The 56,079-nt window shown below is 62.7% G+C and carries 56 protein-coding genes (2 of these 56 only partly in view); 30 read left to right on the plus strand and 26 right to left on the minus strand.

Annotated elements, in window-relative coordinates; genetic code table 11:
- The 10 genes from NKJ73_RS02745 to NKJ73_RS02790 form a co-directional block, all read right to left on the minus strand.
- Window positions 1–167: the start of a hypothetical protein gene (locus tag NKJ73_RS02745; RefSeq protein WP_352568264.1), read on the minus strand. It extends 271 nt beyond the left edge of the window; 167 of the gene's 438 nt are visible here — the first part of the coding sequence; the start codon lies at window positions 165–167; its stop codon lies beyond the left edge, outside the window.
- Window positions 168–374: 207 nt separating this feature from the next.
- On the minus strand, window positions 375–1,319 hold the full coding sequence (locus tag NKJ73_RS02750; RefSeq protein ID WP_352568265.1) for a restriction endonuclease: 945 nt from the start codon (window positions 1,317–1,319) through the stop codon (window positions 375–377).
- The gene (locus NKJ73_RS02755; RefSeq protein ID WP_352568267.1) at window positions 1,316–2,581 is read right to left on the minus strand and encodes a three-Cys-motif partner protein TcmP; all 1,266 of its coding nucleotides are present in this window, start codon (window positions 2,579–2,581) and stop codon (window positions 1,316–1,318) included. Before NKJ73_RS02755 ends, NKJ73_RS02750 begins: the two co-directional genes overlap by 4 nt.
- A 25-nt stretch (window positions 2,582–2,606) precedes the next feature.
- Window positions 2,607–3,395, minus strand: a complete 789-nt coding sequence (locus tag NKJ73_RS02760; RefSeq protein ID WP_352568268.1) for a DUF5131 family protein — start codon at window positions 3,393–3,395, stop codon at window positions 2,607–2,609.
- 258 nt (window positions 3,396–3,653) lie between these two features.
- A complete protein-coding gene (gnd, locus tag NKJ73_RS02765) occupies window positions 3,654–5,078 on the minus strand; it encodes an NADP-dependent phosphogluconate dehydrogenase (protein WP_352568269.1) in 1,425 nt (474 codons plus the stop codon).
- A gap of 140 nt (window positions 5,079–5,218) precedes the next feature.
- Window positions 5,219–6,844, minus strand: coding sequence for a copper resistance CopC/CopD family protein (locus NKJ73_RS02770; RefSeq protein WP_352568270.1), 1,626 nt, complete (start codon window positions 6,842–6,844; stop codon window positions 5,219–5,221).
- Between the two features lie 56 nt (window positions 6,845–6,900).
- Window positions 6,901–7,419 (minus strand): YcnI family copper-binding membrane protein, encoded by a 519-nt coding sequence (locus tag NKJ73_RS02775; protein ID WP_352568271.1) that lies wholly within the window; start codon window positions 7,417–7,419, stop codon window positions 6,901–6,903.
- A 25-nt stretch (window positions 7,420–7,444) separates the two neighbouring features.
- A complete protein-coding gene (locus tag NKJ73_RS02780) occupies window positions 7,445–7,978 on the minus strand; it encodes a copper chaperone PCu(A)C (protein ID WP_352568272.1) in 534 nt (177 codons plus the stop codon).
- 101 nt (window positions 7,979–8,079) lie between these two features.
- Window positions 8,080–8,436, minus strand: a complete 357-nt coding sequence (locus NKJ73_RS02785) for a DUF2946 family protein (protein ID WP_023675211.1) — start codon at window positions 8,434–8,436, stop codon at window positions 8,080–8,082.
- 119 nt (window positions 8,437–8,555) lie between these two features.
- Complete coding sequence (locus NKJ73_RS02790) at window positions 8,556–9,458, minus strand: GntR family transcriptional regulator (protein WP_023675210.1); 903 nt, start codon at window positions 9,456–9,458, stop codon at window positions 8,556–8,558.
- Between the two features lie 256 nt (window positions 9,459–9,714).
- Between NKJ73_RS02790 and NKJ73_RS02795 the strand changes: the two genes are divergently transcribed.
- The 5 genes from NKJ73_RS02795 to NKJ73_RS02815 all read left to right on the plus strand — a co-directional run bounded on the left by NKJ73_RS02795 (window position 9,715) and on the right by NKJ73_RS02815 (window position 16,251).
- The gene (locus NKJ73_RS02795; protein WP_352568273.1) at window positions 9,715–11,220 is read left to right on the plus strand and encodes a UxaA family hydrolase; all 1,506 of its coding nucleotides are present in this window, start codon (window positions 9,715–9,717) and stop codon (window positions 11,218–11,220) included.
- Between the two features lie 329 nt (window positions 11,221–11,549).
- Window positions 11,550–12,545, plus strand: a complete 996-nt coding sequence (locus NKJ73_RS02800; RefSeq protein ID WP_023675208.1) for an ABC transporter substrate-binding protein — start codon at window positions 11,550–11,552, stop codon at window positions 12,543–12,545.
- Window positions 12,546–12,648: 103 nt separating this feature from the next.
- Window positions 12,649–14,202, plus strand: coding sequence for a sugar ABC transporter ATP-binding protein (locus NKJ73_RS02805; protein ID WP_023675207.1), 1,554 nt, complete (start codon window positions 12,649–12,651; stop codon window positions 14,200–14,202).
- Complete coding sequence (locus tag NKJ73_RS02810; protein WP_352448376.1) at window positions 14,199–15,164, plus strand: ABC transporter permease; 966 nt, start codon at window positions 14,199–14,201, stop codon at window positions 15,162–15,164. Before NKJ73_RS02805 ends, NKJ73_RS02810 begins: the two co-directional genes overlap by 4 nt.
- Window positions 15,165–15,234: 70 nt before the next feature.
- The gene (locus NKJ73_RS02815; RefSeq protein ID WP_352568274.1) at window positions 15,235–16,251 is read left to right on the plus strand and encodes a zinc-binding alcohol dehydrogenase family protein; all 1,017 of its coding nucleotides are present in this window, start codon (window positions 15,235–15,237) and stop codon (window positions 16,249–16,251) included.
- A gap of 18 nt (window positions 16,252–16,269) precedes the next feature.
- Here the strand turns inward: NKJ73_RS02815 and phnF are convergent, their stop codons facing one another.
- A complete protein-coding gene (phnF, locus tag NKJ73_RS02820; protein ID WP_023675205.1) occupies window positions 16,270–17,013 on the minus strand; it encodes a phosphonate metabolism transcriptional regulator PhnF in 744 nt (247 codons plus the stop codon).
- A 135-nt stretch (window positions 17,014–17,148) separates the two neighbouring features.
- Between phnF and phnG the strand changes: the two genes are divergently transcribed.
- The 11 genes from phnG to phnE (NKJ73_RS02875) all read left to right on the plus strand — a co-directional run bounded on the left by phnG (window position 17,149) and on the right by phnE (NKJ73_RS02875) (window position 27,452).
- Complete coding sequence (gene phnG / locus NKJ73_RS02825; protein WP_023675204.1) at window positions 17,149–17,610, plus strand: phosphonate C-P lyase system protein PhnG; 462 nt, start codon at window positions 17,149–17,151, stop codon at window positions 17,608–17,610.
- Complete coding sequence (gene phnH / locus NKJ73_RS02830; RefSeq protein WP_023675203.1) at window positions 17,610–18,218, plus strand: phosphonate C-P lyase system protein PhnH; 609 nt, start codon at window positions 17,610–17,612, stop codon at window positions 18,216–18,218. Before phnG ends, phnH begins: the two co-directional genes overlap by 1 nt.
- 1 nt (window position 18,219) lies before the next feature.
- Window positions 18,220–19,332 carry a carbon-phosphorus lyase complex subunit gene (locus NKJ73_RS02835; RefSeq protein WP_023675202.1) on the plus strand — a complete coding sequence of 371 codons (1,113 nt, stop codon included), beginning with the start codon at window positions 18,220–18,222 and terminating at the stop codon, window positions 19,330–19,332.
- 265 nt (window positions 19,333–19,597) lie between these two features.
- On the plus strand, window positions 19,598–20,497 hold the full coding sequence (locus tag NKJ73_RS02840; protein WP_352568276.1) for an alpha-D-ribose 1-methylphosphonate 5-phosphate C-P-lyase PhnJ: 900 nt from the start codon (window positions 19,598–19,600) through the stop codon (window positions 20,495–20,497).
- On the plus strand, window positions 20,494–21,270 hold the full coding sequence (gene phnK, locus NKJ73_RS02845; RefSeq protein ID WP_140536281.1) for a phosphonate C-P lyase system protein PhnK: 777 nt from the start codon (window positions 20,494–20,496) through the stop codon (window positions 21,268–21,270). The genes NKJ73_RS02840 and phnK overlap by 4 nt, the downstream gene beginning before the upstream one ends.
- Before the next feature lie 226 nt (window positions 21,271–21,496).
- Window positions 21,497–22,204, plus strand: coding sequence for a phosphonate C-P lyase system protein PhnL (gene phnL, locus NKJ73_RS02850; RefSeq protein WP_352568277.1), 708 nt, complete (start codon window positions 21,497–21,499; stop codon window positions 22,202–22,204).
- Window positions 22,201–22,818, plus strand: a complete 618-nt coding sequence (locus tag NKJ73_RS02855; protein WP_352568278.1) for a DapH/DapD/GlmU-related protein — start codon at window positions 22,201–22,203, stop codon at window positions 22,816–22,818. Before phnL ends, NKJ73_RS02855 begins: the two co-directional genes overlap by 4 nt.
- A 235-nt stretch (window positions 22,819–23,053) precedes the next feature.
- The gene (phnC, locus tag NKJ73_RS02860) at window positions 23,054–23,902 is read left to right on the plus strand and encodes a phosphonate ABC transporter ATP-binding protein (protein WP_023675197.1); all 849 of its coding nucleotides are present in this window, start codon (window positions 23,054–23,056) and stop codon (window positions 23,900–23,902) included.
- Window positions 23,903–23,992: 90 nt separating this feature from the next.
- On the plus strand, window positions 23,993–24,901 hold the full coding sequence (gene phnD / locus NKJ73_RS02865) for a phosphonate ABC transporter substrate-binding protein (protein ID WP_352448387.1): 909 nt from the start codon (window positions 23,993–23,995) through the stop codon (window positions 24,899–24,901).
- A 159-nt stretch (window positions 24,902–25,060) separates the two neighbouring features.
- Window positions 25,061–26,017 carry a phosphonate ABC transporter, permease protein PhnE gene (gene phnE / locus NKJ73_RS02870; protein WP_023675195.1) on the plus strand — a complete coding sequence of 319 codons (957 nt, stop codon included), beginning with the start codon at window positions 25,061–25,063 and terminating at the stop codon, window positions 26,015–26,017.
- Between the two features lie 67 nt (window positions 26,018–26,084).
- A complete protein-coding gene (gene phnE, locus NKJ73_RS02875; RefSeq protein WP_352568279.1) occupies window positions 26,085–27,452 on the plus strand; it encodes a phosphonate ABC transporter, permease protein PhnE in 1,368 nt (455 codons plus the stop codon).
- A gap of 24 nt (window positions 27,453–27,476) precedes the next feature.
- Here phnE (NKJ73_RS02875) and NKJ73_RS02880 read toward each other — a convergent pair whose 3' ends face one another.
- From NKJ73_RS02880 to NKJ73_RS02890, 3 genes are all read right to left on the minus strand, one after another.
- On the minus strand, window positions 27,477–28,328 hold the full coding sequence (locus tag NKJ73_RS02880; RefSeq protein ID WP_352568281.1) for a sugar phosphate isomerase/epimerase family protein: 852 nt from the start codon (window positions 28,326–28,328) through the stop codon (window positions 27,477–27,479).
- A 176-nt stretch (window positions 28,329–28,504) separates the two neighbouring features.
- Entirely contained in the window at window positions 28,505–29,692 is a 1,188-nt protein-coding gene (locus tag NKJ73_RS02885; RefSeq protein ID WP_352568282.1) for a Gfo/Idh/MocA family protein, read from the minus strand.
- 147 nt (window positions 29,693–29,839) lie between these two features.
- Window positions 29,840–30,895, minus strand: a complete 1,056-nt coding sequence (locus NKJ73_RS02890; RefSeq protein WP_292661180.1) for a sugar phosphate isomerase/epimerase family protein — start codon at window positions 30,893–30,895, stop codon at window positions 29,840–29,842.
- A 393-nt stretch (window positions 30,896–31,288) separates the two neighbouring features.
- Here NKJ73_RS02890 and NKJ73_RS02895 point away from each other — a divergent pair, with 393 nt between their 5' ends.
- From NKJ73_RS02895 to NKJ73_RS02915, 5 genes are read left to right on the plus strand one after another with little or no spacing between them, the layout of a single operon-like run.
- The gene (locus NKJ73_RS02895; protein ID WP_352568283.1) at window positions 31,289–32,176 is read left to right on the plus strand and encodes a sugar phosphate isomerase/epimerase family protein; all 888 of its coding nucleotides are present in this window, start codon (window positions 31,289–31,291) and stop codon (window positions 32,174–32,176) included.
- Between the two features lie 54 nt (window positions 32,177–32,230).
- Window positions 32,231–33,400, plus strand: coding sequence for a mandelate racemase/muconate lactonizing enzyme family protein (locus NKJ73_RS02900; protein WP_023675189.1), 1,170 nt, complete (start codon window positions 32,231–32,233; stop codon window positions 33,398–33,400).
- 1 nt (window position 33,401) lies between these two features.
- Window positions 33,402–34,118, plus strand: a complete 717-nt coding sequence (locus NKJ73_RS02905) for a FadR/GntR family transcriptional regulator (protein ID WP_292661187.1) — start codon at window positions 33,402–33,404, stop codon at window positions 34,116–34,118.
- A 1-nt stretch (window position 34,119) separates the two neighbouring features.
- Window positions 34,120–35,100, plus strand: coding sequence for a hydroxyacid dehydrogenase (locus NKJ73_RS02910; protein WP_352568284.1), 981 nt, complete (start codon window positions 34,120–34,122; stop codon window positions 35,098–35,100).
- Between the two features lie 42 nt (window positions 35,101–35,142).
- The gene (locus NKJ73_RS02915; RefSeq protein ID WP_023675186.1) at window positions 35,143–35,526 is read left to right on the plus strand and encodes a DUF6748 domain-containing protein; all 384 of its coding nucleotides are present in this window, start codon (window positions 35,143–35,145) and stop codon (window positions 35,524–35,526) included.
- Window positions 35,527–35,540: 14 nt separating this feature from the next.
- Here the strand turns inward: NKJ73_RS02915 and NKJ73_RS02920 are convergent, their stop codons facing one another.
- Window positions 35,541–36,836, minus strand: a complete 1,296-nt coding sequence (locus NKJ73_RS02920; RefSeq protein ID WP_352448397.1) for an amidase — start codon at window positions 36,834–36,836, stop codon at window positions 35,541–35,543.
- A 120-nt stretch (window positions 36,837–36,956) separates the two neighbouring features.
- On the opposite strand from NKJ73_RS02920, the gene NKJ73_RS02925 reads away from it, so the two are divergent.
- On the plus strand, window positions 36,957–37,304 hold the full coding sequence (locus tag NKJ73_RS02925; protein WP_352568286.1) for a GFA family protein: 348 nt from the start codon (window positions 36,957–36,959) through the stop codon (window positions 37,302–37,304).
- Here NKJ73_RS02925 and NKJ73_RS02930 read toward each other — a convergent pair.
- The gene (locus NKJ73_RS02930; RefSeq protein ID WP_352568287.1) at window positions 37,301–38,524 is read right to left on the minus strand and encodes an MFS transporter; all 1,224 of its coding nucleotides are present in this window, start codon (window positions 38,522–38,524) and stop codon (window positions 37,301–37,303) included. The genes NKJ73_RS02925 and NKJ73_RS02930 overlap by 4 nt on opposite strands.
- 94 nt (window positions 38,525–38,618) lie before the next feature.
- Between NKJ73_RS02930 and NKJ73_RS02935 the strand changes: the two genes are divergently transcribed.
- The gene (locus NKJ73_RS02935) at window positions 38,619–39,599 is read left to right on the plus strand and encodes an AraC family transcriptional regulator (RefSeq protein ID WP_023675183.1); all 981 of its coding nucleotides are present in this window, start codon (window positions 38,619–38,621) and stop codon (window positions 39,597–39,599) included.
- 12 nt (window positions 39,600–39,611) lie between these two features.
- Here NKJ73_RS02935 and NKJ73_RS02940 read toward each other — a convergent pair whose 3' ends face one another.
- The 8 genes from NKJ73_RS02940 to NKJ73_RS02975 all read right to left on the minus strand — a co-directional run bounded on the left by NKJ73_RS02940 (window position 39,612) and on the right by NKJ73_RS02975 (window position 46,890).
- On the minus strand, window positions 39,612–39,893 hold the full coding sequence (locus tag NKJ73_RS02940) for a hypothetical protein (protein ID WP_352448400.1): 282 nt from the start codon (window positions 39,891–39,893) through the stop codon (window positions 39,612–39,614).
- Window positions 39,894–40,139: 246 nt separating this feature from the next.
- On the minus strand, window positions 40,140–41,261 hold the full coding sequence (locus NKJ73_RS02945) for an ABC transporter ATP-binding protein (RefSeq protein WP_352448401.1): 1,122 nt from the start codon (window positions 41,259–41,261) through the stop codon (window positions 40,140–40,142).
- Complete coding sequence (locus tag NKJ73_RS02950) at window positions 41,261–42,364, minus strand: ABC transporter ATP-binding protein (protein WP_352568289.1); 1,104 nt, start codon at window positions 42,362–42,364, stop codon at window positions 41,261–41,263. Before NKJ73_RS02950 ends, NKJ73_RS02945 begins: the two co-directional genes overlap by 1 nt.
- Window positions 42,361–42,582, minus strand: a complete 222-nt coding sequence (locus NKJ73_RS02955) for a hypothetical protein (protein ID WP_023675179.1) — start codon at window positions 42,580–42,582, stop codon at window positions 42,361–42,363. Before NKJ73_RS02955 ends, NKJ73_RS02950 begins: the two co-directional genes overlap by 4 nt.
- On the minus strand, window positions 42,579–43,538 hold the full coding sequence (locus NKJ73_RS02960) for a carbohydrate ABC transporter permease (protein WP_292661213.1): 960 nt from the start codon (window positions 43,536–43,538) through the stop codon (window positions 42,579–42,581). The genes NKJ73_RS02955 and NKJ73_RS02960 overlap by 4 nt, the downstream gene beginning before the upstream one ends.
- A 1-nt stretch (window position 43,539) precedes the next feature.
- Window positions 43,540–44,445: a carbohydrate ABC transporter permease gene (locus NKJ73_RS02965; protein WP_023722315.1), complete on the minus strand. Its 906-nt coding sequence runs from the start codon at window positions 44,443–44,445 to the stop codon at window positions 43,540–43,542.
- A gap of 74 nt (window positions 44,446–44,519) precedes the next feature.
- Window positions 44,520–45,836 (minus strand): ABC transporter substrate-binding protein, encoded by a 1,317-nt coding sequence (locus NKJ73_RS02970; protein ID WP_352448404.1) that lies wholly within the window; start codon window positions 45,834–45,836, stop codon window positions 44,520–44,522.
- Window positions 45,837–46,194: 358 nt separating this feature from the next.
- Window positions 46,195–46,890 carry a TetR/AcrR family transcriptional regulator gene (locus NKJ73_RS02975; protein WP_502896714.1) on the minus strand — a complete coding sequence of 232 codons (696 nt, stop codon included), beginning with the start codon at window positions 46,888–46,890 and terminating at the stop codon, window positions 46,195–46,197.
- Window positions 46,891–46,999: 109 nt separating this feature from the next.
- Between NKJ73_RS02975 and NKJ73_RS02980 the strand changes: the two genes are divergently transcribed.
- From NKJ73_RS02980 to NKJ73_RS02990, 3 genes are read left to right on the plus strand one after another with little or no spacing between them, the layout of a single operon-like run.
- Entirely contained in the window at window positions 47,000–48,196 is a 1,197-nt protein-coding gene (locus NKJ73_RS02980) for a Tm-1-like ATP-binding domain-containing protein (protein WP_352568290.1), read from the plus strand.
- A gap of 11 nt (window positions 48,197–48,207) precedes the next feature.
- Entirely contained in the window at window positions 48,208–49,047 is an 840-nt protein-coding gene (locus NKJ73_RS02985; protein ID WP_352568291.1) for a phosphoenolpyruvate hydrolase family protein, read from the plus strand.
- A 26-nt stretch (window positions 49,048–49,073) separates the two neighbouring features.
- A complete protein-coding gene (locus tag NKJ73_RS02990) occupies window positions 49,074–49,490 on the plus strand; it encodes a cupin domain-containing protein (protein WP_352456830.1) in 417 nt (138 codons plus the stop codon).
- A 2-nt stretch (window positions 49,491–49,492) separates the two neighbouring features.
- Here the strand turns inward: NKJ73_RS02990 and NKJ73_RS02995 are convergent, their stop codons facing one another.
- Entirely contained in the window at window positions 49,493–50,173 is a 681-nt protein-coding gene (locus NKJ73_RS02995; RefSeq protein ID WP_352568292.1) for a DUF4304 domain-containing protein, read from the minus strand.
- A gap of 62 nt (window positions 50,174–50,235) precedes the next feature.
- Window positions 50,236–51,441, minus strand: coding sequence for a M24 family metallopeptidase (locus NKJ73_RS03000; protein WP_352568293.1), 1,206 nt, complete (start codon window positions 51,439–51,441; stop codon window positions 50,236–50,238).
- A gap of 366 nt (window positions 51,442–51,807) precedes the next feature.
- On the opposite strand from NKJ73_RS03000, the gene NKJ73_RS03005 reads away from it, so the two are divergent.
- The 4 genes from NKJ73_RS03005 to NKJ73_RS03020 form a co-directional block, all read left to right on the plus strand.
- Window positions 51,808–53,418: an ABC transporter substrate-binding protein gene (locus NKJ73_RS03005; protein WP_352568294.1), complete on the plus strand. Its 1,611-nt coding sequence runs from the start codon at window positions 51,808–51,810 to the stop codon at window positions 53,416–53,418.
- 287 nt (window positions 53,419–53,705) lie between these two features.
- The gene (locus NKJ73_RS03010; protein ID WP_352568295.1) at window positions 53,706–54,692 is read left to right on the plus strand and encodes an ABC transporter permease; all 987 of its coding nucleotides are present in this window, start codon (window positions 53,706–53,708) and stop codon (window positions 54,690–54,692) included.
- Complete coding sequence (locus NKJ73_RS03015; protein WP_352568296.1) at window positions 54,689–55,519, plus strand: ABC transporter permease; 831 nt, start codon at window positions 54,689–54,691, stop codon at window positions 55,517–55,519. Before NKJ73_RS03010 ends, NKJ73_RS03015 begins: the two co-directional genes overlap by 4 nt.
- Window positions 55,516–56,079, plus strand: partial view of an ABC transporter ATP-binding protein gene (locus NKJ73_RS03020; protein WP_352568297.1) — the 5' portion only. Its footprint extends 435 nt past the window's final position; only the first 564 of its 999 coding nucleotides appear in the window; its start codon is at window positions 55,516–55,518; its stop codon lies beyond the right edge, outside the window. Before NKJ73_RS03015 ends, NKJ73_RS03020 begins: the two co-directional genes overlap by 4 nt.

Consider the following 56,079-nt stretch of genomic DNA (forward strand, 5'->3'; position numbering starts at 1 on the left):
TTTCGGCGCACATCGCGGACATTGAGTACCGGCCACATCGTCGCGAAAACCTCGACCTTCTCGCGAAAGTCAGGCGAATTCCTAATCAGCTCGTTATAAGCCTCCGTGAGACGCTGGTGGTTGGCCAGTGCTGTGATCATCTCCGCGTCGGTCGCGGCATCCGTCACACATTCCATCCACCCGTTGAACCCCATCCATAGGTTTACGAAAGAGGAGAAGGCGGATCGTTCGACGTCGGAGGCGTCAATGAGTTCGCGTGCAAGATTCGCTGTCTCAGGGTCAAGCGTTCTAAAGTGCCTAAAGCAAACCACGACAATTATCCTTCCAAGCAATATTTAAACATTAATATCCCGTCAGCCAAATTATTTATCTTATTATTTGTTGTGAGGCCAATTCCCACCAAATAGAATCTCACTGACGTCTTGGGCGTCGGACTGTGCTTGCAAAGATATGCGCCAGTCTTGTGTCCGCTGAGACGAAAATTCGACCCGATGAACAGAACTACCATCAGGATCCGAGTACGACACCTTAAGCGCATCCTCGATTGGGACCATCTCGGGCTCGATCCACATCGCGATGCTCATGAAGACATGTCCCAGCTTCCATGGCCCGTGCCGAGTGTCGATGGAGACTGTTCCGGGGTAGGGAATACGGGCAGTCCGCGTGATAGGAGGCTCGCCCTTCGTAATTTCGGCGAATGGGTCTAAGGTCTCTTGGACCTTTCGCCAAACATCATTGAGCGACCAACTCGAGCCGTCATTGGTGTCGTGAAAGATTGGCGCAAACAGGTCTGTATCAGGCGGAAGTATGTACTCCACGCCGTCGGGCTCAGGAACCGTATCGTCGCCGGCCCGATACGCGCGAATGCCGGCCCCGGTGATGGCACATGCCTTATGCCAGAACATAACCAGGTCGAGGCCAAGGATTGGATTAATGTCCGAGGCCGTTAGATCGGAGATTTTGCGAAGCGAAATGCCTGCGTGAGATGCTGCAATCTGAGCCTCGGCGGAGAAGCCGGATGCACTGACGGCAATGGTGCGATCTGCCCCAATCGAAGATTTCTTCGTGGCTAGCTGCTCGATCCAGGTGACATCCTGAAGCTTTGATCTGCGTCGACATTCGATCGTGACAAGGATTTCATTCGTGCCGACTTTGGCGCGAATGCTGGCATCCACTTCCCTCAGCCGACCTGTGAGCTTACAGCGCAGACGATCCGGCGACTTAACGACCAGCCCTCGGGGGCCTGCGTCGGCCTCAATCCGAGCGATCAAGCGTTCGAATTCGCGCCATTCGGGATCCCGACGTCGGTGCGCGGTCATTCTTTTGGACCGCCTCTTGTCCCGGCATTGAGGAACATTGGAAAGAAGCTGATCTGCTTCTTCATTTTGATGACGTCATCAACGCCAATAGTATTGGCCTTCCGTCGCTCCCCGCCGGCGGGGGTTATCACCTCAAGGTCTGGGTTTTCGATGATCGCTGCATGGACATCGTCGGCGTGCGCCGGGGTAATGTTGTATATGCTTTCGTAGAAGTCCATAACAGGCATGGCGTCTCCGGATTCCATGATCAAGCGCGGAATGTCCCCGAGAAGCTGGTTCTTCGCCGACGCTCGACCGCTGATATCGAAGAGGTAGAGCATGCCTTCATTATGCTTTGGATCGTAGGAGAGCATGTTGAGGCCGGATCGACCGAAGTGTGCCTGTAAGCTGGCGTTGTCGTGAAGAATGTTGTTGTAAACCTGCCTTGCCCGATAGGCATTCGCAAAGTGGATCAGCCAGTACCGCCACCCGCCGGGATTATTGATCGAGAACGGGCTGACATAAGGGGCGCACAATCGGAAAGCGTCGAAGACGATTTTTTCGGCTGTGCCGAGCCAGTCCTTTTGGCTCATTAGCGCATCGAGCGCCTGGATATCGTTGCTCGTCAGTCCGAGATGATCGAGCTGGGCGCGAAGCCGCTCCGGCTGGTCCTTTTGAAGGAATGCGAGCAGCGAACTGATGACGAAGGTATAGAAAATCTCAGCCGCGGGATAAGAGTGCATAATGTCGAGTATGGTGTTCCTCTCGACATGGCTATGACCGCATTGATCGAGGTTGAAAATGACACTCCGATAGCGGCCTTGCCCCAGCAGGCGCTTGATATCGGGATAAGCGGCTTCGAAGAACTCGTTCAGATATTCGACCCGCAGATGTAGCTTGGGGCAACTCTGGCTGACCTCTGCTTGCATCGGTGCGACATGCGTCGTCAGAAGTTCGATCGCATCGCGACTGGCATCGTTGAATATAAGGAGGCATTCGACTTCGACAGCGCCAAGTCCTTGGACGGCGCGTTGTGTGTTCACGGCGTCGACGGCTCGCTTCAATTCTTCAATGAAAATCAGGGGCGATCCGGGCGAGCCACATTGATATCTCCCCCCGCCGGCGAAGCCGTCGATGATTGCGAGGCGAAACCGCTCCTGCTGAGGGAGCCTGCAGCGGACGGTGAGGTAGTCGAATACATATTCACGTAAAATTTTGTGTTTACGGCGGGAATGCTCCTCAAGCTTTGCGCCCTCAGCCCATTCGTATCTTTTCTCGACCACCTTGCGCCCCCAACAAGTATTGTTTTTACATTACATTCGCATCCGTTGTGGTGACTGGCATCTCGTCCCAAGTGCGGCCGCGATACTCACGTCCGTTGGCTTTTTTGGAGCGCCTTTTGTTGTCCTTGCCCCACGTCCCCCACTGTTTGAAGAAGAAGGCGGTGCTCGCCGTTAGGCATTGGCTGTGGATCTCGTCAATCCATTCTTCTTTGATCGGCCGACCCGATTTGCCACTTTCGCCGCCGACGATCGCCCAATGAATGTCACGCAGATCGACAGCGCCGACCGATCCAATCAGAGGCTCAAAGGAGATGAAGCGGATTGCCGCAGGAGCCTGGCGGAGATAGTCGATACGGCTCACGACATCCGAGTTTTCAATGCTGGTGCCGAGCCAGACGTTGGGAAGGACGTCGCCCATCCGGGAAGCTACGAGTGCCGCCATTCGTTCGGGCCGCTTAGTAAGGATCTGATAATTGTGTCGCGGGGTCTCGCGCATGACCCTCCAAACACGGAGGATGAATGCGTCGCTGACATCCTCGTGAAATAGATCGCTCATCGAGTTGACGAAAATCTTCCGCGGCTTCTTCCATCCGTAGGGAATGGAAAGGGCCTGTTGATCTTCCCGGACGACGCCATTCCACACCGTCCGCTTGCCGGTTTTCCGGGTCAGGCCAGCATATTTCTCAATGCCCATGGCTTCGAGGCGTTTGGCCATTTCCATCGCATAGCAGTGTGTGCAGCCAGCGGTGATGATTGAACATCCCGCCACAGGGTTCCAAGTGGAATCCGTCCACTCTATTTGAGTTTCAGCCATCTTGCCTCCCGTATTTTCCAGAACAGATCGTTTAACCTAATAATTGAGAGTGTGGAATTCCTTATCTATGGGCGCCGCCAACGATTATTCCATACATGTTCCCGAAAATCTTCCACGCGAATGCTCTGCTTGTGTCGTAGAGCTGCCGCTACGGGCCAGCAATGGCTTTTTGGGCCCAACCGCGACGTTCAGAGAGGTCGCCAAAAACGTCTGCTGTCAAGCAGCGGCAAAAGTAACCTCAACGGCCGAAATGAGGCGCTAGCCTGCCGCCCCGCTCCCCCAAGGGCCATGGAACGCACCCGATCCGTCGATACGCTCGAAGCCGTGCGCGCCGAAGAAATCGCGCTGCGCCTGGATCAGGTTCGACGTGCCGCGGCCCTGCCGGTAACTGTCGAAATAGGCAAGTGCAGATGACAGGGCCGGCACCGGCGAGCCGGCTTCGGCCGCCCTTGCGACGACACGGCGAAGCGACGGATGTGCCTCCTGCATCAACGAGACGAAAGCCGGCGCCATCAACAGGTTGGTGGCTGCACCGCCGGCGCCGAAGGCCTCCGCCATCGTATCCAGCAATTGCGAGCGGATGATGCAGCCGGCCCGCCAGATCTTGGCGATGACCGGCATCGGCAGGTTCCAGTCGAATTCCTTCGACGCGCCGCTCATCACCGCGAAGCCTTGCGCGTAGGCGGCGATCTTGCCGGCAAACAGAGCCAGCTCGAGATCGGCGAGCAGGGCGTCCCTGTCTCCGGAAATCTTGCTCACGCCGCCGCCATAGACCTTTTCGGCGGCAAGCCGCTCGTCCTTGATCGACGACAGTACGCGTGCCGCCACAGCCGCCTCGATCGCGGTGGCCGGAATGCCTAGCTGCTGCGCCTCGATCACCGACCATTTGCCGGTGCCTTTCTGGCCGGCGCGGTCGAGGATGATGTCGACCACCGGTTTGCCGGTCTTGGGATCGTCGGCGGCCAGCACCTTGGCGGTGATCTCGATCAGGTACGAATTGAGCCTGCCCGTGTTCCACTGGGAAAACACCTCAGCGATCTCTTTCGGCCCCATGCCGAGCCCGTCGCGCAAGATGCCGTAGATCTCGGCGATCATCTGCATGTCGGCATATTCGATGCCGTTGTGGATGGTCTTGACGAAATGGCCGGCGCCGTCGGTGCCAAGCCACGCCGCGCAAGGCTCGCCCTTGAACTTGGCCGAGATCGCGGTCAGCACCTTTTCGACGCGCTTCCAGGACTCTTCGGTGCCGCCGACCATGATAGAGGGACCGTGGCGTGCGCCCTCCTCGCCGCCGGACACGCCCATGCCGATGAAGGTCAGGCCCGAATCGGTAAGCTCGGAGAAGCGCCGCATCGTATCGCGGAAATTGGCATTGCCGGCGTCGATGACGATGTCGTTGGCCGACAGCACGCCGCGCAATGCCGCGATCTGCTCGTCGACCGGCTTGCCGGCCAGCACCATGATGATGATCGGCCGCGGCGGCCGGATCGCGGCGGCCAGTTCTTCGAGGCTGTAGCAGGGCACCACCCTATCCCGAAGCGCGCCGGCATTTTCGACAAAGGCATCGGTGCGCGCCGCGGTGCGATTGAAGACGGCGATGCGGTGCCCCTTCTCGGCGATATTGAGCGCCAGGTTGGAGCCCATCGTGCCAAGGCCGATCAGGCCTATTTCGGCTTTTTCCATCGTTTCTTCCCTGCTTTCGGATCTTGTTGGTTTGAGCCCGCGATTGGGTTGGACGCCCATTCTTGATGGCGATGATTGACGGGCCTTCAAGGCCGCGTCAACCGCCTCGCCGAATTGTGTTGCGCGGACCAGCGCCGTCTTCACGGCCTGATGTCGATCGGCGCCTCTATCTTCACCATCTCGAAATCCGAGACCAGGATATCGAGCCGCGCCGTCCACCGGCCGGCGACCGGAATGACGAGATCGTCGACGCGCCAGGTGCCGTCGCCGGGATTCGTCGCCGGGCGTTTGATGGGCTCGATGCCGGAATCGGGCTTTGACAGCACCAGTGTTACCTGCTTGGCGTCGAGCGGGCCGAAATCGCCGGTCATGATGAAGATCGAAGCGGCAACAGGTCCGGTGTGCCCGGGCGCAATGCTGAGATCGGCCATCGCTTGGAGCGTGTGGATATGCACCGATGCCGGCTGTGCCGCGGCGATCGCCAGCGCCCGCGGCGGCGGCGTGAAGCGCCAGCCGGCGGCAACGCCGAAGATCGCCACCACGATCAGCAGCTCGATGGCGATCGAGCGGGCCAGCCGCCGCTGGACTTCCGTTTCGCCCGCCTCAGCCGGGGCCGTAAGCTTGAAGCGATTGACGGCGGCGAGCGTGAACAGGAAGACAAGCAGCACCAGCTTGAGCAGCAGCAGCCGGCCGTAAGCGGTATGGACCAGCGCCGACGGCGTTTGCACCTGGATGACGGCGAGCACGATGCCGGCTGCCGCAAGCACCGCCACGACGAACAGGATCGCTCGTGAAAACCGGCGCAGCAACGGCCCGGCTTTGTCCGGCTGCCGTTTCAAGGCAAGACCGAGCGGCGCCAGCGCTCCGGACCAAATCGCGATACCAGTGGCGTGCAGAAACACCATCGGCCGGGTCAGCCATTGCGGCTCGGCGGCACTGGCATGCCCGCTGGCGGCAAGTGCTGCGCCGACGCCAACCAGTCCGGCCAAGGCCAGCGGCTTTGCGTCGGCGGGCGGCACGACCAGCGATAACAGGCCAAGGCCGAGCGCCATCAGCGCGATCAGCACCGTCCAGCCGAAGCTGGTGCCAAGCCCGGTCTGCCAGATGACCGGCTGCGCCAGCCGGGCAAGCGGCGCGCCGAGTGCATCCAGCCCCTGGAAGCCGAGCGACAAGAGTGCGGCGGCCAGGCCGAACAGGATTGCCGCGACGATCAGGCGCTGGCCGGATCGCCCGCCCTGTGCCAGCCAGGCCAGCACAAAGGCACCGCCGACGCCGAAAAACAGGCCGATATACAGAAAAACCTTGCCGATCCAGATCGCCGTTCGAAGCTCCCGGTCGACAGCTTCGGAGGCGGCCGGTGCAGCACTCGGCGCACCGACCGAGAACAGCACCGAGCCGCCGACCGGATGGCCGTCGGCGGAAATCACCCGCCAGCTCAGCACATGCGTGCCGGATGTCAGCGCCTGCGGATTATCGATCTCGACGGTCTGGCCGCTGAGCCGGAAAGAGCTCAGCGGGACCGCCGTGCCGTCGGGCCGCACCAGCGTCAGCACCAGCGGCGAAACCGGTTCGCTGAAGGTCAGCGACATTTGCGACGGGCTCTGCGCCAGCACCGCACCGTCAGCCGGCTCGGCCTTGATCAGCGCCGCATGGGCGAAGGCTGCGTTTGGCGCGGCAATGGTGGCAAGCAGCACAATCGCGGCCAGCAGGCCGATGGCAAGCCGGCCGGTTGTGCAGGCCGTTCGCACGATGGATGCCGCGCTCATGTCACCGCCACAAAGACAGCGGCGCGCTCTTTCGGATAGAGCGCGCCGCGTAAGGATCACTTCTTCGGCAGCAGCTTGAGGCCGGGCGCCGGAAATTCCAGCGCGTCCTCAGCCTGCCCGGCCGCCGGAATTTCGATCCAGCGATCGGCAACCCCGTCACATTCCTGCACCACCGGGAAATGCAGCGTCTGGCCTGCCGGCAGGTCGGACGCCAGCGTCGCGCGAAAGACGAATTCGTCGTAGAACTCGTCCGGCAGGCTGCCGGCGCTCCAGTCGATCTCCTTGACGCCGCTGGTCACTGCCTGGCCGTAGAGCTGGTAGGACTTTTCGTATTTGCCGTTCTTGACCTGCAGTGTCCAACCCGGCTTCGGCATCGGTTTGACCGAGAGCACCCCTTCCGGGATCTGCACGCGCAGCGCGGTCGTCACCTTGCCCTCGCAGCCATGCGGCACCCGAAGAACCGCCTTGTAGGTCGAGCCCACCGCCGCCTCCGGCGTTTCGAGCGTGATGTGGGCAAAGGCCGCGCTGGTCCCGAGGACAAGAAGCACGCAGCCGGGCAAAAGAGATTTCTTCATGACGGTACCTCTCGAAGCGGCCAAGTCAGTCGTCGTCCTGGGGCGCCGCGCTGCCGATGCCTTGCACGGCGAATTCAATCTGCAGGGGCCCGGCTTTCTCGAAGGTCAGCGTGGCGGAGAACATTTCGCCCTCCTTGGGCTGCCGCTTCAAATCCATGAACATCAAATGATAGCCGTTGGGCGCCAATGCGACCTTGCCGCCAGCCGGGATTTCGAGGCCGCCGGTGACCTGCCGCATCGTCATCACGCCATTGCTGACGCCCATCTCGTGCAGTTCGGCCTTGGCCGAAATGTCGGAGGTGATCGACAGCAGGCGATCCGGCGCACTGCCGGTGTTGGTGATCGTGAAGTAGCCGCCGGCCACCTTGGCGCCGGCTGGCGTGGCGCGCGACCAGGGGTGCCCGATCTCGAGATCGCCAAGCTTGAATTCGTGTGCCAACACCGCCTGGGCGCTGGCGAACAGGAGGGCAAGAACGCAAAGGGCGATGCCGAGACGCTCGAAACTACCCAGTGCGAAGCGCCTGCGGCTGGATGCGGCAGCGCGAAAAGAGTGAGACATGATTGCTCCGTGGACTTTAAGGGGGATCGCGCCGATGGCCGGTCGCGAACGATGTCGATAAACGCGCCGGCAAAGCGTTGCGCGGCGCGAACCAGAACGGATCAGGCCGTCGCCGGTGGTGCACGCGGATTGGACGGAGTGCGGGCGCGGGCGAAATCGCGATGCCGGAAGGCCGGCAGGAAAAAGGCGATGGTTTCGATGGAAAGGCTGCGAGCCAGGCTCCCGGCTGCATCCAGCGGCGCGTAGACCGCCGAAACGAGATTGCAGCCAAGCATGCAGCAAGCCGGCATGTGCTGCTGATGCGGATCGCCGGCGGGGAGTTGCGCCGCACCGTCATGGGTGCAGATCGTGTTGCCGAAAGCATCGAATTGCGAGGCGTTCGGCGCGACGCCGGAAGCAAACGCGCCGAATATCGACTGGAGCATGAAAAGCCACGCCGCGGCGAACGCGACCGGCATGCTCCATCGTCTCCGGCGTATGGTCAAGAACCAGCCTCTTCACGCAGCAACGTCAGCTCTCTAGCACGGAGCCGGCGGCCGGAAAATCGCCAAAACGTTGCTGCGGCAACGCAACACAATCACGCGCGTTGCGGCTGCCTGCCCTCGGGAATGGACGTCAGCAGCGTGTGGCGGGCCGATTTCAGGTGCTTGCGGCAGGCGGCGTCGACCTTGGCGAGATCGCGCGATTTGAGCGCGGCGATATAGGCGAGATGCTCCTGGACCGCGACTTCGTTGCGCTCGCGCTCCTGCGCCTTGTTCCACTGGTAGTGGTAGTGGAAGATCATGGCGATGACGTCGTAGAAATCGACGATGAAGCGGTTGTGCGACGCCCGATGGATCAGCCGGTGAAAGCGCTCGTCAAGCTCGGAGAATTCGTTGAAGCGCACGGCGATCTCGCGCTCCAGCCGGTGATGCTCGTCTTCCAGGCGGTCGAGGTCGGTCCACACCGGGCTGTCCTCGGGCAGAGCGGCAAAGGCTGCGGCCGAGCGCAGTTCGAACATCTCGCGGATTTCGGTCAACTCCAGCGCGAAGGCGCGGGTAAAGCCTTTCAGCACCCAGTGGCTGTTGCGGCGCTTCTCGATCAGCCCGAAGCGCGAGAAGCGGATCAGGAATTCGCGCACGCTGGTGGTGCCGACGCCGATCTCGCGCGCCAGTTCGAGCTCGTTGATCTGCATGCCGGCTTCGGCACCGCTGGCAAGCAGCCGCCGCATGAAGGAGCGCTCGATGATCTCGGCCAGCGTGTCGGTTTCTTCCTCGGGGAAGAAATCGTCCGGTCGCGGTTCGCGCAGGACCGTCTTGCTGCGCTTGTTCCAGTCGATCAGCCCGGTTTCTTCCATGCGCGCAAGGATAGTGCGGACCGTCGTACGGCTGACGCCGAGCAGCGTACCCAGCTCCGGCTCCGAAGGCAGGCTCCTGGTTTCGTCGAGCAGCCTCAGACCGCGATTATAGGCGTCCTTGTAAACGTTGTTGCTCTTCGACATCCCCTGCCCCGTGGCGCATCGGCGTTTGCGGCCAGTGTGAAGCGTTTCTCGCGCATGAAACCGGTACCTTTTCGGAAAACATCATGCGCAACGCTAGTTTTGGTTGTAGAGCCTGCTTCTCGCATCCAAAAGACGCGTCGCGCTCTGGCGAAAAAACAATTGACGCAAAAATGTTTTTTCACGATAAAAGACATTATATGTTAAGAGCCGCGTGTCAATCCGCTCGCGCACCCAGGAACACACCCAGGAAGCTCCCGTGAACGCCGCAAACAGCATTCTTCTGTCTCCCGCCGACAATGTCGCGGTCGCCAATGGCCGCATCGAGATCGGCACCGTGCTGCCGGGCGGCGCCGTCGCCGCCGCAGTGATCGAGCCGGGCCACAAAGTGGCGATCAAGCCGATTGCGGCCGGCGAAGCCGTGGTCAAATACGCCCAGGCGATCGGCCGCGCCACGCAAGACATCGCGCCCGGCGAGCATGTCCATTCGCACAATCTGGTCTTCGAAAGCGGGCGTTTGCCGGTGGTGCCGCCGAGCGAGGCAGTGCATGCGACCGAGGCCGACCGCGCCCGCACCTTCATGGGCTACCGCCGCGCCGACGGCCGCGCCGGCACGCGCAACTTCATCGGCATTCTCGCCAGCGTCAATTGCTCGGCCACCGTCTGCCACGCCATCGCTGACGCGGCGAACCGCACGCTTCTGCCGCAATATCCCGGCATCGACGGCTTCGTCCCGATCGTCCACGGCCAGGGCTGCGGCATGAGCGCCACCGGCGACGGCATGATGGTGCTACACCGCACGCTGGCCGGCTACGCCCGTCATCCGAATTTTGGTGGTGTGCTGATGGTCGGGCTCGGCTGCGAGGTCAACCAGCTCACCCTCTACGGCCAGAAGGGCGTTGCCGCGGGAAAACGCCATTTCAACATCCAGGAAGCCGGCGGCTCGCGCAAATCGGTCGAGAAGGCGCTGATCGTGCTGGCCGAGATCGCCGAGGAGGTCGGCAAGCTTCAGCGTGAGCCGATCCCGGTCAGCGAGATCGTCGTCGGCCTGCAATGCGGCGGCTCCGACGGCATGTCCGGCATCACCGCCAATCCGGCGCTGGGTGCCGCGGTCGACATTTTGGCCGGCGTCGGCGGTGTCGGCATCCTCTCCGAGACGACGGAGATCTACGGCGCCGAGCACCTGCTTGCCTATCGCGCCGCCACCCCCGAGATCGCCGCCAAGCTCGACGGCTACGTGAAATGGTGGGAAGACCATGTCGCCAAGCATGGCGCTTCCATCGACAACAACCCATCGCCGGGCAATAAGCGTGGCGGCCTGACCACCATCCTGGAAAAGTCGCTCGGCGCGGTCGCCAAGGGCGGCCAGACGCCGCTCAACGGCGTCTTCGGCTATGCCGAAAAGGTCATCGGGCACGGGCTGGTGTTCATGGACACGCCCGGCTACGACCCGGTCTCGGCCACCGGCCAGGTGGCGGGCGGCGCCAACGTCATCGTCTTCACCACAGGCCGCGGCTCCTGCTTCGGCTGCCGGCCGACGCCGTCGATTAAGGTCGCCAGCAACTCGACCATGTATCACACGATGGAAGAGGACATGGACGTGAATTGCGGCGTCATCGCCTCGGGCGAAAAGACCATCGCCGGCATGGGCCGCGAGATCTTCGAACTGATCGTCGAGACGGCTTCGGGCCGCAAGACCAAGAGCGAAGAGTTCGGCTACGGCGACAACGAGTTCGTGCCTTGGCATCTCGGAGCGACGCTCTAAGCCGGACATGCGCAATAGTCGCGAACACCGGACGTGATCGCCAGGCGTCACAGTTCCAACGCTCCCGAAAAAGAATGAACATTCCATATTGACTGGATGATGGAATTAATATTCCATGCGACATATTGGAGGAGATTGGCAGCGGAGTTCCGAGGGAGCAAGCTTTCCCGCCCAGCCATTCGAGCGGCCATCAAACATCGCTTGCGCCGACCGAGGTGATGCACTATCAAAATGCGGTAAATGTTTTTTATTGATAAAGTTCCGTTTGGGCCGCGCCATCCGAATGGAGCTTCCGTAACATTCACCGGGCGACTTAGGGAGGACTCCTAATGAAATTCGTGACCAGCATTCTCAATCGCCGCGCCTTCGTGGCTCTCGCAGCCGCCTCGATGCTTGCCGGCGTGATGCATTCGGCGCCGGCATCCGCGGCCGACGCGACCATTCCGATCATCGTCAAGGACACCACGTCCTTCTACTGGCAGATCGTTCTGGCCGGCGCCCGCAAGGCCGGCAAGGATCTCGGCGTCAACGTGCCGGAGCTCGGCGCCCAGGCCGAGACCGACGTCAACGGCCAGATCTCGATCCTCGAAAATGCCGTCGCCGGCAACCCGGCGGCCGTCGTCATTGCGCCGACCGAAGCCAAGGCGCTCGGCAAGCCGATCGACGAGGCCGCCACCAAGGTCAAGATCATCGGCATCGACTCCGGCGCCGACTCCAAGGCCTTCACCTCGTTCCTGACCACCGACAACATCCAGGGCGGCCGCGTCGCCGCTGACGGCCTTGCCGCAGCCATCGGCGAAGCCAATGGCGGCAAGGTCGAGGGCGACGTCGCCCTGATCACCGCGCTTCCGGGTGCCGGCTCGCTCGAACAGCGCGCCCAGGGTTTCAAGGAACAGCTCGCCGCCAAATATCCCGGCCTCAAGCTGGTCGCCGACAAATACGCCGACGGCCAGGCCACCACCGGCCTCAACATCGCCACCGACCTGATCACCGCCAACCCCAACCTCAAGGGCATCTTCGCCTCCAACCTGATCATGGCGCAGGGCGTCGGTCAGGCGATCGCCGAGAACAGTCTTGCCGGCAAGGTCGGGCTGGTCGGTTTCGACAGCGACGAGAAGCTGATCAAGTTCCTCAATGACGGCGTCATTTCGGCTCTCGTCGTTCAGGATCCGTACCGGATGGGCTATGACGGCATCAAGACGGCGCTCGCCGCCTCGAAGGGCGAGAAGGTCGAGGCCAATGTCGATACCGGCGCCAATTTGGTTACCAAGGCCAACATGAAGGATCCGAAGATCGACGCGCTGCTCAACCCGAAGCTCGACTGAGCATAGCCGCAAGTGAACTGTTTCCGGGGCCTTTCGCCCCGGAAACATCCCACTCGTGCCAATCGCGAGGCCAATCTTTGGGGGCCAATCTGGGAGGATTGTCATGATGTCGACGGCGCAGGAACTCCATCCGGCCCCAACGCTGGAACCGGGCAGGACCATCCTCGAACTCCGCGGGCTGGAAAAGCGCTATCCCGGCACCCATGCGCTGAAGCCGGTCGATCTCGCCTTCAAGGCCGGCGAGATCCACGCCATCGTTGGCGAGAACGGCGCCGGCAAATCCACCCTGATCAAGCTTCTTACCGGCGTCATGCCGCGCACCTCCGGCGACGTCATCTGGGAGGGCAAGCCTGCCGCATTGGCAACGCCGCATGAGGCGATGGCGCTCGGCATCAATGCCGTGCATCAGGAAGTCGTCCTGTGCCGCCATCTCACCGTCGCCGCCAACATGTTCCTCGGCGAAGAGGATTCCCGCTTCGGCATCCTGCAGCAGCGGGCGATGATCAGGCAGGCGCAGAAGATCATCGACGATCTCGGCTTCGACCTGCCGGCGCATGTCATGCTGGGTGACCTGACCATCGGCCAGCAGCAGTTGATCGCCGCCGCCCGCGCCACCGTGCGCGGCACCAAATTCCTGATCTTCGACGAGCCGACCGCCTATCTTACCCGCAAGGAGGCCGACCAGCTGTTCACGCTGATCCGCCGGCTGAAGGGCGAAGGCGTCACCATCATCTACATCAGCCATCGCATGGAAGAAGTGTTCGAGCTCGCCGACCGCGTCTCGGTGCTGCGCGACGGCACGCTGGTCGGCACCAGGAACATTGCCGAGACCAATGACGCCGAGCTGGTCAAGATGATGATCAACCGCTCGATCGAGCAGGTCTACCACAAGGAGCATTTCACCCCCGGCGCGACCATCGTCGAAACCAGGAACCTGTCCGGCAAGGGTTTCGAAAATGTCTCGATGTCCGTCCGTGCCGGCGAGATCGTCGGCCTCTATGGCCTGATCGGCGCCGGGCGCAGCGAGTTCGTCACCACGCTCTATGGCCGGCACCGCAAATCGGCCGGCCAGATCCTGTGGGAGGGCAAGGAGGTCAAGGTCAATTCCGAACATGACGCGATCAGGCTCGGCATGGCGCTGGCCCCGGAAAGCCGCCGCGACCAGGGCCTCTGCCTCAACCTGCCGGTCGGACTCAACCTCAATCTGCCGATCTACAAGCGCATCTCGAGCAATCTGCTGATCTCCCGCGCGCAGGAAAAGGCGCAAGCCGATCGCCAGATCGCCGACCTGCGCATCAAGACGCCGACGCGCGGCGCGCTGGCCTCCAGCCTGTCCGGCGGCAACCAGCAGAAGATCGTCATCGGCAAATGGCTCGCCCACGGCGCCAAGCTATTCATCTTCGATGAGCCGACTGTCGGCGTCGATGTCGGCACCAAGGCCGAGATCTACCGCCTGTTCGGCGCGCTGTTGTCCAAGGGAGCCGGCATCATCCTGATCTCGTCCTACCTGCCCGAGGTCTATGAGCTCGCCGACACGCTGCACGTGTTCCGGCGCGGCAAGCTGGTGGCCACGCATGGGTTTCGTACCGCTGATCACGAGGAGATCCTCACCCAGGCGCTGGCCGAGAAACAAGAAAGACCGGGAGGGAAGATATGAGCACCGAGGCGATCGCTGCCGAAAGGCCGAAACGCAACTACAACGCCCTGTTCGGGCTGACACTGCTGGCGCTGCTGGTTCTTTTATGGATCATCCTGTCGGTGGCGACGCCGAGCTTCGCCTCCGCCAACAACATCTCCAACCTGTTACGGCAAGGGTCGATGATCGCCATCCTGGCGGTCGGCCAGACCTTCGTCATCATCACCGGCGGCATCGACCTTTCCGTCGGCGCCGTGGTCGGCTTCGCCACCGTCATCGTCGCGATGCTGATCAACGCCGGCACACCGGTTTTCCTCGCCATCCTGATCACCTTGCTGGTCGGCGTCGCCATCGGCATGTTCCATGGGTTCGGCATCGTCAAGATGGGCCTGCCGCCCTTCATCATCACCCTGGCAACGCTGACCTCGCTGCGCGGCATCGGTCTGTTGATGACCAATGGCAACTCGATCTCGATCAACAACGACGCCTTCCAGACGTTCTCGCGCAGTTCCTTCGCCGGCGTCCCCAATCTGTTCTGGATGGTGATCCTGGTCGGCATCCCAGCCTACATCTTCCTGCACCACAGCCGCTGGGGCCGCTATCTGTTCTCGGTCGGCTCCAACGCCGAGGCGTCGCGCCTGTCAGGCGTCAACGTCCAGCGCACCATCTACATGGCCTACACGCTGTCGGGCCTGTGTGCGGCCTTCGTCGGCGTGCTGCTTGCCTCGCGCATCGGCATCGGCAATCCGACACAGGCCGAGGGCTGGGAATTGCAGGCGATCGCCTCCTCGGTGATCGGCGGCACCTCGCTGTTCGGCGCTGTCGGCTCCGTGCACGGACCGCTGCTCGGCGCCTTCATCCTTGCCACCATCAACAACGGCGCCAATCTGCTCAACGTCAACGCCTTCTGGCAGCGCATCATCACCGGCGTGCTGATCATCGTCATCGTCTATTTCGACGGGCTGCGCCGCCGCGGCAAATAGACTGCCTCCCAATAACCGCCGGCCTCGCGACAGCAGGGCCGGCGGTGCCATGAACCGACTGGATTGAAGCATGAAAGCCGTCGTCTGCCGCTCGCCCGGCGAACTTGTCCTCGAAGACCGTCCGGCGCCTGGCGCGCCCCCCGCCGGCTGGGCGCTGGTCGCCGTCAGCCATGTCGGCATCTGCGGCACCGACTATCACATCTTCGAAGGCAAGCACCCGTTCCTCGCCTATCCCCGCATCATGGGCCACGAGGTTTCCGGCACCGTGACCGAGGTTAGTGAGGACGTCGATCTCGCCGTCGGCGAAGCGGTGATCGTCAATCCCTATCTCGCCTGCGGCAAATGCATCGCCTGCCGGCAAGGCAAGCCGAATTGCTGCGTCAGGATCGAGGTGCTCGGCGTCCACCGCGACGGCGCCATGTGCGAGCAGATCCTGGTGCCGGCGCAAAATCTTTATCCGGCAAACGGCCTGTCGCTGGCCGATGCCGCCGCCGTCGAATTCCTGGCGATCGGCGCCCATGCCGTGCGGCGCTCGCTCGCTGATCCAGGTGCGCGCACACTGGTCATTGGTGCCGGCCCGATCGGGCTCGGCACGGCGCTGTTCGCCCGCATCGCCGGGCTCGACGTGACGCTGCTCGACATGAGTGCGGAGAGGTTGGGTTTCGCCGAAAGCGAACTCGGCTTCGCGACCCTCGACGGCTCGCGGGGCGCTGCTGCCGACCTGGTGCGGGAAGCAACCGGCGGCGACGGCTTCGACGTGGTTTTCGATGCCACCGGCAACACCCGGTCGGTGCAGTCGGCCTTCGCCCATGTCGCGCACGGCGGGGCGCTGGTCCTGGTTAGCGTCGTCAAGGACGACATCGCCTTTTCCGATCCCGAATTCCACAAGCGCGAGATGATGCTGATCGGCAGCCGCAACGCCCTGCGTGCCGATTTCGACCATGTCGCCGCCTCGATCCGCAACGGCGCGCTGCCGCTGACAAAGCTGGTCACCCACCGCACCACGCTTGGCGAGACGCCGCACGACCTCGCCCGCTGGGCGCATGAGAAGTCCGGCCTGATCAAGGCCGTCATTCAAGTCGGATGATGCCAGGGCTGCCGCATCTCAGAGCGCCGACAATTTGAGCTCGATCCGCTCGGCCGGGAAGCGCGACTCCGAAAACTGTATCGGCTGACCGTCGGGCGTGACGTTGACGGCGACCGTCACCAGCACGATGGCGCCGGGCTGCAGCTCGAGGTCCGCAAGGTCGGCGGCATCGGCATGGCGCGCCGACAGCACAGTCGATTGCCTGAGATAGTCGTCGATGCCGAAACGTGCCAGCGATGCGGTGATCGAACCGGTTTCCGCCATGGCGGCATCGATGCCGGCAAAGCGCCTGGCATCGAACCAGCCGGCCGCACGAGACACCGGCATTCCATCGGCTTCGCCGCGCGTTTCCAGGCGTATCACATCGGCCCCCGTCGCAAGGCCTAAGCCCTCTGCGACACGACGGTTGGCCGGCTCGATCGATGACGCGAGCAAGGTGATATGCCGCTCGGACGCCTGTCCTTGCAATCCCTCGGAAAAGCGGGTGCGGGCGCCGATCGGATAAGACAGCCGCTTGCGCGACAGCACGAAGGTGCCGCGCCCTTGCTCCGCCCTGAGCACGCCCTCCTGCACCAGCGCTGCGATAGCGCTGCGCACCGTGTGGCGGTTGACGCCATAGCGTCCGGCCAACGCGATCTCCGGCGGCAGCGCCGCATTTTCGGGAAAATCGCCGACGGCAATCGAATGCAGGATCTGATCGGCGATCTGCCGCCACAGCGCGACACCGCTGCGCCGCTCGATGCTGTTGGCTTGTCCGATCATCTCCCGCCCCAATTCCTCGCGCCGATCTTTTGGCCCGTGTCACGTGCCCGTCATGGACACGCGCTAGATAATGGATATAATTTGTATAGTTGTCTATATCAATAGACAAAATGAACGCAGACGAGGAGCACCGCCATGCGAGGACGGGAAGCGCGAGAGCAGGCCGAGCGCAAGGCCGTGATGGCGACGCTGGCGCAATCGGCCGGCGACGACATCGTCCGCCTCTGGGACGAAGCCGGCCTGCCTTGCGAAGCGGAACTTCTGCGTGGCCCCGAAACCGGCCTGGTTACGGTACGCGGCCGCATCGGCGGCGGTGGTGCCCCTTTCAATGTCGGCGAGGCGACGGTCACCCGTGCCACGGTGCGGCTTGCGTCCGGCCATGTCGGCCACTGCTACGCGCTCGGCCGCGACAAGCAGAAGGCAAGGCTGGCGGCAATCGCCGATGCGCTGTGGCAGGACCCGGCCCACCGCAATGAGGTCGAGATCAGGATCGTTGCGCCATTGCAGGCGGCACTGGCCAAGGCGCGTGAACAGCGCCGCGCCGAGACGGCGGCGACCAAGGTCGATTTCTTCACCATGGTGCGCGGAGAAGACTGATGGATATCGCCGCTCAATCCATTGAAGGCGGCTTCGCCGATCCGGTATTCAATGCCCAGACCGTATTCCGTGCCGTGATGGACGCGATGGCGCGGCCGGGCAGCGTCCAGCCCTTGCCGGCCCTTGCCCACCCACCGGCGCCGCTGTCGGCCACCGCCGGCGCCGTTGCGCTGGCGCTGTGCGACAACGACACGCCGCTCTGGCTCGACCCGGCTTTGCAGGTGTCGGCGGTGAAATCCTGGCTTGGCTTCCATACCGGCGCGCCGCTGGCCAACACCCCGGCCGACGCGCATTTCGCGCTGATCGCCACGCCGGCCGAGATGATGGCGCTCGACGGGTTTTCGCAAGGCACCCAGGATTATCCCGATCGCTCCACGACGCTGATCCTCGAGGTCGGCGATCTCATCTCCGGCGCTGCGCTGCTGCTCGAAGGCCCGGGCATCGAGAAGACGGCGACGATCGCGCCGGCGCAAATGCCGCGCCATTTCGTCGAGCAATGGAAGCAGAACAACCAGCGTTTTCCGCGTGGCGTCGATATCATCCTCGCCACGTTCGACGCAATTGCCTGCCTGCCGCGCACGACGCGCATCAAGATGATGGAGGCGTAGCATGTATGTTGCGGTAAAGGGTGGCGAGACGGCCATTCGCAATGCTCACAAACTGCTCGCCGACCGCCGGCGCGGCGACCGTTCGGTGCCCGCACTTCGTCTAGACCAGATCGTCGAGCAGCTGGCGCTCGGCGTCGACCGGGTGATGAGCGAAGGTTCGCTCTACGACAGGGAACTGGCGGCATTGGCGATCGTCCAGGCGCGCGGCGACATGATCGAGGCGATCTTCCTGGTTCGCGCCTATCGCACCACGCTGCCGCGTTTCGGCTACACCAGGGCGATCGACACCGGCACGATGCTGGTCGAGCGGCGGGTGTCGGCGACCTACAAGGATCTGCCCGGCGGCCAGTTGCTCGGCCCGACTTTCGACTACACCCACCGGCTGCTCGATCCCGAACTTGCTGCCGGCGGCGATGTCGCCGAGCCGGAACAGCGTGCAGGCGAGGCGGAGGCGATGCCGCGCGTCTCGGCCATCCTCGCCCGCGAAGGCCTGATCGAGCCCGACGGCGACATGCCCGGCGATCATGTCCCCGGCGACATCACCCGTGAGCCGCTCGAATTCCCGATGGCGCGTGACATCCGCCTGCAGGCGCTGTCGCGCGGCGACGAGGGGTTTCTGCTGGCGCTCGGCTATTCCACCCAGCGCGGCTACGCGCGCAACCATCCCTTCGTCGGCGAGGTTCGCATCGGCGAGGTCGAACTGGAACTGGACGTGCCGGAACTGCCCTTTGCCGTGCCGCTCGGCAGCATCCGCGTCACCGAATGCCAGATGGTCAACCAGTTCAAGGGCTCGGCCAAGGCGCCGCCGCAATTCACCCGCGGCTACGGCCTCGTCTTCGGCCAGAGCGAGCGCAAGGCGATGGCCATGGCACTATGCGACCGCGCGCTGCGCGCCTCGGAGTTGGGTGAGGATGTCATCGCCGCCGCGCAGGACGAGGAGTTCGTCATCTCGCATTCCGACAATGTCCAGGCGACCGGCTTCGTCGAGCATCTGAAGCTGCCGCATTATGTCGACTTCCAGGCCGAGCTCGACCTCGTGCGCCGCATACGCACCGAGCACGACGCCCGCGAAAATGCCGGCAAGGACGAAGAGAAGAGGCAGGCAGCGGAATGACTTCAGTTAGCTCCACCACCGTGACCTCCCCCGTCTGGGGAATGGCCTCCGGATCCGCCGTAACCGCTACTGCCGCCAATGGTCTCGCCTTGCGCGCCTTCCCTCGGCTCAGGAAGAACTATTCTTCGAAGCACAAAGGCAACCACCCCGACGAACACCAGCAACAGGATCCCGAGGCGCATCCATCCGGTCGGGGTCATCGGAGCCCAGCCCCTTTTCCGTGTCTTGGAACTCAATTCGGTAGCACAGAGCGGAAGCGATCGCCATGACCGACATCGCCACCTACAACTTCGCCTATCTTGACGAACAGACCAAGCGGATGATCCGTCGGGCGATCCTCAAGGGCATCGCCATTCCTGGCTATCAGGTGCCGTTCGCCTCGCGCGAAATGCCGATGCCCTATGGTTGGGGCACCGGCGGCGTCCAGGTCACCGCTTCGATCATTGGCCCGGACGATGTGCTCAAGGTCATTGACCAGGGCGCCGACGACACCACCAATGCCGTCTCGATCCGCGCCTTCTTCAAGAAGGTCGCCAATGTCGCGGTCACCACCGAGACGGCCAAGGCGACCATCATCCAGACCCGCCACCGCATCCCTGAATATCCGCTGAGTGCCGGTCAGGTGCTGGTCTACCAGGTGCCGATCCCCGAGCCGCTGCGCTTCCTCGAGCCGCGGGAAACGGAGACGCGCAAAATGCATGCGCTGGAGGAATACGGCCTTATGCATGTGAAGCTCTACGAGGACATCGCCAGGCACGGCCGCATCGCCACCACCTACGCCTACCCGGTCAAGGTTGAGGGCCGCTATGTGATGGATCCCTCGCCGACGCCGAAATTCGACAATCCGAAGATGCACCGTTCGCCGGCTTTGCAATTGTTCGGCGCCGGCCGCGAAAAGCGCATCTATGCACTGCCGCCCTTCACGGAGGTGGTCAGCCTCGATTTCGAGGACCATCCGTTCGAGGTGCAGACCTTCGACCAGCCCTGCGCTCTGTGCGCGGCCGAGAACGTCTATCTCGACGAGGTCATCCTCGACGATCATGGCGGCCACATGTTCGTCTGCTCCGATACCGATCATTGCGAGAAGCGGCGCGCGGAAGGCCACCGCGGCCATCTCGCGCCCGAGACCCATCTTGCCCCAGGAAAAATGGAGACGGCGCAATGACAGACGAACCGCTGCTGCGCGTCTCGGCGCTGTCCAAATTCTACGGCTCGCGCGTCGGCTGCGAGAACGTCACTTTTGACCTCTGGCCGGGCGAAGTGCTGGCGGTGGTCGGCGAATCCGGTTCCGGCAAGACGACTTTGCTCAACTGCCTGTCAACTCGACTGCTGCCCAGCTCCGGCACCGCCAGCTACCGGATGCGCGACGGCCAGTTTCGCGAACTCTACCGCATGAGCGAGGCCGAGCGCCGCTTCCTGATGCGCACCGATTGGGGTTTTGTCCATCAGAACCCGGCCGACGGGCTGCGCATGACGGTGTCGGCCGGCGCCAATGTCGGCGAGCGGCTGATGGCGGTCGGCGACCGTCACTATGGCAGGATCCGCGCAACGGCGGTCGACTGGTTGTCTCGTGTCGAGATCGACGAAGACCGCATCGACGACGAGCCGCGCGCCTTTTCCGGAGGCATGCGCCAGCGCCTGCAGATCGCCCGCAACCTCGTCACCGGGCCGCGGCTGGTGTTCATGGACGAGCCAACCGGCGGCCTCGACGTCTCGGTGCAGGCGCGCCTGCTCGATCTGTTGCGCGGCCTGGTCACCGATCTCGGCCTGGCCGCCATCGTCGTCACCCACGATCTCGCCGTGGCGCGGCTGTTGTCGCAGCGCATGATGGTGATGAAGGACGGCCGCGTCGTCGAAAGCGGCCTCACCGACCGCGTCCTCGACGATCCGCGCGCGCCTTATACCCAGTTGCTTGTCTCCTCGATTCTGCAGGTGTGACGATGATTGCTCCGGCGTACCTCCCTCTGGCCTTCCGGCCATCTCCCCCTCAAGGGGGGAGATCAGCAGCTTTTATGTCCCGCCCGTTCTGCGACACAGGAGAATGGCGAAACCGAATGCGACAGCCAATCTCCCCCCCTGAGGGGGAGATGGCAAGTTTTGGCAAAGAGGGCAGGCCAGAGGGGGGTGTTGGCCCGCAGACGAATGACGATTGGAGAACCCTCTGATGGCAACCCCGCTCGTCGTCTCCGATGTCGCCAAGAGCTTCACCATGCATCTGCGCGATGGCATCAAACTGCCTGTCGTCGCCGGCGTGTCGTTTTCGATCAGGAGCGGCGAATGTGCAGTGCTCGGCGGCCCGTCCGGCGCCGGCAAGAGCTCGATCCTGAAGATGCTCTACGGCAACTATGCGGTCGACGAAGGCCAGATCATCGTCCAGCACGAGGACGGGCTCATCGATCTCGCGACGGCCAGCCCTCGCACCGTGCTTGCCGTGCGCCGGCTCACGATCGGCTATGTCAGCCAGTTCCTGCGCACCGTACCGCGCGTCTCCGCCCTCGATGTCGTCGCCGAACCGCTGGTCGAGCGCGGCGAGGAGCGCGAGGTCGCGCACGGCAAGGCACGCGCCTTGCTGGCGCAGCTCAACCTGCCGGAGAAGCTCTGGGCGCTGCCGCCGGCGACGTTCTCCGGCGGTGAACAGCAGCGCGTCAACATCGCGCGCGGCTTCATCACCGAGCATCCGATCCTGCTGCTCGACGAGCCGACCGCTTCGCTCGATGCCAGGAACCGCGACGTGGTGATTGCGCTGGTCGCGGCCAAGAAGGCGGCCGGCGTTGCCCTGCTTGGTATCTTCCACGACCACGACGTGCGCGAGGCGGTGGCCGACCGCGTCATCGACGTGACAGCTTTTGCCGCCGGGAAAATTGCCGCATGACAAGAAAGCTGTCGGAAACGCCGCTGGTCCACGAGACGGCGCAAGTCGAGAACTCGACGCTCGGCCGCTGGACCGAGATCGCCGAGCGCTGCCGGGTGTCGGAAAGCACGCTCGGCGACTATTCCTACATGATGCAGGACTGTGGCGTCTGGTGCGTGACGATCGGCAAATTCGCCAACATCGCCGCCAGCGTGCGCATCAACGCCACCAACCATCCGACCTGGCGGCCGACGCTGCACCATTTCACCTATCGCGCCTCGGATTATTGGGACGACGCCGAGCACGAGAGCGAATTCTTCGCCAAGCGCCGCGCCAAACGCGTCACCATCGGCCACGACACCTGGCTCGGCCACGGCTCGACCATCCTGCCCGGCGTCACCGTCGGCCATGGCGCGGCGGTCGGTGCCGGCGCGGTGGTGTCGAAGGACGTCGCGCCCTACACCGTCGTCGCCGGCGTACCGGCCAAGCCGATCCGCGAACGCTTCGACCGCCGCACCGCGGAGCGCTACCAGGCGCTCGCCTGGTGGGACTGGGACCATGCAAGGCTGCGCGCCGCGCTCGACGATTTTCGGGAATTGTCGGCGGAGGCGTTTCTGGAGAAATATGGCGGCTGAGGGTCGTGAAATGGTGAATGGTGAATGTGAATGGGGGCAGCGGACAGGTTTCGAGGCTCAGGGAAGCCGTTCTTATCACCATTCACCATTCGAGCTTCTCGCGCCGAGTTGATCCCGCCCCGCTCCAGGCTGTGGGCAGTAACAAAACTGACATCGTTCCGACACCGCAGGTTCATGCGGCTGCGCTAGCCAGGGTAAACAGACCTTCAATTGCGATTGGACTGGAGCCTGCACCATGTCAGCTACGCTCGAAATCCGCGGCGTCACCCGCCGGTTCGGCAAGAACACCGCCGTCAGCAATGTTCACATCGCGATTCCGCAAGGCCAGATGGTCGGCATCATTGGCCGCTCCGGCGCCGGCAAATCGACGTTGCTGCGCATGATTAACCGCCTCATCGATCCCAGCCAGGGATCCATCCTGTTCAACGGCGTCGAGGTCTCCGGGTTGCGCGGCTCGCCGCTCCGGCGATGGCAGCGCGACTGCGCCATGATCTTCCAGCAGTTCAATCTCGTGCCGCGCCTCGATGTGCTGACCAATGTGCTGCTCGGCCGGCTCAACCACCGCTCGACGCTGTCCAACCTATTTGGCATGTTCTCCCGCGGTGAATGCGCCGAGGCGGTTGCAGCCCTCGAGCGCCTCGACATCGCCCGCACCGCCCTGCAGCCGGCCGGCACCCTTTCCGGCGGCCAGCAGCAGCGCGTTGCGATTGCGCGCGCCATGATGCAGCAGCCGAAGGTGTTGCTGGCGGATGAGCCGATTGCCTCGCTCGATCCGCTCAACGCCAAGGTGGTGATGGATTCGCTGCAGGACATCAATTTGCGCGAGGGCATCACCGTCATCACAAATCTGCATACGCTGGATACGGCCCGCACCTACTGCAACCGCATCATCGGCATGGCCGCCGGCAAGGTCGTCTTCGACGGCCCGCCCGAAGCCCTCAACCGCGAGGCCGTGCGCATGGTCTACGGCGCCGACAGCAATGGCGGCGAAATCTCCGAGGCCATCACCTCCACCAGTGTCGCCATCAAACAGAAAATCGCTGCATCCGCCGGACCGCTCGAGCCCGCATTCCCGGGATATTGAGAACGGCCTGATCGCCCGCCCGCGTCAAAGGCACCTGTCAAAAAATTCGAACGCTACCGGCGCGAGGCCGGGACCAACAGGAGAGAGATAATGTTCAGGAAGATGGTTTTTGGCGCCGTTTCATTGCTCGCCATCGCGGCAAGCGCCGCTCACGCCCAGGATATCAAGGAATTCCGCATCGGCATCCTTGGCGGTGAAAACGAAGCGGACCGGCTGCGCAACTTTCAGTGCCTCGCCGATCACCTGAAGTCCGAATTCGGCTTCGAGAAGGTCTCGCTGTTCCCGGCCGCCGACTATGACGGCGTTATCCAGGGCCTGCTCGGCGGCACGCTCGATTTCGCAGAGCTTGGCGCGTCGGGCTATGCCAGCGTCTACCTCAAGGATCCGAACGCCGTGACCCCGATCCTCACCACCCAGCAGACCGACGGCGCGACCGGCTATTATTCGATCGGCCTTGCGCTGAAGTCGTCCGGCATCACCGACATCAAGTCGGCCAAGGGCAAGAAACTCGGCTATGCCGACCCGGATTCGACCTCCGGCTACCTGATCCCGCTGACCCAGATCCCGAAGGACACTGGCGCTTCGAACGAAACCTTCTTCGCCTCGACCCAGTTCAATGGCGGCCACGAGAACAACCTTCTCGCGGTTCGCGACGGCAAGGTCGATGTTGCGGTTGACGATTCCTCGGGCATCGGCGACTTCAAGAACGGCTACACCTCCGGCACCTTCCACAAGGAAGTCGCCAAGGGCGCCGTGGACCCCAACGATTTCGTCGAAGTCTGGCGCTCCGGCTCGATCCCGAACGGCCCGCTGGTCGTGCGCACCGCACTCGGCGGCGATATGAGCGCCAAGCTCGCCAACTTCTTCACCAGCCTGCCGGCCAAGGACAAGCCTTGCTTCGAGGCCATCGAAGGCGGCGATTTCACCGGCTACGTTCCGGTGAAGCCGGACTTCTACAGCGTCATCGTCGAAGCCCGCAAAGCCGCGATCGGCGGCTGACGACAATTGCGGAAAGGGCGGCGTCCATTAGAGCGACGTGCGTCCACTTGGACGCACAAAGTACGCTCTAACACTTAGATGCCGCATCGTGCTTTCCGAAAGTCAACTTTCGGGCCGATGCGGTCGCCGCCCTTTTTGCGTGTCCGCTCGTGACCCCGTATGACCTTCGCCGCTACAATTCGTTCAGACGCGGTCCGGCAGGCAGCAGACGCCTGGCGACGCCAGACGTCCTTGCGCCGGTTCTACACGGCGCTCGGCATCGGCTCACTGCTTGTCGCCATGTGCACAGCCATGTGGTTCGCCGACGAGGCCAATGCCGGACATTTCTTCGATCGGCTGCCGCACATACTGGATTTCCTTAGTTGGCTTGTTCCCAAGGACTGGAACGACGTCTGGCGGGCGCTGTTCGACATCGCATCGCCGCACGACAAGGGCAGCCAAGAGTTCAACTTCCCGCTTGGCCGCGTCTATCTCTGGGGCGGCTTTTATCTACCCGAATATTTCGAGCTGATGCTCACCACGCTTAACGTGGCGCTGGTTTCCACTTTCATCGGCTTTGTCTTTGCGGTGCCCTTTTCCTTCATCGCCGCGCGCAACTTGACGCCCAGTCCGGTGCTCAGGCTCGTCGTCAAGCGCTTCATGGAACTGCTTCGCGCCTTCCCCGAGATCGTCATTGCCGGCCTGTTCGCAGCCATCCTCTCGACCGGCCCGGTCGCAGCCATCATCGCCATCGGCCTGCATTCCATCGGCGCTCTCGGCAAGCTCTTCTACGAGATCAACGAAAACATCGACATGCGCGCCGAAGAAGGCCTGCGCGCGGTCGGCGCCAACTGGTTCGAGCGCGTGCGCTTTGCCGGCCTGCCGCAAGTGCTGCCCAATTTCATGTCCTACACGCTGCTCAGGATCGAGATCAATGTGCGTATCTCGACCATTATCGGTGCGGTCGGCGGTGGCGGCATCGGCGAGGAACTGAAGCTCTCCATCTCGCGCGGCTTCGGCGCCAAGACGCTGGCATTGGTGCTGCTGCTGTTCACGACGATCTTCCTCGTCGACCAGTTTTCCGCCTGGCTACGCCGCAAGCTCGTCGGCGAGCAGGCATTCATGATGGGTGCCTGACCATGATCCCAAAAAGTGGATTCCGGTTTTTGGAAAAGATCATGGCAAATCAACAAGAAGACTGCCCATGGCCGCAATGACCGCCGATCAGATGCGGTCGATCGAGGAGCGCTTTCCCCAAGTGTTCCGGCGGCCCTTGTACAAACGCTTCGGCCCGCTGGTCCTGTTCACCGGCATCCTGCTCTATCTCCTCTACGCCTTGTGGTTCTTCAGCCTGCCGCAAGTGCTGAGGGAATCGCACTGGGAGCGCCTGCCGCTCTTCCTGACGCAATGGATCAGCTACGATCTGCAGCCGGAATTCCGTCTCGACCAGCCTCAGATCACACCCAGATATCCGCGTTTTTCGGCGCTCGGCGAAGACCCGCATCCCGATTGGGTCATCACCAACGCCAACGGCTCCTACACCATCCTGATCGACGGCCGGGCCAAATCGGTCACCTTCGACAAGACCGAGGCGACGCTGGTCGCCAATGGCCAGACGGTGCCGGTGTCCTTGGCCAGCGGCAAACCGGTAATATCCGGCCCGGTGCCGGAGTGGATCACCGCGCATGACGATGAGATCGTCGCCAGGATGGGCTTTGCCGGCGAGGTCCGTATAACCGTCGATCGCGTCAAGGTCCGCAAACGCTTCCTCGGCTGGGCGAATTTCGTCTTCGACACACGCTCGCCCTTCTTCGGCAAGTCGCCCGGCGAGGTGGTCTCGTTGCTGATGTCCGGACCCCAGCTCAAGCCGGGCACATCAAACATTGCGCTGGCCGCCGACAATATCTGGAACAACGCCCAATGGCAGCATGGCGACGTCTGGACGAAGCTGTTCCAGACCATCGTCATGGCGTTTCTCGGCACCTTGCTCGGCGGCATCGTTGCCTTCCCGCTCGCCTTCTTCGCCGCCCGCAACATCACCCCGAGCGGCCTGCTTAGCCAGGTGCTAAAGCGGTTCTTCGATTTCATGCGTTCGGTCGACATGCTGATCTGGGCGCTGTTCTTCACCCGCGCCTTCGGCCCGGGCCCGCTTGCCGGCAGCGCCGCGATTTTCTTCACCGAGATCGGCACGCTCGGCAAAGTCTATTCGGAAGGCCTCGAGAACATCGACGACAAGCCACGCGAGGGCATCCAGTCGACCGGCGCCAATGGCTTGCTGGTGCAGCGCTATGGCGTGCTGCCGGAAGTGATCCCGGTCTTCATCAGCCAGACACTCTATCAGTGGGAATCCAACACCAGGGGCGCGACGATCATCGGCGCCGTCGGTGCCGGTGGCATCGGCCTGAAGCTCTGGGAGGCGATGCGCACCAATTCCAACTGGGCCAATGTCTTCTACATGGTGCTCTTGGTCCTGCTCGTCGTTTTCATCTTCGACAGCATTTCCAATTTCCTGCGCCGCCGCTTGAGCAGGACGATCCACGACTACAACCGGATCCAGGCCGGCCAGGGCTGACGGGGGCCTTACGCAGACGTGCGGTTAGGGCGCCTTCCTCCATCCATTCCTGATATGCCTGTAGCCGTCGCGGTAAACAGCTTCCGGGCCTTCGGAAAAGTCGCGCCACACCTTGGTGGCCGCGGCCAAATCCTTCAGCGAACGCCCGAACGCCTCGATCGTCAGCCAATCGTCGTAGCCGCTCTTGCGAATGGCGGAGAAAGTCTCCTTCCAGGGGACGTGGCCGCGGCCCGGCACGCCGCGATCGTTCTCCGAAATATGGATATGGACGATGTTCTTGCGGTTGCGCGTATAGGCCCCGATCGGGTCAGCTTCTTCGATATTGGCATGGAAGGTATCGTACATCGCCTTGACGTGCGGCCGGTCGATCGCGTCGATATGCTCCGACAGATCGTCCATCGTGTTGAGCAGATAACATTCGAAGCGATTGAGCGCCTCCAGCCCGATAGTGACGTTTCTGTTGCCGGCATGATCGCCGATGGCGCGTTGCGAGGCGACCGAGCGCTTTTTCTCGGCCGCCGTCGGCCCGCTGCCGGAAAAGGCGCCAAGCGTCGAATGCAGCGGACCGCTCAAAGTGTTCGCGCCCAGCGCTTGAGCGCAATCAATCGTCGATTTCATGTAGTCGATACCGGCCTTGCGCGTCGAGCCATCCGGCGAGATCAAATTCATCGCCGGATCGCCCATCGCCGAGACGGCGGTGCGTTCCAGCCCGATACGATCGAGCAGCTCGCCGAGCTTCTTGTAGTCGTCCGGCGTGCCGGAGAAGATCGGTATCTCGACGCCGTCGAAGCCGGTCGCCTTGATATCCCTCAACAACGGCTCGTGTTTTTTCGTGACACTGGTCGTCCACAACAACATGCACATGCCGATTTTCATCGACGCCCCTCCCCTTCATTCGCTCGATCGCCGGAGGGGTGGTGAGATTCAGGTCAGGCCGAGCCGAAAATGGTGGGTTCCGAGAACCGGAGCGGAGCGTACTTTTGGTACATGAGCACCGGAAGCGCAGGAAACTGCCATTTGCAGGCCGGTCTCACCTGAATATCACCACCCCTTCAGAGCTTCGTCCACGCTCCATTCTTCTTCGCCGATTTCACGCAGGCCTCGATGAAGGCCATGCCTTCGACGCCGTCTTGCACAGTTGGGAAAACGACATCCTTAGCCGGCTTGCCGCCCTTCCGGCGCGCCGCACGAATGGCCCGCGCGGCTTCCTGGTAGATGTTGGCGAAACCTTCGAGATAGCCTTCCGGATGGCCTGGCGGAACGCGGCTGACGCGCCCGGCGACGGGCAACGCTCCCGCGCCGTTTCGGGTGATCAACTGCTTCGGCTGGCCGAACGGCGTGTACCAGAGATAGTTCGGATCGGCCTGCACCCATTCGAGCCCGCCCTTCGAGCCGTAGATGCGCAATTTCAGGCCGTTCTCGTGGCCGGGCGCCACCTGGCTTGCCCAGATCATGCCCTTGGCGGAGTGCGACCCGCCGACCGGCTTGAAGCGCAGCAGCACATTGATGTTGTCGTCGAGCAGCCGCCCCGGTACGAAGGCATCGAGATCGGCCGACAACGAATCGAGCTCCAGCCCGGAGACGAAACGGGCAAGGTTGTAGGCATGCGTGCCGATATCGCCCAGTGCACCGCCGGCACCCGCCTGCTTCGGGTCGGAGCGCCACGCTGCCTGTTTCTGGCCGGTGGCGGCCAGGTCTTCGGTCAGCCAGTCCTGCGGATATTCCGACTGCACGATGCGGATGTCGCCGAGCTGTCCTTTGGCCACCATCTCGCGTGCCTGCCGCACCATCGGATAGGCGGTGTAGTTATGCGTCAGCACAAACACCTTGCCGGTCTTTTCGACCAGCGCCGCCAGCCTCTTTGCCTCGGCCAGCGTCGTCGCCAGCGGCTTGTCGCAGATGACGTGGATGCCGGCCTCGAGAAAAGCCTTGGCGGCCGGCACGTGCACATTGTTCGGCGTGACGATGGCCACCACCTCGATGCCGTCCGGCCGCTTGGCCTCGGCCTTGGCCATCTCGGCATAGGAGCCGTAGCTGCGTGCCGGATCGAGCCCAAGCTCGGCCGCCGAGGCCTTGGCGCGCTCCGGATTCGACGACAAGGCGCCGGCAACCAGCACGAACTCGTTATCCATGCGCGCCGCGATGCGGTGCACCGCGCCGATAAAGGCGCCTTGTCCGCCGCCAACCATGCCGTAGCGGATCGGACCGCCTCCCGTTTCCGTCTTCGATGCGCCAACCATGATTTTCTCCCTCGTTATCTGAGATACCCCTCCCCCTTGAGGGGAGGGTCGACGCGTAGCACGGGGTGGTCGCCGGGCGTGAAGCTCGGCATGGACCGACCCCACCCGGCCCTCCGGGCCACCCTCCCCTCGGGAGGGATATCTGTGCTAGATCCCCATCATGCCGCGCAGCACCTTTTTATCGGTCGTGCCGCCGGCGAAATCGTCGAATGCTTTTTCCGTCACCCTGATGATGTGGTGCTGGATGAAGGGGGCGCCTTCGGCAGCACCATCCTCCGGGTGCTTGAGGCAGCATTCCCATTCCAGCACCGCCCATGAATCGTAATTGTATTGGGTGAGCTTGGAGAAGATGCCGCCGAAATCCACCTGCCCGTCGCCGAGCGAGCGGAAACGCCCGGCGCGGTTGGTCCAGCTCTGGTAGCCGGAATAGACGCCTTGCCGCCCGGTCGGATTGAATTCGGCATCCTTGACGTGGAACGCCTTGATCCGCTCGTGGTAGATGTCGATGAATTCGAGATAATCGAGCTGCTGCAGCAGGAAGTGCGACGGGTCGTAGTTGATGTTGCAGCGCTTATGGCCGCCGACCGCATCGAGGAACATCTCGAATGTCGCGCCGTCGAACACGTCCTCGCCCGGATGGATTTCGTAGCCGACATCGACGCCGTTCTCGTCATAGACGTCGAGGATCGGCTTCCAGCGCTTGCCCAGCTCGGCAAATGCTTCCTCGATCAGTCCCGCCGGCCGCTGCGGCCATGGGTAGAGGTATGGGAAGGCCAACGCGCCGCAAAACGACACCGACGCCTTGAGCCCGAGATTCTTCGACGCCTTGGCGGCGAACTTCATCTGTTCGACCGCCCATTGCTGCCTGGCTTTTGGATTGTTGTGCACCGCAGCCGGCGCAAAGCCGTCGAACTGCGCGTCATAGGCGGGATGCACCGCCACCAGTTGCCCCTGCAGATGCGTCGACAGTTCGGTGATTTCGACGCCGGCATCGGCGCAGATGCCCTTCACCTCGTCGCAATAGGCCTTGGAGGAGGCTGCCTTCTCGAGATCGAACAATCGGGCGTCCCATGTCGGGATCTGCACGCCCTTGTAGCCCAGACCAGCCGCCCATTTGGTGATCGAGGCCAGCGAATTGAACGGCGCGGCGTCGCCCGCAAACTGCGCCAGGAACAGACCAGGCCCCTTCATCGTCGTCGGCATCGGCATCTCCCTATGTTTCACGACCAAGCATAGCGCCGATTGAAAACAGGGCCAGCGTCTTTGGTCTCTTTGCACAGCGCGCTCAGCGCCGCTATTCTGGTATTACCAAATGCCGAAATCTGGTCAAGCCATTTGACGCGCTGCCGCGGTCCTGCAACCATGCCGAGTTAGGCCACATGTTTAAGTATAATCAATAGCATAGATAGGAGCCAACGCTTGATGGCAGCAGTTCTTGCCGTCCAGATGAAATTACTGTAGACCTCCCATCAGGCCCAATTGGTCGAACCAGTTTGCCAAGAAATGCTGGGACGCCTTGGGGAGGAATCATGCGGCACGCTTCGGCAGAGTGCGCCGCAGGCGAACTGGTACAGGCGATTCTGGGAAGGATAGACCATGCATCTTTCGACGCACAATTGGATGCGGGCGGAGCCGCTGGAAACGACGCTCAAGCGCATCAAGAAATTCGGCTACGAGTCGATCGAGATCTCCGGCGAACCCGAACAGTACAAGCCCAAGGAGACGCGCGCACTGTTGAACGAGTACGGCATTCGCTGCTGGGGAGCGGTGACGCTGATGCTGGGCGAGCGCAATCTCGCCTCCAAGGACCAGGGCCAGCGCGAGCGCTCGGTGCAGTATGTCAAGGACGTGCTGACCATGGTCAGCGAACTTGATGGCGAGATCATCACGCTGGTTCCGGCCACCGTCGGCAAGGTGGTGCCGGACGGCACCGAGGAAGAGGAGTGGAAATGGGTGGTCGACGCCACCCGGGAATGCTTCACCCACGCCAAGAAGGTCGGCGTCAAGATCGCGGTCGAGCCGCTCAACCGCTTCGAGACCTATCTGTTCAACCGCGGCGCCCAGGCACTGGCGCTGGCCGATGCGGTCAGTCCCGAATGCGGCGTCTGCCTCGACGCCTACCACATCCACATGGAAGAATTTAACGTCTACGACGCCATCCGGCAGGTCGGCAAGCGCCTGTACGACTTCCATGTCGCCGACAACAACCGCTTCGCCGCCGGCCTCGGGCAGATCGACTGGCCGAAGATCGTCGGCACGCTGAAGGAGATCGGCTATGACGGCGCGCTGACCAATGAATTCGTCGCCCCCGTCGACCGCACGCCGGCTGCCCCCTATCCCGACATGGTCGAACGCAACCCCGTCGACATCTCGCCGGAGCAGCTGAAATTCATTCAGGACCACGGCTCCAGCGTGCTCACGGAGAAATTCTACACCGACCAGATGCGCATCAACGCGGAAACGCTGCTGCCGCTGATCAAGTAGCCGAGCCGTTTGGAAAAGCCCTTCCGCCTCACCGCGGCCGGGCCGAGGATGAACATGCGCATCAAGACGGTCCAAGCCTGGTGGGTCCGCATACCGATCGAAGCCGCGAAGCAGCACCGCAGCGACTTCGGTCAGGTGGCGACGTTCGACGCCGCCATCCTGCGCATCGAGACCGACGACGGGCTGGTCGGCTGGGGCGAGGGCAAGAATGCCGCCGGCAGCGCCGGCAGCTACGGCGCCCTTGTCCATTTGCTGAACTACGAGGTCGGCCCGCAGCTGGTCGGCCGCGACCCGGCTGACATCGGCGTCATATGGGAGATGCTCTATAATGGCACGCGCCACGACAGCGCCGCTCGCGCCGGCCACGCCATGCCGCAATTGGCGCGACGCGGCATGAGCATCGCCGCTATCAGCGCCGTCGACATCGCATTGTGGGACATTCTTGGCAAATCGCTCGGCGTTCCGGTCTGGCGGCTGCTCGGCGGCCGCAAGCTGGACCGCATGCCGGCCTATGCTTCCGGCGGCTGGGCCACTGCGGAAGCCATCGGCGACCAGCTGCAGTCCTACATCACCAAGGGCGGTTTCAAGGCGCTGAAGATGCGCGTCGGCGCCATGGACGGCGCCCCACATATCTCGGCCGCTCGCGTCCGTGCCGCCAGACAGGCGCTCGGTCCCGATATCGACCTGATGGTCGACGCGCACGGCACCTACACGGTGGCCGAAGCCAAGCGCTTTATCCATCTCGCCGGCGACCTCGATCTCGCCTGGTTCGAGGAGCCGGTGATCGCCGACGACAAGCCCGGCATGGCCGAGGTGCGCGCCTGCGGTTCGATCCCGATCGCCACCGGCGAAAGCGAGGCGACGCGCTATGCCTTCCGCGACCTCGCCGTGCTCAAATCCGCCGATATATTCCAGCCGGATCCGGCCTTTTGCGGTGGCATCAGCGAGGCGATGAAGATCGGCACCATCGCCAGCGCCTTCAATCTGCGCTTTGCGCCGCATCTTTGGGCCGGCGCGCCCTGCTTCTTTGCCGGGCTGCATGTCTGCGCTGCTTCGCCGGCGAGCTTCACCGTCGAATATTCGCTCGGCGCCAACCCGATGATCCACGATCTGATCGAAGAGACTGTCGAAGCAAAGGACGGTATGGTAGCGATTCCTGATAGACCCGGGCTGGGATTCACCATTTCGGAGCGGTTCCTGGAGGCGCACGCGCAACACGGCTGACATGAAAGAAAAGAACCTTCTCGCGGAACTCGCCGCCTATCTGTTCTCCCATTCGGACAAGGAGACGGGCCGCACGCCGTCGGAGCGCGAACTGGCAGAGCATTTCAGCGTCAGCCGCGGCCAGATCCGCGAGGCGCTGGCCATTCTCGAGGCCATGCGCATCGTCGAGCGACGGGCGAAATCCGGGATCTACATCGATACGAAGCAGGCGAGCGTCGAGGCGATGGCGCTGTTCGCCCGCGCCGGCCTGCCGCTCGATCCCGTCCAGATCTACGAGACGGTCGAGTTGCGCAAGATCCACGAGATCAAGGCCGCCGAACTTGCCTGTTCACGCGCCACCGAGGAGAATTTCGAGCGGCTGCGCGAGATCCTGAAGGCCTCCGAGGATCGCATCGCCGCCGGTGAAGGGCTTGCCCGGGAAGACCGCGAGTTCCACCTCGAGATCGTGCGGGCGACCAAGAACAGCGTCTTCCACAATATCTGCAGCGTCTACTACATGATGGGTGAACTGCGCCTGCCGATCTATTTCAACGATCCCGAACGCAGCGTGCGCTCCCATGCCGAGCATATCCAGATCTACGAGGCGCTGCTGCGCCGCGATGGCAATCTCGCCCAGGCGCTGATGAGCGCCCACCTGCAAGGCGCGGAAAGCTACTGGAAGGGGCTGATCGAGGGGCGTGGGGCGGAACCGGAAAGCCCTGCGCTCGAAAAGGCCTGAAATGCCCAAGATCCTGTCAACACACAGACTGCACCCTCGTGCCGCTTCCATGCTGACCGGGGCCGGCGAACTCGTCGTTGCTTCCGCCCTCGATGCGGCCACGCTGGCCGCCGAGGCGAGGGACGCCGATGTCATCATCGTTCGCGCTCCCTTGCCTGCGGCGCTTTTCGAAGGCGCGAAGAAGCTCAGGGCCGCGATCCGCCACGGCGCCGGGCTGGACATGGTACCGATGGAAGCGGCCAATGCGGTCGGCGTGCTGGTGGCGAACGTGCCGGGGGTGAACGCGCGATCTGTCGCCGAATATGTGATGTTCGCGGCGCTGGCGCTGCTTAGGCGCTTCCGTGTGTTGGACCGCGACTTGCGTGCGAAGGGCTGGCTGGCGGGCCGCGAACACACGGTGGTGGCCAGCGAGCTAGCGGGCAAGACGATCGGCATTGTCGGCCTCGGCGCGATCGGTCAGGCGGTTGGCCACATCGCCGCCCATGGGTTCGATCTGAATGTGGTGGCGACGACGCGCAGCATGCGGCCGGCGCCGGACAGGGTCGGCTTCCTGTCGATCGATGCACTCATCGAGCAGAGCGACATCATCGTTCTGTGCTGCCCGCTGACGCCCGAAACACGGGGGCTGATCAGCCGCGAGCGCATTGAGCGGATGAAGCCGGATGCGCTGCTGATCAATGTTTCGCGCGGGCCGGTGATCGATGACAACGCGCTGATCGAGGCCTTGCAGAAGGGCCGCATCGGCGGCGCTGCGCTCGATGTTTTTGCTACACAACCGCTACCGCCCAACCATCCTTATTTCGGCTTCGACAACGTCATCGTCACCCCGCACATGGCTGGGATTACCGAGCAGTCGATGATGCGGATGGGCGTCGGCGCGGCTGGCGAAGCCCTGCTGGTGCTGGCCAACAGATTGCCGGTCAATCTGCGCAACCCTGAAGTGGTCGAGCACTACCGGCGGCGGTTCCCTGCCGATTTCTGAAAGCGCCCCAATTTTCCCGAATTCGCCGGCGATGGTGCCGGCATGGCAAGCGTCACAAAATTCCTACTGACCGCCGGCTTCTGCGTGGCGACGGCGCAAGCCTTCGCCAACGGACAGGGTAGCTACGTGTTCTGCGACAACGGCATACGCTGCGTGGCGGCACCCTGTCCATCGAACAGCGCACTCGACCTCGCTGCTGGGAAGCTCATCAAAGGCGTTTCAATCGACATCGATCGCCTGCCGCAGCAAGACAAGGCGCTCGATCTTTCAGACAAGCTCTATGCCGGCAAGGTCGTTGTTGTCGGCTCGATCGAGAACCGCACCCGGACCTTCAACGGCAAGCGGTACACCCTGCCTTGGCTGGTCGCCACCAGCATCGAACGCGCCGCCAAGGACAGCGAACGCGGCCACTGCTCGTCGCGCTGACACGCGCTATCCGATCAATTTGCAAGCAGCCCCTCCACGCCCGCTGCGATGCGCAGCAGGTGGTGGTCATGGCCATTGCGCGCCACCAGCATCAGGCCGGCCGGACGCGTCATTCCCGGCATCGGAAGCGAGATGGCTGATAGATCGAACTGGTTGGCGACCTGCGTGTTGCGCAGCAGAAGGCCTTCCGTCCTGTTGCACAGAGCCTCGTCGCTGGTCATCGACACGATCGTCGGCGCCGTCACCGGTGTGGTCGGCAGGGCCAGCACGTCGACCGACGCCAGCCGGTCATCCATCGCGGCGGCCAGCGCCGTGCGGCGGCGCATTGCCCTGATATAGACCGTGGCCGGAATGGCGGCGGCGCGCGACAATGGCCCGCTTACCCGCGGGTCGACCGGCCTCGTCGCTCCCGTCGCCAGCCAGTCGGCATGGATCTCCGCCCCTTCCATCGCCGCGATCGACGCGCGTTGGGTTGCCACGCGCAGATCGGCAAGCAGGTCGTCGATCGACAGCTCCACAAGCCGTGCGCCGCTAAGCTCTATCTTGCGCAGACACCGGTCGAACGTCGTCGCGACCTCTTCCTGCGTATCATCGAACAGCACGCCGCGCGCAATACCGATGCGCAGGCCGTCCAGCGGCAGCGGCAACAGTGCCGCCAGGTTTTCGCCCGACATCACTGCATCGGCCGCCGCACATTCGGCGACGGTGCGGGCCAGCGGACCGATCGAGTCCAGCGTGGCTGATAGCGGAAACGCACCCGCAAGCGGCACGCGCCGCGCAGTCGGCTTGAAACCGACGACGCCATTCAGCGATGCCGGAATGCGCACCGAACCACCGGTATCGGAACCGATGGAGATTTCGCTGGTGCCTTCGCCCACCGAAACGCCGGCGCCTGAGGAGGAGCCGCCCGGAATACGGCTGGCATCGCTAGCATTGCCGGGCGTGCCATAATGTGGATTGACGCCGATCGCAGTAAAGGCGAACTCGGTCATGTTGGTCTTGCCGAGGATGATTGCACCGGCCTGGCGCAACTGTTGCACGACAATGGCATCCCGCAGCGCCGGCGCTGCGTTGGCGAGCAGCAGAGAGCCAGCCGTGGTCGGCTCGCCGGCGACATCGAACAGATCCTTGATCGAGACGATCGCCCCATCGAGCGGCCCGAGCGTGACGCCGGCTTTTCGCCGCGCATCGGTGGCGTCCGCCGCCGCCCGTGCGGCTTCCGGGTAGAGCTTTACGAAAACCCTCTCATCGTCGACGCGAGCGGCAAGAGGCGAAAGAATTGCTTCGAGGTGATCGCGGGCTGATTGCATTTTTCGGTGTCGGACTCCGCGCGCTTGCAACGTCTTAAGGTAGCAGCCAGAAACTGGCCGCAGGAGACATAGCCCGGCACGGTCGGATTTGCACCTGTCGAACCGAAGGAGGAAGGCCCGATGCTCTACCAAGGCAGCTGCCACTGCGGCAAGGTCGCGTTCGAGGTCGAAGGCGAGCTGACCGGAGCCGTTCGGTGCAATTGCTCGATCTGCTCGCGCAAGGGTGCACTGTTATGGGCAGTTCCGCATGAGAGCATACGGGTGCTTGCCTGGGGCGATGATCTCGGCCGCTACAGCTTCGGCAACCATGTCATCGCCCACCGCTTCTGCCGCAGCTGCGGCATTCACCCCTTCGCCGAGGATGTCGGCGAAGGGAGCGGGCGAAGTGCCTATATCAATATCAATTGCATCGAGGCGTTGGACGTCGCCGCCGTGCCGGTCTTCGACTTCGACGGCCGTTCCGTTTAGGCCTTGGGGTCGTCGATCGGCTTGGGGCCAAGGAAGAACGCCGCCAGTGCCGCAAGCAACGTCGCCGCCGCGCAATAGGCGAAGGCGGTGGCAACGCCGGTATTGTCGACCAGCAGGCCGCCGAAGACGGCGCCCAACGCGATGGCGACCTGGAACGTCATAACCATGAGCCCACCGGCGCTTTCCGCCTGATCGGGGGCGGCCCGCACCAGCCAGGTCTGCAGCCCGACTGGGACGGCGCCGAAGGCAAAGCCCCAGCTGGCCACTGCTATTGCAGCCACGACGGGTGAACCTCCGACCACCAGCAGCAGGAGCGCCGAAAACGCGATCAGCAGGGGCGCCAGGCTGACGGCTGCCTTGAGGCTGCGTTCGGCAATGAAGCCGCCGGCAAAATTGCCGAAGAAGCCACCAATGCCGTAGGCGAGCAGCACAAGCGAGATCGTCTCGATGTCCAGCGCGGGCACCTTCTCGAGAAACGGGCGGACATAGGTGAAGCCGGCAAAATGTCCCGAGGCGACCAGCAGCACCACCAGCAGTGCCACCCTGATCATCGGCCGCTTCATCACCTCCAGCAGCGTGCGAAAACCTGCCGTACCTGCAGGCGGCAGCTTCGGAATGGTAGCCACCTGCACCAGCAGCGCCAGCGCACCGACCACGGCGGCGATCATGAACGCCGTCCGCCAGCCCCAGATGTCGCCGACATAGGCGCCGACCGGAGCCGCGCAGACCGTCGCCACCGAAACGCCGGTGAGAATGATCGACATGGCGCGCGACATCAACCGCATCGGAACGAGCCGCATCGCCATGGCTGCCGACATCGACCAGAAGCCGCCAAGACTGATCCCGAGCATGATGCGGGCAATCAGAAGAACGGGAAGCGAGGACGCAAACGCGGCCACCAGGTTTGACAGCACAAGCAGCACCGTCAGCGCCCACATGACCAGCCTGCGGTCCAGCCGCTTGGTGACAATAGCCATGGTCGGCGCCGCAATCGCGCCAATGACGGCGGTGGCCGTTACCGCCTGCCCGGCGGCGCCTTCGGTGATGCCGAGATCCTGCGCAAGCGGCGTCAGCAGGCTGGCAGGCAGAAATTCCGCGGTCACCAGGCCAAAGACTCCGAGCGCCAGGGAGACCACCGCCCCCCATGCGGGCTCGGATCGTTCGCCGGTTTCCGATGGGTCGAGAACGGCGTCCATGACGCCTGTCGCGGGTTCGGTCATGAGGGATCTCCGGTCTGTTGCAGCGCAGCATTTGGCGGCAATGCAAGCAACATAGGGAGTGACTAGCTGGAGTTTCCATGCTAGAAACACCATTATGTTTGACCGTTCGTCCAAAATTCCAATCACCGGCGATCCGCTGACAGACATATTGCGCGGATTGCGTCTCGAAGGCGTCGATTACGGCCGTTGCGAGATGAAGGAACCCTGGGGCATCCATTTTCCGGCTCAGGCGGCGGCACGGTTTCATTTCATCGGCCGCAAAGGCTGCTGGTTGCTGCAGCCGTCCGGTGAATGGGTCGAGCTCAAGGCGGGCGACGCGGTATTGTTGCCGCGCGGCTCAGCCCACACGCTGGCGAGCGAGCCGGGTATCGAGGCGGCGCCGATCCACGGCTATGAGGTCGAGGAAATCTGCAAGGGTGTCTATTGCATGTCGAATGACGGCATGCCCGGCTGCCGTCCGGGGACCTTGCTGTTTTTCGGCAGCATGTATTTCAATCTCGATGGCTTGCACCCCTTGCTCGGCATGATGCCGGACGTGATGCGCGCACATGAGTTGGAGGCCTATGAGCCAGGTATCCCGCATTTGCTGGAAGCGATGGCCCGCGAGGTGACGATGGAGCGCGTCGGCTCCGGCGGCATCCTGGCGCGGCTGGCCGATGTGCTCGCCGCGACCGTCATCCGCTCATGGGTCGAGCGCGGCTGCGGCGACTCTTCCGGTTGGATTGCGGCGGTCAGGGACCGCGAGATCGGCCGGGTGCTGGCCGCGATCCATCTGGAACCGAACCGCGACTGGACGGTGGAGGCTCTGGCGAAGATGATGGGTGCCTCGCGATCAGGTTTCGCCGAGCGCTTCGCAACCATTGTCGGCGAAACACCGGCAAAGTACGTCACGCAGGTGCGGATGCACCAGGCGAGGCAATGGCTGGTCCGCGACCGGCTCAAGATTTCCGTCGTCGCGGCGCGCCTCGGCTACGAATCCGACGCCTCCTTCAGCCGCGCCTTCAAACGGGTCATCGGATCGCCGCCCAGCCATTTCCGGGCCGAGGAACAGGCGGAGATCCGCCAGGCCGGCTAAACGTTGGCCGGCTTATTGCTCGGTGATGCAGGCCGAGCCGGCGCTGCTCTTGCAATATTTGCCGGAGGCCCCGCACCTGCCATCCGAGACTTCCACGACGGTGCCGCTCAACAACAGCTTGCAGTCGCTGGTGGACAGATTGACCGTGCCGTTGAGGTCCTTGATCTTCTTGGCGTCGACCTTCGCGCCGGCGACAACTTTCTTGGCTGCCTGCGCCTCGCCCAGATGCGCCGCCGACAATCCCATACCGGCGACGAGCAGGATCGTCGCAAAACTGCGGAACAGATTTCCCATAGCCAACCCTCCGTTTTGGGCCTCCAAATTGGGCTTGCAAAGCCCGTTTGGGACCAAAGGATCAGCCTATTCGACAAATCGGAGCATCCGCATCCCCCGTACGGGGGATGACGGGAAGACTCGAGCATTTCGCAGCCAAGTGGAATCAAGTGGCGTCGCACAAATGCGGCTAAAACACATGGATAGAGCGGGATGCACGGTTCACTTTGAACGCATCCCGCTCTAGCGCAGTAAAGACGCTTGTACTTAGCCGGCGTGACGCAGGCTTATTCCGCTGCCCTTGTCGAACAGCACCACCTTGTCCGGGTTCCAGGCAAAGCGCACCGGCTGCTCTATCTGGACGTCGGTCCTGGCAGGCACGGTGGCGCGCAGCATGGCGTCGCCGACCCGCAGCGTCAGGATCTTCTCGACGCCATGGTTCTCGACGTCATGGACCCGCGCCTCGACCGGCGCGCCGGTCTCGAGATAGACGTCCTCGGGACGAATACCGAAGACGAGCGGGCGACCGTCGGTCGCCGCGCCCGTCTTTAGCCCCCACGAAGTCTTGGCACCCCCCGAAGTCTTGGCACCCCCCGCAAACGGCAATTCGAAATTGAGCGGCGCCATCACCGCACGTCCGTTGACGAGCTTGCCGTCGATGAGATTCATCGGCGGCGAGCCGACGAAGCTTGCCACGTAGGTGTCGCGCGGATTGTTATAGATCTCGTACGGCGTGCCGGTCTGGACGATGCGGCCATGGTTGAGCACGCCGACCTTGTCACCCATCGACATCGCCTCGATCTGATCATGCGTCACGAACAGGAAGGTGGCGCCAAGCTGCATCTGCAGGTTCTTCAATTCGGTGCGCAGCGCCTCGCGCAATTTGGCGTCGAGCGCCGACAACGGCTCGTCCATCAGGAATACCCGCGGCTTGCGCACGATGGCGCGACCGATCGAGACGCGCTGCATCTCGCCGCCTGAAAGCCTGTCGGTCTTGCGGTCGAGCAGATGCTCGATCCTCAGCGTCCTGGCCGCGCGGTCGACACGATCCTTGATCTCGGCATCGGGCAGCCGGCGGATCTTCGGCTTCAGCGGAAATTCGAGGTTCTGGCGCACCGTATAGCGCGGGTACAGCGAATATTGCTGCAGCACCAGCGCCACGTCACGCTCGGCCGCGCCCCAGTCGGCGACATCGACGCCGTCGATGAAGACCTGGCCTTCGCTCGGTTTTTCCAGGCCGGCAATCATGCGCAGCGTCGTCGTCTTGCCGGCGCCGGTCTCGCCAAGCAGAACGAAGAACTCGCCATCGGCGATGTCGAGATCGAGCCCGGTCAAAGCAGTATGGTTGCCGAACTTCTTCGAGATGTTCTTGAGCTGGATGTGGGCCATCAGAGTCTCACTCCCAGCGATTTGCCGCTCGCCGTGTCGAAGAAATGCGCCTGGCTGGGATCGATCCTGACGAAGACCCTTTCGCCGGGGCCGCCGATGAAGCCGCTCTTGGTGCGCGCCCGCAGCATTTTGGAGCCGACCTTGAGGTCGACGATATCGAAGGACCCGAGCGGCTCGACGATCTGCGTCTCCACCGGCAAGAACCCCTCGGCGGCTTCGCGGCGAACGAGAACGCCTTCCGGCCGGATGCCGAGCGCGAGTTGGCTGCCGGCATGGCCGTTGAGCTTCGACAGCAAGGCGCGCGGGAATTCGAAACCGGCGGCCGCATCGCCGACCGTGACCGAGGCCGATGAGGCTTTCTCGGTCACCGAAGTGTCGGCGACGTTCATCACCGGGCTGCCGACAAATTGCGCGACGAAAAGATTCGCCGGATGCGAATAGACCTCGTCCGGCGAGCCGACCTGCTGCAGCACACCTTCATGCATGATGACAATGCGGTCGGCGAGGCTCATCGCCTCGATCTGGTCGTGGGTGACGTAGATGCTGGTCGAGCCCTGCTTGATGTGCAGCCGCTTGATCTCGGCCCGCATCTCCTCGCGCAGCTTGGCATCGAGCGCCCCGATCGGCTCGTCCATCAGCATCGCCTTCGGCCGCCGCACCAAGGCTCGGCCGATCGCCACGCGCTGCATGTCGCCGCCCGACAGCGCCGACGGTTTCTTGGCGAGGAGATCGCTGATCTGCAGCGTCTTGGCGACCGAGCGCACCTCGCTGTCGATCTCGGCCTTGCTCTTGCGCGTCGCCCTGAGCGGAAAGGCGATGTTCTCATAGACGCTCATATGCGGATAGAGCGAGAACGACTGGAAGACCATGGCGATATCGCGATCGGCGGCCTTGAGGTGCTGGACCGGCTTGCCGTCGATGAGGATGTCGCCGCCGTCGATCGTCTCCAGCCCGGCAATCGCCCTGAGCGTCGTCGTCTTCCCGCAGCCCGACTGGCCGAGCAGCACGATGAACTCGTTGTCGTCGATCTTCAGGTTGAGGTCCTTGATGACCTGGACGGCGCCGAAATATTTCTGGATGCCTCGAAGCTCGATCTGGGTCAATGCTGTGCCCCCGGATTTGCCCCTTGCCCGGTGCCGGCCTTCTCCTCCGGCGCGATCTTGGAGGTGATGTTGAAGCCGATCAGGCCGATCAGGATGATGGTCACGCCATAGCTGTGCAGCAGCATGTTCCATGGCTGGCAGAGCGCGATGATACCGAGCACCATCAGCACCTGGCTGCCCGGTTCGAGATATTTCTGGTTGATGTCGCGAAAGCTCATTTGCGGATCGCTCCAAACGACATGCCGCGCAACAGGTGGTTGCGGAGCAGGAAGGTGAAGATCGCGACCGGCAGCAGGAACAGGAAGGTTCCGGCGGCAATCACCGTCCAGTCCGGCAGGCCGGAACCGACCTGGCTGGGGATGAAGGGCGGTGCTGTCTGGGCACGGCGGCTGGTCATGATCAGTGCGAAGGCATATTCGTTCCACGCCGTGATAAAGCAGAACACGGCGGTGGCGGCGATGCCGGTGGCGGCCTCGGGCAGCACGATCTTGAAGAAGGCCTCCATGCGCGTATAGCCGTCGACGAGGGCCGCCTCCTCATACTCCTTGGGGATCTCGTCCATGAAGCCTTTCATCAGCCACACCGAGAAGGACAGGTTGAAGGCGGTGTAAAGGATGATCAGGCCGATATGGGAATCGTTGAGGCCGACCGCCCGGTACATCAGGAACATCGGAATGGCGACGACCACCGGCGGCAGCATGCGTGTCGACAGGATGAAGAACAGTAGGTCCGCCTCGCCTTTTACCTTGAAGCGCGAGAACCCATAGGCGGTGAAGGTGCCCATGCCGACGGCCAGGACGGTCGAGGTTATGGCAACGATCAGTGAGTTCATGAAACGGCTCGGATAGCCCGACCACTGCACCTGGCCCTTGCCGTCGCGCACGATCTTTTCGCCCCCATTGAAGACGACGCGCTCCCACCACGGCGCAGCCGCGTACTCCTCCGGCGACGGCGGGCTGCGCAGCTGCGAACGCTTGGTGAACAACTTGACGAAGGGCGATATCTCCGGCTGGAAAACCACCGTCGGCGGAATGGTGGTGGCGAGGTTGCGCGGCTTGAACGCCGTCGAGGCGATCCAGTAGATCGGCGCCAGGAAGATGATCGTCACCAGCAGGACAGCGACGATGGCGACCCGGTTGAAGGTGATTTCGGAAGAAGTGCGGACTGCGGCCATCTCAGCGCTCCTTCACCTTGTTGAGGTATTTGACATAGATGTTGGTGATCGCCAGCACCATGATCAGCACGATGTAGGCGAGCGCGCAGGAACGCCCGGTCTGCCATTCCTGGAACGCCATCTTGTAGAGCCGGATCGAGATCAGCTCGGCCGTCGGCTGGCTGGTCAGGATGTAGGCGAGGTCGAAGGTCTTGAACGCCTCCATGGTGCGGAAGATGACCGCGATCATCAGGATCGGCGCAACCAGCGGCAGCGTTATGCGGAAGAAGGTGTAGAACGGCCCGGCCCTGTCGATCGCGGCTGCCTCGTAGAGATGCTTGGGCACGGCCGACAGGCCGGCCAGCGACAACAGCATGACGAAGGGCGACCACATCCAGATGTCGGTCAGCGCGACCGCATAGAGCGCCATTTTCGGATCCGACAGCCATTCGAAGGTGCCGAGGCCCAGCGCATAATTGATGATGCCGAAGGACGGATCGTAGAGCAGCTTCCAGAACAGGCCGACGACGGCCATCGACAGCATCATCGGCAACAACAGGAGCGTCGTCAGCAGGCCCTTGAGCGGAATGTCGCGATTGAGCAGCATGGCCACGCCGAAGCCGACGAGCAGCTGGCCGGCGACCGAGATGATGACGTATTTTGCGGTGATGGCGAAGTTGGACCAGACATAGGGATCGCTGAGCAGGTCGCGGTAGTTTTGCAGCCCGACGAAATTCGCCGCCGCGCTGGTCGAGGCGCGGAAATCGGTGAACGAATAGCCCAGCGAATAGATCAGCGGGAAGATGTTGAAGACGATCAGAAACAGGATCGTCGGGATGATGAAGAGATTGCGGATCGAAATGTCGCTTAGACCGCGAGCGGCGGCCCGCGAGGACCTGTCCAGCGTGGTGATCATCGTGGTCGCCAAGACTCTGCTCCCGGTTCAAAAATCAGAAAAAGAAACGGAGGAGGCACGAACGCCCCCTCCGTGAAACTTCATACTTATTGGCCGCGGCCGTATTTCTTGAAGGTCGCGTTCCAGTCGGCTGCCAGTGCGTCCAGCGTCTCCTTGGCGGTGCCTTCGCCGCCGATCATGTAAGGATAGATGCGCTGGTTAAGCTGCTGCAGCAGTTCCGCGTATTCCGGAACCGCCCAGAAGTCCTTGACCTTGAACATGGTCTCGTAGAACGCCTTGTTGTAGGGCGTGGCGTTCTGGAATTCGGGCGACTTGAGCACGGCGGCACTGCAGGTGTAGCCGCCAAGCGCTGCCCATTTCTTCTGGGTCTCGTCCTTGATGAACCATTCCAGGAACTTCGTCGCCTCTTCCTGCTTCTGCGAGTAGGAAACGATGGAGATGCCCTGACCGCCGAGTGCGGCGAACTGGTCGCCGCCAGGTCCGGCTGGATTGGCGAAGAAGCCGGTGTTCTTGGCGTTCGGGTTCGACGCCTCGTTGATCAGTGAGGGGAAGAACGCGAAGTAGTTCATGCTCATCGCGGCCAGGTTTTCAGTGATCGCCTGGTTGTCCTCGACGAAGAACGACTTGGCCCAGCCCGGAGGCGTGAACTTGTAGAGTTCCTTGTAGGCGTCGAGCGCCGCGATCGCCTTGTCGGAGTTGATGAAGCCATCGACCTTGTAGGTCTTATAGTCACCCAGCTCGCCGCCGAAGGAGAACAGCGCGTTTTCGAAGCCCATCGCCATCGCGTCATAGGAATTGTCGGTGTAGATGGCGATGCCGTATTTTTTCTGGTCCGGCCGGTAGAAGAATTCGGCGATGTCGCGTAGCGCCTTGAAATCCTTCGGCACGTCGAGATCGTAGCCATACTTGGCCTTGAAGGCTTCCTTTTCCTTGGGGTCTTCGAACCAGTCCTTGCGATAGGACCAGCCGACGGCGTCGCCTTCGAGCGGAATGGCCCAGTACTTGCTGCTGCCGCCCGGATATTCGGCATAGTATTTCACCGTGGCCGGTGCCATCACTTCACCGACCTTGTGCTTGTTGAAGAAGTCGGTCAGGTCGACATAGTGGCCACCGGTCGAGCCGGCACCGAGCCATTGCGAGTCGCCGACGACCATATCGTAGGCGTCGCCATGGGCGTTGAACTCGGTGAAGGCCTTGGTCTGGAAGTCGGGCCACGGTGTGGTTTCCACCGTGATCTTGACGCCGGTTTCCTTCTCGTACTCGTTGCCGAGTTCCTGCAGGTAATTGGCCGGATCCCATTCCGCCCAGAAGATTGTAAGTTCCTTTTCCTGCGCGTAGACGGACGTTCCGCAGGCGAGCACTAGGCCGATACCAGCAAGCAAGCTGGTCATTGTCTTGCGCATAATGATTTCCTCCCTTGTGCGCATTCTACCGCGTCATGCGAGCCGGCGGCGAGGCCGGCCCTGGTAGTCCTCCCGTGACGGCACCGTTCCGGTTTTGAGCCTCCTCGTTCGACCGAAACGGATCTTAGCCTTCACCCTTTGATCCGCTTTATTTGTCCTGATCTGGTATTACCAATTTCAGACAAACGTCAAGCTCTTTCTTGAACGGTGGCGGACACGCAGACAAGTTGGTTTCTGCGATATCTGTCTGTTTTCCCTGAATTTTCCTACTCCTTGATACATAAGTGCCTTGCTTAGGCCGCTGCATCGCTAGTAGCACAAATGGTCAGGCTGAAAATCTGGTCGAACCAGATTGGCCTCATCTAACGGCCCTCGTCGGCGCGATCCCGTCACCTTCAGCCATCGATTCCGTCACCGCCGCACGCACCAGTGCGCCGGCCGCCCATTGCGCAACCGACATCATACTGCGGCTATCCAATCCCCATATATCCTTTAAAACGACCAGCACCTCAACACCGAAGATCAATGACAGCGCCTGCGCGAGCCGCTTGAATTCGCGCGGCGGCAACCGGCCTTTGAGTGGCGCGATCGCATCTTTCAAAAGATCGACGCGATGGCCGCGCGTGAAGGCAGGTTCGCCGTCAAGCGTGCCTGCCTGTCGCTGCGCCCACTGGTCGAGCGACAGTTTCAGCGCCGCCTTGAACGTCGCTTCGAAGACCTCGATGCGCGGCATGGCGGTCTCGAACAGCTCGGCGACCCGGCGCTCGGGATCGGCAGAGCTCGATTTCCACGTAAGGATCGGCCCAAGCCCCTCATCGACCACCGCCTGCACCAACGCCGCCTGGCTCGGAAAATACCGATAGGCGGTGGCGCGCGAGACCTCCGCTGCCTCCGCCACCTCGCTGACGGAGGGCGTGGCGCCCGCCTGCATCAGCTTTGTCGCCGTCTCAAGCATGAGACGCCTGGTGCGCGCGCGGGCCCCGCGCTCTACCTGGGGGTTCGGCCCTTGGCTGGCATCGTCGTCCATTGCCGCTTGTTGACGTGAGACATTCATGTCAATACGATACGCGTGTCTCAAAAAATTGCAATGGCCCTTCGCGCCGTCGAACGGCCGGGCAAAAAGGGGCGGCAGCGCCGAACACGCCCAAGACCGGGGAAACGCGATGAAGCGCATCTATGTGGTGGGCACCGCCGACACCAAGGGCGAGGAACTCGCATTTCTGGCCGATGCGGTCGCGGCTACCGGCGCTTCGATTGCCCGTGTCGACATCGGAACACGCGGCGCGACCGTGCCGGTCGATGTTTCGGCAGACGAGGTCGCCAGCCACCATTCCGAGGGTCGCAATGCCGTGCTCGGCGTCGACGATCGCGGCACCGCGGTGGCGGCGATGGCTGCCGCCTTTGCCCGGTTTGTCCAGTCGCGCAGCGATATTGCCGGGATTATCGGAATTGGCGGCGGTGGCGGCACCTCGATCATCACCGCAGGCATGCGCACGCTGCCGCTCGGTCTGCCCAAGATCATGGTTTCGACGTTGGCCTCGGGTGACACCGCGCCTTACGTCGACGTCTCCGACATCGTCATGATGCCGTCGGTGACCGACATGGCCGGCCTCAACCGGCTTTCGCGTGTCGTGCTGCACAATGCCGCCCAGGCGATATCAGGCATGGCGACAAAGCCGGCGCCGCCGCCCGAGGGCAAACCGTCGCTCGGCCTCACCATGTTCGGCGTCACCACGCCATGCGTGACCGCGATCGCCGATGAGCTTCGTTCGACTTATGACTGCATGGTCTTTCATGCCACCGGCACCGGCGGCCGCACCATGGAAAAATTGGCCGACAGCGGCCTGTTGTCAGGCGTCATCGACATCACAACGACCGAAGTCTGCGACTTGCTGTTTGGCGGCGTGCTGCCGGCGACCGAAGATCGCTTTGGCGCCATCGCCCGCACCGGGCTGCCTTATGTCGGCTCGGTCGGCGCGCTCGACATGGTCAATTTCTGGGCGCCGCCGACAATTCCGGAACGCTATCGCGGCCGGCTGTTCTATGAGCACAATCCAAACGTCACACTGATGCGCACCACTGCCGACGAAAGCAGAACGATCGGCGAATGGATCGGTACAAGGCTGAGCCTCTGCCAGGGTCCGGTTCGTTTCCTCATTCCGGAGAAAGGCGTGTCGGCGCTCGACATTGAAGGCGGCGCCTTCTTCGACCCTGAAGCCGATGCCGCTTTGTTCGAGGCGATCGAGCGTACCATCAAACCCGCCAAAACGCGGCGCGTGCTGCGCCTGCCGCTTCATATCAACGACCCCGAATTCGCCTGGGCTGCCACAACGGCCTTCCTCGACATCGCCAGACAGTGAGACACCAAGACATGGCCGCCATACCGCGCAAGAAAATCCTGGAGAAATTCCGCAAGATGATCGCGGACGGCGTGCCGATCGTCGGCGGCGGTGCCGGCACCGGCCTGTCGGCCAAGGCAGAGGAAGCCGGCGGCATCGACCTGATCATCATCTACAATTCCGGCCGCTACCGCATGGCCGGGCGCGGCTCGGCCGCCGGCCTGCTCGCCTATGGCAACGCCAACGAGATCGTCAAGGAAATGGCCTACGAAGTGCTGCCGGTAGTGAAGAAGACGCCGGTGCTGGCCGGCGTCAACGGCACCGATCCCTTCGTCATCATGCCGCTGCTTTTGGCCGAGTTGAAGACGATGGGCTTTTCCGGTGTGCAGAACTTTCCGACCATCGGCCTGTTCGACGGCCAGATGCGGCAGAGTTTTGAAGAAACCGGCATGGGCTTCGGGCTCGAGGTCGACATGATCGCCGAGGCTCACAAACTCGACCTGTTGACCACGCCCTATGTCTTCAACCCAGACGAGGCGCGCGCCATGACAACAGCTGGCGCCGACATCGTCGTCGCCCATATGGGGGTGACCACCGGCGGCTCGATTGGCGCGACATCGGCTAAATCGCTGGACGACTGTGTGAGCGAGATCGACGCCATCGCCAAAGCGGCACGCTCAGTGCGCGAGGATATGATCCTGCTTTGCCATGGCGGGCCGATCTCGATCCCGGACGACGCCAGATATATTCTCGAGCGCTGCAAGGGCCTGCACGGGTTCTATGGCGCCAGTTCGATGGAGCGGCTGCCGGCGGAAGCCTCGATCGCCAGGCAGACGGCGGATTTCAAGGCCGTCACGTTCGGCGCTGCGTAGAGACCAGCAAAAAGAAGGGTGGGACGATGACCGACAACAGCAAGGTATTCGTATATCCAAAAGACGTTAGCGCCTTCGGCTTCGACTGGGGCAGGCTGTCGCTGACGGTCGCTCCCGAAGTGAACGGCGCAAAGCGATTTTCCGGTGGTGTCGTCGACCTACCGTCAGGCAAAGGCCATACGCGTCATAACCATCCGGGTGCGGAGGAGATCATCTTTGTCATCTCAGGCAATGGCGAGCAGATGGTCGAAGACGAGAAAGGCAACCCGGTCGTCGAGAAAGTCGGCCCCGGCTGCACCATCTATGTGCCGGAAAGCCGCTTCCACTCGACGCTCAATACCGGCGACGGGCCGATGCAGCTTTTCGTCGTCTATTCGCCGGCCGGGCCGGAACTGGCGTTGCGGGAGTTGCCGGATTTCAGGTTGATCCCGCCGGGCAGATAATGTCACAGGCTGAGGCCAATCTTCATCGCACGAGCGACCCTTGCTAGGTTGTTAGTATCGCTTCCCAGAGCGAGCCTATCCGGCAAAGTGGGGACATCGCGCTCTGATCGGAAAGCATCCGGCGAAGGTAAGCGCGCCACCCAATAGGACAAACAGTTTTCCGCTGCCTCTGGACCAAGCTGCCAGAGTACAAATCGAACAGCATTTTCAGGGAACATGAAGCCCGGAACTTCAGAACATGCGACCTGTTCGGCTAGTTTGCGCGGAACGTCGAAACGTTCGAAGAGCGGCAGGACAGTCGTTTGGATGTTGGCAACGATGTTCGCGATTTCAGCCTGGCGGGTATGCGGGTTTACGATGTTCCATGTCCGCCAATGATGCGGGGTTCGCAAATTGCCAAGCTGTCCACCGGCGACCCAATCGCTGGCACTGGCGGGCCAAGCGCTTCGCTCGTCCCACTCCTTTATTGCCTTGCTGTAGACCGACGCATGCACGACGAGTTCGACGTACTCGCCGCCGACGTTTAGATAGTTTGATTGAAAGGAGATTTTGAATGCCCAGTCGCCGGCCCGACGACTCGCATGAGGACCGCTTTTCGCAAAGCGGAACCCAATCGGTTCGAATTCCATGGAGATCTGCTCGCACCCGTCGATAAAGACCTGCTTGGGCAGTTCGCGTTCCATATCGGCAAATGCTCGCTGGCGTGACCAATTATTTGCTCGGACGAGGTAATCTCAAGAACGGGCTAGGTACCAGCGCCTAAGCCGCCCCCGCCCCCGTTCCAGCCCCGGCCCCGATCGCCGAACATGACGTAACCGGCATCGGTTACCGCCACCGTGTCCTCCAGCTTGATGAAGCCGCGCGTCGGGTGGAGCATGGTCGTCTCGACCGAAAGCACCATGTTCTTCTCCAGCGGCTTTGCGGCATAGGTGCCTTCATAGGTCACCGGATGGTTGGTCATCAGGAACGGCGCTTCATGCGTGATCAGCCCCATGCCATGCGCGAAGAAATCAGTATAGGCCGCAACCTTGGATTTCTTCAGAACGCCTTCGGCATGAGAAATCATGTCACCGCCCAGCGTGCCCGCCTTGACCTTGGAAAAGGCCGCCTGCTGCACTGTCTCGATCTCGGCCAGCAGATCCTCGAGCTCGGCGTCAGGGTCGCCCAGCACGCCCATGCGGCAAAGATCGCCGATATAGCCGTGGTAGTTGCCGCCGGAATCGATCGACATCACCTCGCCCTTCCTCCACGCCTGCGGCGAAGCGGCGCGGTTGTGGCTGGAGCCTAGCGTCAACAGGCAATATTCGAAATGCGCGCCGCGATTGGTCTCCTCGCGCCTGAGCTGTTCGATGATCTCGCTCTTGGTCGTGCCTTCGCGTGCCCAGCCGATGGTCGCCAGCATGGAATCGGTGATCAGCTCCGAAGCGATGCGCAGCTTTTCCAGCTCCGCCTCGGTTTTGATTGCCCGTATGCGCTCCAGCATATCAGTCGCATCGATCAGCTTGGCATCCGGCAACGCGTTGCGGATCAGCATATAGGCGTCGGACGGCAGGAAGGCGGGCTCGATGCCGATGCGGGCATTGCCCTTGCCGATCTTTCGCAAATGCTCGACCGCCAGATTGGCGGCATCGAGCGTACCCCAGCAGGCGGCATGCAGTGTCGGCGTCCAGAACGGATGATTCTGGTGCTCGCCGCCTTCCATGCGGTTGCCGATATAGGCGGCATGCTCCGGCCCACCTTTCTCATAGACGACGACAGGCAGATAACGGCTGTGGCCGATTGCATCCATGGCGGCGAAGAAGATGAACTTGTAGCCGCCAAGCAGATATTGCGTGTTGTGCTTGGAGGTGGCGAGCAGCGCGTCGATGCCGGCCTCCTCCATCAGCCCGTCCACCCTGGCCTGGTCGAACGGCACGCTGCCGACGGCATTCTTGCCTGGGGCAATGTTCATGTCTCTCTCCCTGAAATCCCTTAGCCGGCCGCTCGCCGGCACCGGCTTTTCCGGCTCTGAACCTCGGCTATGCTTAAATCTGCATCATTTTGCCCGATCTGGTCCAGCCAGAACGGGCGAACCAGTCCCAAAAGCTGCTCCACCTGCTGCACTTTACTCCAGTCTGGTCCTGCTAGAACCGCGCATCGAACCGTTTTCTGTACAACTGGTCCAGCGGACGGAAATTTCAAAGCCACATAGAGATGCGCCAATTCCGTCTTTGGCGAAACCCCGCACAAGGCCCATAATCAGCTTTGCAGGATGCTTACGAGCGTCCGAGGGGTACGGCGGACCCGGCCGGGTCCGCGGAGAGGACGGAGTTCGATCATGCCAGAGTTCACCATTTCCAGACGTACAATGCTGGCCGGTTCGGCATTGCTGTTGGCCTCCACCGCCATGCCGACGATCGGCTCGGCGCAGACGCCGAGAAAGGGCGGACGACTGGTTGTCGCCGCCGATTCCGAGCCGCGCAACCTCAATCCGGCGATTGTCGCCTCGAACGGCGTCTTCTTCATCTCGAGCAAGATCGTGGAAACCTTGGCCGAGGCCTCCTTCGGCGGCAAGGACGGGCTCGAGCCACGGCTGGCGCTCAGCTGGGAAGGTGCCGCCGACGGCCTGTCGGTGACGTTCAAGCTGCGCGAGGGCGTCAAATGGCATGATGGGAAGCCATTCACCTCAGCCGATGTCGCCTTCTCGGCGCTGCAGGTCTGGAAGCCGCTGCAGAATCTCGGCCGCACCGTGTTCAAGGATCTGGAGGCGGTCGACACGCCGGACGAAACCACCGCCGTGTTCAAATTCGCCAAGCCGACACCGTTCCAGCTGATCCGCAACGCCTTGCCGGCGCTGAGCAGCGTGGTGCCCAAGCACATCTATGAGACCGGAAAGATCGAGGACAACCCGGCCAACAACGCCCCGGTCGGCACCGGACCGTTCAAATTTGCCGAACACAAGCCCGGCGAATATTACCGGCTGGAGAAGAACACCGACTATTGGGGCAAGGACGAGCCCTATCTCGGCGAGATCATCTATCAGGTGCTGCCGGACCGCACGTCGGCGGCCAGCGCCCTGGAAGCCGAAGAGATCCAGCTCGCCGCCTTCTCCGCCGTGCCCCTGGCCGATCTCGACCGCATCTCCAAAGTGCCCGGTCTCAAGGTGATCACCAAGGGTTATGAAGGGCTGACCTACCAGCTCGTCGTCGAGATCAATCATCGCCGCAAGGAGCTGGCCGACCTGAAAGTACGCCAGGCGATCGCTCACGCTATCGACAAGGATTTCGTCGTCAAGACGGTATTCCTTGGCTATGCCGCCACCGCCACTGGCCCGGTGCCGAAAAACGACCCGCAATTCTACACCGCCGACGTGCCGACCTACGCCTTCGACGTCGCCAAGGCCAACGCCTTGCTTGACGAGGCCGGCTACAGCCGGGGCGATGACGGCAAGCGCTTTTCACTGAGGTTGCTACCGGCGCCCTACTTCAACGAAACCAAGCAGTTCGGCGACTATCTGCGCCAGGCGCTCGCAGCCATCGGCATCGACGCCCAACTGGTCAACAACGACTCTGCCGCGCATATCAAGGCTGTCTACACCGACCACGCCTTCGACCTTGCGGTCGGGCCGCCGGTGTTCCGCGGCGATCCGGCGATCTCGACCACCATCCTGGTGCAGAGCGGTATTCCCGACGGCGTGCCCTTCTCCAACCAGGGTGGCTACAAGAATGCCGATCTCGACGCCCTGATCGCCAAGGCATCGGAGACGCTCGACACCGCCGCCCGCACCGAACTCTACAAGGAGTTCCAGAGAAAAGTTGCCGCCGACCTGCCACTGATCAACGTCGCCGAATGGAGTTTCATCAGCGTCGCCCGCGATACGGTCAACAACATCGCCAACAACCCGCGCTGGGCGGTATCGAACTGGGCGGACACTTGGCTGGAGGGGTAAGGAAGTCTCTTCAGACTTGCGCGCCGCTTGTGTGGGTGCTCAGCTTCAGCGATGAGAGCTTTTTCGCGCCCCCCTCTGTCCTGCCCTCTTTGCCACCACTTGGCATCTCCCCCACGAGCGGGGAGATCGGCTGTCATTGTCGCTTTTGCCAATCTCCAGCGTTGCAAGACGGCCGGCAACGCCGAAACTGCCAATCTCCCTCCTTGTGGGGGAGATGTCCGGCAGGACAGAGGGGGGCGCCGTAGAGCGCGGCACCGAAGACTTGGCTCTCCTATCGGCGTTGCGCCATGACCCGCGCCGTCATCCTCCTTCGCCGCCGTCTCGTCGGCAGCATCTTCGTGCTGCTGATTGTCGTCATTGGCACCTTCCTGCTGCTCGAAGCCGCTCCCGGCGACGCGGTCGATGCCTATATCGTCTCGACCGGCGGCGACGCCGGCATGATCGAGCTGTTGCGTCACCGCTGGGGGCTCGACCAGTCTGAGCTGACGCGGCTGGCCAATTACCTTTGGGCGCTGCTGCATCTCGACCTTGGCCAGTCGGTCACCTTTTCGCGGCCGATCCGCGAAGTCGTCCTCGAGCGCCTGCCCAACACGCTTCTGTTGATGGGGAGCGCCACCGCGCTCTCCTTCGGCCTCGGCTCGGCGCTCGGCATCTATGCCGGCGCCAGACCCGGCAGCTTCCGTGATCGTTTCCTGTCCATCGGCTCGCTGGCGCTCTATGCCGTGCCGGGCTTCTGGCTCGGGCTTGTGCTGATCATTGTCTTCGCCGTCGACCTGCGCTGGTTTCCGATCGGCGGCATCGAGAGTATCGTCTCGGCCAGGACCGGCCTCGATCGCGCCGCCGATATCGCCCGCCATCTCGTCCTGCCGGTTTCGGCGCTCGGCTTCATTTATCTCGCGCTCTATCTGCGCATGACGCGCGCCGGCATGGCCGAGGTGTGGCGACAGGACTTTGTGCTGGCCGCCCGTGCCAGGGGACTTTCCCGCCGTCGCATCGTGCTCGCTCACGTCGCCCGTAACGCGCTGTTGCCGCTGGTCACCATGCTCGGCCTGCAATCCGCGCAGATGTTGGGCGGCAGCGTCGTGATCGAGAGCGTCTTTTCCGTCCCCGGCCTCGGCCGACTGGCGCAGGAAGCGGTGGCCGCGCGGGATACCCCACTACTGCTCGGCATTATTCTCACCAGCGCTGTCCTGGTCGTCATCATCAACGTTCTCGTCGACATCGCCTACGTCTTCCTCGATCCGCGCGTCGGCGCCAGTGAGGCCAGCGCATGAGTCCGCTTGCCCGCTTCCTGCGCACGCCGGAGGCTGTCGCCGGCGCGGTCATCCTGGCGGCGCTGTTTGCCATGGTTTTTGCCGCGCCTTTGTTCTTTCCCGGCGATCCGCAGGCGATTGCCGGACCGGCATTGCTGCCGCCCTTCCAGGATTGGTCGCTGCCGCTCGGCACCGACCGGCTCGGCCGCGACGTGCTAGCCGAGCTTCTCCACGGCGCCCGCACCTCGCTGGCGGTCGGGCTGGCAGCAGCAGCCGTCGCCCTTGCCGTCGGCGCCATAATCGGCACGTTGGCCGGTTTTGCTGGCGGCGTTGTCGACGAGATGCTGATGCGCATCGCCGACGCGTTCCAGACCGTGCCAGCCTTCCTGCTGGCTTTGGCTTTCGTGAGCATTGTCGGGCCGTCGCTCGGCGTCGTCGTCGCGGCGATCGCGCTTGGCGCCTGGACCGGACCGGCACGCGTGGCGCGGGCCGAAGTGCTGTCGATCCGCGAGCGCGATTTTGTTGCCGGCGCCCGCGTCATCGGCATGCATCCGTTGGAGATCGCCTTTCGGGAGGTGCTCCCCAATGCGCTGCCGCCGGTAATGGCTTTGTCGTCGGTGATCGTCGCCGCGGCGATTCTCACCGAAGCGGCATTGTCCTTTCTCGGCCTCGGCGATCCCAACCGGGTTACCTGGGGCGGCATGATCGCCGAAGGCCGCGCCGTGCTGCGCACCGCGCCCTTCCTGTCGATCATTCCGGGCGTAGCGCTCGTGCTCACCGTGCTCGGCGTCTATCTCGCCGGCGAAGGCGTCGTCGAGACCACGGCGATGAGGAGGAGCCTGTCGTGACGGCGCTTGCTTCGATCCGCAATCTGACGGTGACCTATCGCCGTGACGGCGCCGAGGTAGCGGCGCTGAAGAATGTCGGCTTCGACATCACCGCCGGCGAGCGCTTTGCCATCATCGGTGAAAGCGGTTCGGGCAAGAGCACGCTGGCGCTGGCCATTGCCGACCTGCTGCCGGCCACCGCCAGGATCGAAGGCCGCATCGATTGGCTCTTGCGCCCGCCACCAATGTTTGGTGCCAAGGCACCCCCCTCTGTCCTGCCGGACATCTCCCCCTCAAGGGGGGAGATCGGCAGTTCCGCAGCCGGTTCCTTTCCGCCAGCTTCGGTGATTGGCGAAGGCAGAGATGAAAGTGCAATCTCCCCCCTTGAGGGGGAGATGTCCGGCAGGACAGAGGGGGGTGCGACGGGACGCCAACCTGCAAGCCTTCGCGACCATGCTCCAATCGGTGGCCGTGACATCGGCTTCATTTTCCAGGACCCATCCGCAAGTCTCGACCCGGTGATGCCAATCGGCAAGCAGATCGCGGAAGTCGCGTGCACTCATCTCAGCCTCAGTTGGCGA

Origin of the sequence: Mesorhizobium sp. M0074 (assembly GCF_040322975.1) — a bacterium.
GTDB lineage: Bacteria > Pseudomonadota > Alphaproteobacteria > Rhizobiales > Rhizobiaceae > Mesorhizobium.

Coding starts and splice junctions, on each gene's coding strand:
- NKJ73_RS02750 (WP_352568265.1), bottom strand. CDS start 1,319: ATGACCGCGCACCGACGTCGGGATCCCGAATGGCGCGAATTCGAACGC.
- NKJ73_RS02760 (WP_352568268.1), bottom strand. CDS start 3,395: ATGGCTGAAACTCAAATAGAGTGGACGGATTCCACTTGGAACCCTGTG.
- gnd (WP_352568269.1), bottom strand. CDS start 5,078: ATGGAAAAAGCCGAAATAGGCCTGATCGGCCTTGGCACGATGGGCTCC.
- NKJ73_RS02770 (WP_352568270.1), bottom strand. CDS start 6,844: ATGAGCGCGGCATCCATCGTGCGAACGGCCTGCACAACCGGCCGGCTT.
- NKJ73_RS02775 (WP_352568271.1), bottom strand. CDS start 7,419: ATGAAGAAATCTCTTTTGCCCGGCTGCGTGCTTCTTGTCCTCGGGACC.
- NKJ73_RS02780 (WP_352568272.1), bottom strand. CDS start 7,978: ATGTCTCACTCTTTTCGCGCTGCCGCATCCAGCCGCAGGCGCTTCGCA.
- NKJ73_RS02785 (WP_023675211.1), bottom strand. CDS start 8,436: ATGCCGGTCGCGTTCGCCGCGGCGTGGCTTTTCATGCTCCAGTCGATA.
- NKJ73_RS02790 (WP_023675210.1), bottom strand. CDS start 9,458: ATGTCGAAGAGCAACAACGTTTACAAGGACGCCTATAATCGCGGTCTG.
- NKJ73_RS02800 (WP_023675208.1), top strand. CDS start 11,550: ATGAAATTCGTGACCAGCATTCTCAATCGCCGCGCCTTCGTGGCTCTC.
- NKJ73_RS02805 (WP_023675207.1), top strand. CDS start 12,649: ATGATGTCGACGGCGCAGGAACTCCATCCGGCCCCAACGCTGGAACCG.
- NKJ73_RS02810 (WP_352448376.1), top strand. CDS start 14,199: ATGAGCACCGAGGCGATCGCTGCCGAAAGGCCGAAACGCAACTACAAC.
- NKJ73_RS02815 (WP_352568274.1), top strand. CDS start 15,235: ATGAAAGCCGTCGTCTGCCGCTCGCCCGGCGAACTTGTCCTCGAAGAC.
- phnF (WP_023675205.1), bottom strand. CDS start 17,013: ATGATCGGACAAGCCAACAGCATCGAGCGGCGCAGCGGTGTCGCGCTG.
- phnG (WP_023675204.1), top strand. CDS start 17,149: ATGCGAGGACGGGAAGCGCGAGAGCAGGCCGAGCGCAAGGCCGTGATG.
- phnH (WP_023675203.1), top strand. CDS start 17,610: ATGGATATCGCCGCTCAATCCATTGAAGGCGGCTTCGCCGATCCGGTA.
- NKJ73_RS02835 (WP_023675202.1), top strand. CDS start 18,220: ATGTATGTTGCGGTAAAGGGTGGCGAGACGGCCATTCGCAATGCTCAC.
- NKJ73_RS02840 (WP_352568276.1), top strand. CDS start 19,598: ATGACCGACATCGCCACCTACAACTTCGCCTATCTTGACGAACAGACC.
- phnK (WP_140536281.1), top strand. CDS start 20,494: ATGACAGACGAACCGCTGCTGCGCGTCTCGGCGCTGTCCAAATTCTAC.
- phnL (WP_352568277.1), top strand. CDS start 21,497: ATGGCAACCCCGCTCGTCGTCTCCGATGTCGCCAAGAGCTTCACCATG.
- NKJ73_RS02855 (WP_352568278.1), top strand. CDS start 22,201: ATGACAAGAAAGCTGTCGGAAACGCCGCTGGTCCACGAGACGGCGCAA.
- phnC (WP_023675197.1), top strand. CDS start 23,054: ATGTCAGCTACGCTCGAAATCCGCGGCGTCACCCGCCGGTTCGGCAAG.
- phnD (WP_352448387.1), top strand. CDS start 23,993: ATGTTCAGGAAGATGGTTTTTGGCGCCGTTTCATTGCTCGCCATCGCG.
- phnE (WP_023675195.1), top strand. CDS start 25,061: ATGACCTTCGCCGCTACAATTCGTTCAGACGCGGTCCGGCAGGCAGCA.
- phnE (WP_352568279.1), top strand. CDS start 26,085: ATGGCCGCAATGACCGCCGATCAGATGCGGTCGATCGAGGAGCGCTTT.
- NKJ73_RS02880 (WP_352568281.1), bottom strand. CDS start 28,328: ATGAAAATCGGCATGTGCATGTTGTTGTGGACGACCAGTGTCACGAAA.
- NKJ73_RS02885 (WP_352568282.1), bottom strand. CDS start 29,692: ATGGTTGGCGCATCGAAGACGGAAACGGGAGGCGGTCCGATCCGCTAC.
- NKJ73_RS02890 (WP_292661180.1), bottom strand. CDS start 30,895: ATGCCGACGACGATGAAGGGGCCTGGTCTGTTCCTGGCGCAGTTTGCG.
- NKJ73_RS02895 (WP_352568283.1), top strand. CDS start 31,289: ATGCATCTTTCGACGCACAATTGGATGCGGGCGGAGCCGCTGGAAACG.
- NKJ73_RS02900 (WP_023675189.1), top strand. CDS start 32,231: ATGCGCATCAAGACGGTCCAAGCCTGGTGGGTCCGCATACCGATCGAA.
- NKJ73_RS02905 (WP_292661187.1), top strand. CDS start 33,402: ATGAAAGAAAAGAACCTTCTCGCGGAACTCGCCGCCTATCTGTTCTCC.
- NKJ73_RS02910 (WP_352568284.1), top strand. CDS start 34,120: ATGCCCAAGATCCTGTCAACACACAGACTGCACCCTCGTGCCGCTTCC.
- NKJ73_RS02915 (WP_023675186.1), top strand. CDS start 35,143: ATGGCAAGCGTCACAAAATTCCTACTGACCGCCGGCTTCTGCGTGGCG.
- NKJ73_RS02920 (WP_352448397.1), bottom strand. CDS start 36,836: ATGCAATCAGCCCGCGATCACCTCGAAGCAATTCTTTCGCCTCTTGCC.
- NKJ73_RS02925 (WP_352568286.1), top strand. CDS start 36,957: ATGCTCTACCAAGGCAGCTGCCACTGCGGCAAGGTCGCGTTCGAGGTC.
- NKJ73_RS02930 (WP_352568287.1), bottom strand. CDS start 38,524: ATGACCGAACCCGCGACAGGCGTCATGGACGCCGTTCTCGACCCATCG.
- NKJ73_RS02935 (WP_023675183.1), top strand. CDS start 38,619: ATGTTTGACCGTTCGTCCAAAATTCCAATCACCGGCGATCCGCTGACA.
- NKJ73_RS02940 (WP_352448400.1), bottom strand. CDS start 39,893: ATGGGAAATCTGTTCCGCAGTTTTGCGACGATCCTGCTCGTCGCCGGT.
- NKJ73_RS02945 (WP_352448401.1), bottom strand. CDS start 41,261: ATGGCCCACATCCAGCTCAAGAACATCTCGAAGAAGTTCGGCAACCAT.
- NKJ73_RS02955 (WP_023675179.1), bottom strand. CDS start 42,582: ATGAGCTTTCGCGACATCAACCAGAAATATCTCGAACCGGGCAGCCAG.
- NKJ73_RS02960 (WP_292661213.1), bottom strand. CDS start 43,538: ATGGCCGCAGTCCGCACTTCTTCCGAAATCACCTTCAACCGGGTCGCC.
- NKJ73_RS02970 (WP_352448404.1), bottom strand. CDS start 45,836: ATGCGCAAGACAATGACCAGCTTGCTTGCTGGTATCGGCCTAGTGCTC.
- NKJ73_RS02975 (WP_502896714.1), bottom strand. CDS start 46,890: ATGAATGTCTCACGTCAACAAGCGGCAATGGACGACGATGCCAGCCAA.
- NKJ73_RS02980 (WP_352568290.1), top strand. CDS start 47,000: ATGAAGCGCATCTATGTGGTGGGCACCGCCGACACCAAGGGCGAGGAA.
- NKJ73_RS02985 (WP_352568291.1), top strand. CDS start 48,208: ATGGCCGCCATACCGCGCAAGAAAATCCTGGAGAAATTCCGCAAGATG.
- NKJ73_RS02990 (WP_352456830.1), top strand. CDS start 49,074: ATGACCGACAACAGCAAGGTATTCGTATATCCAAAAGACGTTAGCGCC.
- NKJ73_RS02995 (WP_352568292.1), bottom strand. CDS start 50,173: ATGGAACGCGAACTGCCCAAGCAGGTCTTTATCGACGGGTGCGAGCAG.
- NKJ73_RS03000 (WP_352568293.1), bottom strand. CDS start 51,441: ATGAACATTGCCCCAGGCAAGAATGCCGTCGGCAGCGTGCCGTTCGAC.
- NKJ73_RS03005 (WP_352568294.1), top strand. CDS start 51,808: ATGCCAGAGTTCACCATTTCCAGACGTACAATGCTGGCCGGTTCGGCA.
- NKJ73_RS03010 (WP_352568295.1), top strand. CDS start 53,706: ATGACCCGCGCCGTCATCCTCCTTCGCCGCCGTCTCGTCGGCAGCATC.
- NKJ73_RS03015 (WP_352568296.1), top strand. CDS start 54,689: ATGAGTCCGCTTGCCCGCTTCCTGCGCACGCCGGAGGCTGTCGCCGGC.